Genomic DNA, 57,671 nt, shown 5'->3' with positions numbered 1-57,671 from the left:
GGCGGTCGAGCGGGCGCTCGACGACCGCCAGCGCGAGGCTACCCAGGAGGTGGAGCGCATCCTGGCCGCCGCGGTCCGTGTCATGGAACGGGTCGCGCCGGAACCTCCGAGGGTGAGCGATATCGTCGCCGAGGCCGGTTCGTCGAACAAGGCGTTCTACCGTTATTTCGCCGGTAAAGACGATCTCATCCTGGCCGTCATGGAACGCGGCGTGGCCATCGTCGTGTCCTACCTCGAGCACCAGATGGCCAAGGAGCGCGAGCCGCGCGATCAGGTCGCCCGCTGGATCGAGGGCACGCTGGCGCAGGTGGCCGACCCGCACTTGATCAGCCTGAGCCGGGCGGCCGCCGGACAGATGTCGGCCGGCGCGAATTGGCGCGCGGCGGATCAGGAGATGATACGGCCGCTACGCGACCTGCTCGTCGAACCCGTTGCGGCGCTGGGAAGTAGCGATGTCGAGCGCGACGTCGAGGCCGTGTTCAGTTGCACCGCCGCGAACATGCGCCGATACGTGGGGTCGGCCGACCGGCCCAAGTCCGACGACATCGCACACCTGGTGGGCTTTTGCCTACGCGGCCTGGGGGTCAGTTGATGCGCGCCGTTGTCTGCCGTACCTACGGCACTCCGGAAGATCTGGTTCTCGAGAACGTCGACGACCCCGTTGCGGCCCCGGGGCAGCTGCTGGTGCGGGTGCACGCCGCCGCGGTCAATTTTCCCGACGTGCTGTTCATCGCGGGCAAGTACCAGGTGAAGATTCCGCCGCCGTTCATACCGGGCAACGAGATCGCCGGCGAAGTGATCGCCGCCGGTGCCGGCGCGCCATTCCAGCCAGGGCAGCGAGTTTCGGGAACCACCTTCGGCGCGTTCGCCGAACTGGCGCTGCTGGACGCGAGCCAGGCGGCGCTGGTGCCCGACGACGCCGACTTCGCGTCGGCCGCCGCCTTCGGCGTGACCTACCGCACCGCGTACCACGCGCTGCGATCGACCGCCGCAGTGGCAGAAGGCGATTGGGTCGTGGTGCTGGGCGCCGCCGGCGGTGTCGGGCTGGCCGCGGTCGACCTGGCCGTCGCCATGAAGGCGCGGGTGCTGGCGGCCGCCTCGAGCCTGGAGAAGCTCGAGCTGTGCCGGCAGCGGGGCGCCGAGGCGACCGTCGACTATGACCGCGAAGATTTGAAGTCGCGCATCCGCGAGCTCACCGGCGACGCCGCCCGCGTGATCATCGACCCGGTCGGGGGGCCTTATGCGGAGCCGGCGCTGCGCGGGCTGGCGCGCGGCGGCACCTTCGTCACCCTGGGCTATGCCGCGGGCACGATACCGGCCATCCCGCTCAACCTTGTTCTGCTCAAGGACATCTGCGTGCGCGGCATGGAGATCCGCACCTTCATGACCGACCACCCCGACGAGGCCGTCCGCGACATGCGGGAGCTGTCGGAGATGTTCGCCGCCGGCACGATCCGGCCGTACATCGGCGCGCGGTTCCCCTTGTCCGAAACCGCCGCCGCGCTGCGGCATGTGGCCGACCGGAAGGTGTTGGGCAAGGTCGTCATCGACGTCACGGCGTGACGATGTCGAAGCTCGGGTCCGGCTGATCGAGCACACCCAGGAAAGCCCGCAGCGCCGCCTGGTCGCCGGATATCTGTAGCCCGGGCGAGTCGAAGTCGCCCAGCGCCGCCGTCAGCAGCCGAGACTTGCCGGCCAGCTCGACCGTGACCGTCGCCGTCGCGGGGTCGGCCGCCGCCTTGTGGTACACGAGCACACCGTTGCGCAGCGTGAGCCGGTAGTTGGCGGCCAGATCGGCGAAGGCGATGTCGATGGCGAGGTCGAGATCCCAGCTGCGCGGCCCGTCGACACGGATGGCGAGGCTGTCGAAGATCTGCTCCGGGGTCAGCTGCAAGAGCATGGTGGGCGACGTGACCTGAGCGGCGGTGCCGAAGTTGTCGCCACGCAATTCCGTTGCGCCACTGAGGAAGAAGTTGCGCCAGGTGGCGTTCTCGGCGCCGTAGGCCAGCTGCTCGAACGTGTCGGCGCACAGCGCGCGGGCGCCGGCATGCCCGCTCTCGGTGAAGATCGCGTGATCCAGCAGCGTTGCCGCCCAACGGAAGTCACCGGCGTCGAACGCCGTTCGGGCCAGCTCGACAACCCGCTCGATTCCGCCCATCGCCTCCACGTAACGCGGCGCGAGGGCCTCGGGCGGATGCGGCCACAGTCGGGCCGGGTTGCCGTCGAACCAGCCCATGTAGCGCTGGTAGACGGCCTTCACGTTGTGGCTGACCGACCCGTAATACCCGTGGGTGTGCCAGGCGCGCTCCAGCGCCGGCGGCATCTGGAACATCTCCGCGATCTCGACCCCGGTGTAGCCCCGGTTGAGCAGTCGCAGCGTCTGGTCGTGCAAGTAGGCATACAAGTCGCGCTGCAGCGACAGGAATTCGACGATGCTCTCCCGTCCCCAAGTGGGCCAATGATGGGAGGCGAACACCACGTCGGCGCGGTCGGCGAAGGCGTCGATCGCTTCGGTGAGGTAGCCGGACCAGGCGTGCGGGTCGCGCACCAGGGCACCGCGGAGGGTCAGCAGGTTGTGCAGGTTGTGGGTGGCGTTCTCGGCCATGCACAGCGCGCGGTATCGCGGAAAGTAGAAATGCATTTCGGCGGGCGCCTCGGTGCCGGGCGCCATCTGGAACTCGATCTCCACGCCGTCGATGGTGTGCTTCTCGCCGGTCTCGCGGATAACGATGGTGGGGACGATGATCGCCACCTCACCGGTGGACGGCGCCTGGCCCAACCCGCAGCCCACCTGGTCCCGGGGCCCGCGGGGCAGCAGCGTGCCGTACATGTAGGTCGCCCGGCGTGTCATGGCCGGCCCGGCATAGACGTTCTCCTGGACCGCATGCTCGACGAAGCCTTCCGGGGCGAGCACGGCCACCGCGCCGGAATCCACATCCGCCTGTGCGGTGACGCCCAGCACGCCGCCGAAGTGGTCGACATGGCTGTGGGTGTAGATGACCGCGACGACGGGACGGTCGCCGCCCCGGTGTGCGCGATACAGCGCCAGTGCCGCCGCCGCGACTTCCGTGGACACCAGCGGGTCGATGACGATGATGCCGGTGTCGGTCTCGACGAACGTGATGTTGGAAATGTCGAAGCCACGGACCTGGTAGATGCCCGGAACCACTTCGTAGAGGCCCTGTTTGGCGGCGAGAGTGGACTGCCGCCACAGGCTCGGGTGCACCGACGGCGGGGCGGGACCACCGAGGAAGGAGTAGGCGTCGTTGTCCCAGACCACGCGCCCGTCGGCCGCCTTGATCACGCACGGGGACAGGGCGGCGATGAATCCGCGATCGGCGTTGTGAAAGTCCGCGTCGTCATCGAATGGCAGCGCGTGCGCGCGATGCGCCGCCTCGATGACCGCGGTGGGGGGTGTGCGCTCCACGCCAATACATTGCCACCACCGCACCATTCCGGGAGGCGTTGCGCGCATCTTGTCAGGTGGCCGACGAAGACGGAAACAATTAATCGGAACCCTAGGTGTTCGGCTCAGTTAACCCGCATACTGCCCGAGACGGCCCTCAATGCCGAGGGTCGCTACTTTCGGGCAAAGGAGAACATGTGAAGCGTGGACTGATGGTCGCGGTGGCCGGAGCGGCAGTTCTGGCCGCCGGTATTTCCGGCTGTTCCAGCAATAAGTCGAGTTCGGGCGGTTCGGGCACCAGCTCCGCGGTGAACACCTCGGCGGGCGCTGCCAGCGGAACCAAGGTCCTCATCGACGGCAAGGACCAGAACGTGAGCGGCTCCGTCGTGTGCACCACGGCCGGCGGCAACACCAACATCGCGATCGGTGGCGCAGCGACCGGGATCGCCGCCGTGCTCACCGACGCCAACCCGCCCCAGGTGAAGTCGGTCGGGCTGGGCAACGTCAACGGTGTGACGCTGGGCTACACCTCCGGGACCGGCCAGGGCAACGCCTCCGCCGAGAAGAACGGCAACAGCTACAAGATCACCGGGACGGCCACCGGGGTCGACATGGCCAACCCGATGCAACCGGTGAACAAGCCGTTCGAAATCGATGTCAATTGCTCTAGCTAGCTGAGGACGCGGGCGGTTGCCACCCGTTGAGTGGCAACCGCACCGTGAACTCGGTATGGCCGGGCGAGCTGTCCACGGTGATCGTCCCGTTGTGGGCCTTGACGACCGCGGAGACGATCGCCAGACCCAGCCCGGTGCTGCCGCCCTTGCGGGAGCGCGAGGTATCACCGCGGGCGAACCGCTCGAACACTTCCGACTGAAGCGCCGCCGGGATGCCGGGGCCGTTGTCGATGACCTGCAGCACGGTGTTCGCCGGCTCGGTGCTCAACCGGGTGGTCACGACCGTGCCCGCGCCGGTGTGCAGGCGGGCGTTGGCGAGCAGGTTGGCCAGCACCTGGTGTAGCCGGGCCGCATCACCGGTGATGATCACGGGTTCCTCGGGCAGGTCGAGCTCCCACTGATGGTCCGGCCCGGCGACATGCGCGTCGTTGACCGCGTCGACCGCCACCCGCGACAGATCGACCGGCTCGCGTTCCAGCGGCCGGCCGGAGTCCAGCCGGGCAAGCAGCAGCAGGTCCTCGACCAGGCGCGTCATTCGTTCGGTCTCGGAGGCCACGCGGCTCATCGCGTGCTCCACCGCCTCGCGGTCGTCACCCATGCGCTGGGTGAGCTCGGTGTATCCGCGGATCGCGGCCAGGGGCGTGCGCAGTTCGTGACTGGCGTCGGCGACGAACTGGCGGACGCGGGTCTCGCTGGCCTGCCGGGCCGACAGCGCGGCCGCGATGTGGTCGAGCATCCGGTTGAGGGCCGACCCGAGTTGGCCGACCTCGGTCGAGGGGTTGGCGTCGGATTCGCGCACCCGCAGCGGGAGCTCGACCTCACCGCGGTCCAGCGGCAGGTCGGCCACCCTGCTCGCGGTCTGCGCGACGCGGCGCAGCGGCGCGAGCGCACGCCGGATGATGACGACCCCGGCTATCGTCGCGGCCGCCAGCGCAATCACGGTGACGATGCCGAAGATGATCAGCATCCGGATCAGGGTGGCGTCGACGTTGGCCATCGAGAGCCCGGTGACGATGGTGTCGTCCCCGTTTCGGCTCGGGGCGGCGACCACTCGGTAGCGGCCGAGCCCATCCAGGTTCACCGTGACCGGCGCGCGGCTGTCGGCGATCCGCTCCAATTGGTCCTGGGCGGCCGGGGTCAGGGCGGCCCGGGTGCCGCTGCTGGTCAGGTAGCCGGCGCCGACCGTTTTGCCGTGGTTGATCACCGCGGCCACCATGCCCGCCGGCTGCCCCGGGGCGTCCAGGAATCGGGGGCCGGGGCCCGGCCGCGGGTAGTAGGAGTGCTCGCGCCGCCATCCCGGACGGTTCGGTTCGGGGTACATCAGCGCCGAACGGAACGACGTGCCGGCGAGTTGGCCGTCGAGCTGCTTCACCAGATGGTGGTTCAGCGCCAGCTCGGTCACCGCGGTGATGCCGACGCACACGATGGCCAGCACGACGATCTGCCCGACAAGCAACCGCAGCCGCAGGGACCAGGCCCGCCCCGGGTTAGCGAGCCGGCTTGAGGACATAACCCGCGCCACGCAGCGTGTGGATCATGGGGTCGCGGCCGTTGTCGATCTTCTTGCGCAGATAGGAGATGTAGAGCTCGACGATGTTGGACCTGCCGCCGAAGTCGTAGCTCCACACCCGGTCGAGGATCTGGGCCTTGCTAAGCACGCGCTTGGAGTTGCGCATCATGAATCGAAGCAACTCGAACTCGGTGGAGGTCAAGGCAATTGGCTCGCCCGCACGGGTGACCTCGTGACTGTCCTCGTCGAGCACCAGATCGCCGACCACCAGCTGCGCACCGCTGTCCACCGTCGTCACTCCGGTGCGTCGCAGCAGCGCCCGCAGCCGCAGCACCACCTCTTCGATGCTGAACGGTTTGGTGACGTAGTCGTCACCGCCCGCGGTCAACCCGGCGATGCGGTCTTCCACGGCGTCCTTGGCCGTCAACAGAAGCACGGGCAGCTGCGGGGTCTCTTCGCGCAGCTTGTGCAAGACATCGAGCCCGCTCATATCGGGCAGCATCACATCGAGGACGACCACGTCGGGGCGTTGGGCGCGGGCGGCGGCGATGGCCGATGCCCCGTCGCTCGCGGTCGCGATGTTCCAGCCCTCGTAGCGCAGCGCCATCGACACCATTTCGGCGAGCACCGACTCGTCGTCCACGACCAACACGTTGATCGGGTTCCCATCGGCGCGACACATGACGACCCGCTCGACGGAGGATCGGGGCTGGGTCACAAGGTCCAGTATGCGCACCGCGCTGAGCCGCCGCTATGGCCTACCTTTGCGCGCCCTGTGAATGGGATCGCGCGACTGCCAGGCAGTCGCGCGATTCCGTTTTCCCGGCGAAGTGGCTAATACCAGTAGCGCCGGCCGGCGACTGGGCGGCCGATCGAGCCCATAATCCACAGCACGGCGCCGATGACGAGCACGACGACGCCGATTTCCCACAGCAAGGGGACGCTGAATACAAACCCGAGAATAAGTAGGACTACGCCTAGGACGATCATGACGACTCCTTTAGGTGAGGGGCACTAGGACATCAGGCATTGAACTGGGCTGCGGAACATGGCAGTCCTTGACTTTCGGGTTGACGCCCCCGTAATTCAAAGGCCCCGCGATGACGGTCAACGCGATGTTTCCCGCCGTGACACAACTGGTTGAGTCACCTTTGAAGTAATCGCGTTGCCATGCCGCAAACACCCCGATGAGCAGCCATACCAGGGCAATGGTGCCGATGATTCCGCTGCCACGCATGGTGACCTCCAATGTGGTCGAGAAAAATTTCTCGTGGACGATAGTTACCCATTCGACTTGTGTCTAAACATTGGCGATGGGTGAATTCGGCAGTGTGCCAGCGAAGCCCGGGGGGTTAAGCGCGGTCGGCGAGCCACGCCGTCGCCCGCCTCTTCGACGCCCGCGAAAGCCATGCGTCCTGGATCAGCTCGGTAAGTTCCGTCCTGCCGATTTCGGGCAGCCGGGCGGCCCGCACAAGTACCGATGGATGTCCGGCAAAGTGGTCGGTGGTGAAGAACGGCGAATTGGGATCCTGGGTCAGCGCCAGCTTGTCGCTCTCCGACTCCACCCAGAGCATGATCACGTCGGCATAGCGCTCGCCGGTGTCCGGATCGGTCGCGTCGGGCTGCGGGGTGCGGAAGAACACGAACGACTTACCGCCCACCTGATAGATGGCGTTGCCCTTCGGACCTTCGAGGCGCTGAACGTGCGGCATCGACGCGGCGATCTCGTGTACGTCGCTCACTCGCGCGGGTCGATCAGCCACACCGGCGAGGGTAGCGGCGGCCCAACGCCCTAGCCGCGCCGCTGCGCGGACACGTACAGCGTGGGCGGCATCGTGTGTTCCGCGTCCTGCGGAACGTTGCGACCGTAACGAGCCATCAACTCCGAAAACGTCGCCGTGGCGACGTCCCAACCCCGGTCCCGCAGCCAACCGTCCACGGGGGTGCGCTCTTCGGGATACCAGAGGTCGTCGTAGTCGGTGATCTCGGAGTCGACCAGCTTGGCGGCAGCGGCTCGCATGCGCTGCATGTCCTCGCGCTGGCGCCGGACGAGCTCCGGATCGGTGAATCCCGCGCCCGGCACGTTGGAAGCCAGCCAGCTGCCGTCCGCGCTGAGCGAATGGATGCGCTCGAACAACAGGTCCTGGGCTTGCGCGGGCAGGTAACGGACCAGACCCTCGGCCGACCAGGCGGCGGGCTTGGTCGCGTCAAATCCTGCCTCCCGCAACGCCTTCGGCCAATCCTGCCGCAGATCGATCGGCACGTTCACCAGTCGTGCCTTCGGCTGGGCGCCGTGCTCGCGCAGCGTGTTGGATTTGAAGTCCAGCACCTTGGGCTGATCCAGCTCGTAGACGACCGTGCCGTCGGGCCATGGCAGCCGCCAGGTGCGCGCGTCCAACCCGGCGGCCAAAATCACCACTTGCCGGACGCCGGAGTCGGCCGCTTTTAGGAAGAACTCGTCGAAAAACGCTGTCCGCGTGGCCATGAAGTCGATCATCAGCTGGATGCGCGTGCTCACCTCGGGCTCCAGCTCCACCGCCTTGGCCAGCAGTGCGGGATCGGCGTAGATGCTCCACATGCCTTCGCCGGCCGCGTCGACGAACACGCGCGCGAACGGGTCGTTGATGAGCGGGTCGGCGCTCTCGGTCTCGGCAGCCCGCGCCGCCGCGACACCCAGCGCGGTGGCTCCCACGCTTTGGGTGATGTCCCAGGAATCGTTGTCGGTACGCGGCATCGCCAGTTCCCTTCACGCGCGAGTCAGTTAGTTCCGCACACTATTGTTCCAGCCTCCGCCGCCCGGGGCCGCTTCCCGGCGGTGGCCTACGCTTTTTCCCAGACGGCCCACAGGGTTGCAGAGGAGCGCTGGCATGACGGAAGTGTTTGCCCCGATCAGCGAGGGCCGCAGGTGGATGCCGTGAACCTGGACGCCGTCGCGGCGTGGATGTCCGAGCAGGGACTCGGCGAAGGCCCGCTGGAGGACGTCTCCCCCGTCACCGGCGGCACCCAGAACATCATGCTGCGGTTCAGCCGGGCCGGCCGCCCTTATGTACTGCGGCGCGGGCCACGGCACCTGCGTCCGCGGAGCAACAGCGTCATCCTGCGGGAGACGAAAGTCCTTGCCGCCCTGGCTGATTCCGACGTACCGCACCCGCACCTGATCGCGGCCTGCGAAGACCCCGCCGTCCTGGGCGACGCCGTCTTCTACCTGATGGACCCGATCGACGGGTTCAACGCCGGCGAGGGACTGCCGCCGCTGCATGCGGGCGATGCCGGCGTGCGGCACGGCATGGGCCTCTCGATGGCCGATGCGCTGGCCAAGCTGGGTGCGGTCGACCACGTCGCGGTGGGGCTCGCCGACTTCGGCAAGCCGGAAGGCTTCCTCGAACGCCAGGTGCCGCGCTGGCTGTCGGAGCTGGACTCCTACAGCGACTACGACGGCTACCCGGGACCGGACATCCCGGGCATCGAGGAAGTGTCGGCCTGGCTGGAACGCCATCGGCCTGCGACGTGGACGCCCGGCATCATGCACGGCGACTACCACGCCGCCAACGTGATGTTCTCCCGAACCGGGCCGGACGTGGTTGCCATCGTCGACTGGGAAATGTGCACGATCGGGGACCCGCTGCTGGACCTGGGCTGGCTGCTGGCCACTTGGCGCCAGCCCGACGGTTCCAGCGTGTTCAGCCATGCCCTGGGCGGTCAGGACGGTCTGGCCGGAACCGACGAACTCTTAAAACGCTACGCGGCCAACACCACCCGCGACTTGTCGCATATCACCTGGTACACGGTGCTGGCCTGCTTCAAGCTGGGCATCGTGATCGAGGGGACACTCGCCCGGGCCTGCGCCGGCAAGGCCGAAAAGGAGGTCGGCGACCAGCTGCACGCGGCCACGGTGCACCTGTTCGAGCGCGCGCTGGGCCTGATCGAGGACCAGCGCTGATCCACTAACATCTCCGTTCGTGCCGCCTTATCCCGAGGAACCCGACTACTACTCCGAGCCCACCCAGGCCGCGCGGTATGGCGGCGGGTATTACGACGAGCAGGCGCCCCAGCCCGAGCCGCCGACTCCGTGGTACCGCCGCCCGGCGGCGCTGGTCGCGGCCGGCGCGATCGGGGTGATCGTGCTTGCGCTCGTGGCCTACGCGGTGATCAAGCTGGTGGCCGGCTCCCCCGCGCACAGCCCGGCATCGACGACTACGACCACCGCGCCGACCACAACGGTGACCACCACCACGACCACGGAGGCGTCCCGGCACCACGGTGGTGGCGGAGGCGGCGGTGGCGTCCCGACCGAGACCGTCACCGAGACGCCCCCGCCATCGAGCTTCGACACCCCCACCACAACGGAACCGCCGAGCACCGTTACGGTCTCGCCGAGCACCGACACCAGCACCGTCACGCAAACCGTGACCGTGCCGCCCCGTCGCGGACCGTTCGGGGGCCCGTTCGGCGGACACTAGCGACCAGGGGCCGTCATAGTTTGGCGCTCAACCCGGCGACCATGTTGATGGTGACCGCCAGTATTACCGCGCCAAAAAGGTACGACAGCAGCGCATGGCGCAAAACGGTTGCGCGCAGCCGAGATGCGTTGATCTCCGTGTCGGACACCTGAAAGGTCATACCGACGGTGAACGCCACATACGCGAAGTCCAGGTAGCGCGGCGGATGTGGGTCGTGGAAATCGATGCCTCCGACCTCGTCGGAGTAGTAGAGGCGTGCATAGTGCGCGGTGAAAAGCGTATGCACGGCAAACCATGATGCGACCACGGCCAGAATGCCGACGCCCGCCGCAGCGACGGCTTCACCGCCCGAATGTGTGCCTGCCGCCACGACGTATCCGACCCCGCCGAGGCTGCCCACGCTCGCCGAGACGATGACCACGTCGGCGAGCAACCGGGTGGCGTCCTCGCGTGTCGCATGCCGGGCGGTGCGTTCTGCATCCATCGGGGCGATGATCAGCCAGCTCCACCCGACATACAGCGCCGCGGCGACAACCCAGCCGAGCAGAGCGAACCTCCAACCGAGGGCACCGGCGATGATGACTGCCACCGCCGTTCCGGCTATCAAGGCAACGAGGAGCCGCACCGCGACGGTGTCACGAAGGAAGCGCACGTAAGAAGTCACAGGTCGACTTAAGCAGACGCTCCGAACGCGACCGGTCGGAAGAGGTCACGAGGAGTGCGTCCCCCGGGAGTCGAATTCCTAATCTTTGGTTGTAATCGATTGTTGCCCAACCGATTTCACTTTCCGCAGTCATCTGCGGCAGCATTTTCGACCTGCGGTCTGTGTCCCGGCGATTCGCGGCGTGCACATGGAGTCTTCATCGGAGCGATTTACCCGATATCCGTGTCTCGCGGCGTTCATACTGGGCGCCGTGAAGCACCTAACCCGTTCATTCCGCGTCGGATTCCACAGCGCCATTGCAGCGTGCGTCGTTTTCGCCAGCGCTGCCGGCTGCGGGGGCGACCGCAATCATGCCGGATCCACACCGGGACCGACACGCGCGCCTGTGACGCGGTCAGACCTTCCGTACGACAGCAGGCCAGACGTTACCCTGGCCGAGGAGCAGACCTTTGTCAACGCCACCAACGGGTTCGGGCTGGATCTGTTCCGTCGCATGTGCGCGGTCAGTGAGAAGAACCTTGTCTTCTCTCCCCTGAGCCTCGGTATCGCGTTGTCGATGGCCTATGCCGGTGCCGCCGGCGACACCGCGGCCGAAATGAAAACCGTTCTGCGCGACCCGTTCGGCAATGACACCTACTACCGTGCCATGAATCAGCTGCTGCTCGATCTGCGCTCACGCAATCGCGCCCCAGTCTCGGACACCGATCCCAGAAGTATCGAGCTGGCGATGGTCGACGCGGTCTGGCTGCAGCAAGGCATGAATATTCGCGCGCCGTTCCTGGACGTCCTGGCATCTCACTACGACGCCGGCGTGCACCTGGCCGACTTCACGGCCAACCCTGACGGCGAGCGAGTCGCCATCAACAACTTCGCCGGCGACGCGACCAAAGGGCAGATCAGGGACCTGATCCCGCCCGGCGCGATAGATGCGTTCACGCGTGCCGCGCTCCTGAACGCGGCCTACCTCAAGGCGAGCTGGGAACGTCCATTTTCGAAAGAACTCACGGTCGACGGCAGCTTCCGTGTCACTCCTCAATCGACGATCACCGTGCCGATGATGCGCAAGGTCACCGGGGCGATGCGCTACGCCTCCGGGCCAAATTTTCAGGCTGTGGAACTCCCGTACGTGGGCGGCGATCTCAAGATGCTGATCGTGCTGCCGGCGGAGGGACAGCTCCAGGCGGTTCGCAACAGCATGGACGATGCTTGGTTCCGTACTGTGGCCTTTGCGGATACGGCGGTCTTCCTCAGCTTGCCGAAGTTCCGTATCACCTGGGGACCAGAGGAATTCAAGGAAACGTTGGCAGCGATGGGGACGCCGCGCGCATTCGACCGGGATCGGGCGGACTTCTCCAACATCACCACCGACGAAAGGCTTTACCTCCCGCACATACTGCAGAAGGCCTTCGTCGGGATCGACGAGTCCGGGACGGAAGCCGCGGCCGTTTCGGTGGCGCCCGGGGGTGGGCTGGGTTCGCCCGAGCCGGTGCAGGTCGATCATCCGTTCCTGTTTGCCATAGTCGATAAGTCCGGCGCCGTGCTCTTTGCGGGGCAGGTGATGGATCCGCGTTGAAGGCTGGCGCTATGACGCGGTGGCCGTGCAAGAGGGTGTTTGCGCGAGGTTTTCAAAGCGCGCCCGAAGGGATTCGAACCCCTAACCTTCTGATCCGTAGTCAGAAACGGCGTGCTTTCAGGATGTTTCAGGGTATCCCGCGGTGTCTAGACAAGTACTTCTCACCTGCGCAAACCGTCTCGCGACGTCCCGTCGTGACGCAGGTGTGTCACGCAAGTTGTGACAACGTCGTGACAATTTAGGCATTGTCCGCGTCGCCTGAAAAATGACCCCGTGCCGATCTCACCCGTCGAAAAGGGGTCAATATTCGGCCGCCGTTGACACGCATCTGGATTTATCGTCGGCGACCATTCAGCGTTATGAACTATGCGCTCGATGTTCTCTGCTGTTCCGGAGTCTCAAAAGTGCAGGTCAACGATGCTTACACGTCCCACCGATCGCACCATGTCGCACACATTGGGCCAGTTCCACGCTTCAGCGCTTCGGCCAATTCCGCACCCGCCAGCATCGCGTTAGGGCGGCGAACCAAGCCACGGCCACGCAAGGATGGACCAGCGGGCGTTCGTGTCCGGGCCCCGGCCTCTTCGTCCCGAACTCGACGTACTGGGTGTTTGTAGCGGTTGACCGCGTTGGCTCGGCTAGTAAATCGCTGGTCAGCGTGTTGACGACGTTTGCAAGCAACGGTACGCAGCGGAGCTACTGCGGACGGTCTGCGGACGGAGTCGCGGGCCACCGAATGCAAGCAGCTTCCCCGCTCGCAGGCCTCGACTGGCTCGCCGAGAATCTCGGACATGACAATCGAGACCCGGCTCAATCAGCGTCTAGTTGAAGTCCTGCGTTGGATTAGCGACGGTTGTCCTGACGGTCGATGGGCGGACTCACTAGCCGCTACCCGTCAGCACCGCCGAGATCACGGGACTTACAACACCGACGTTCTGAGGACGCCATCAGATCAGCAAACTGCTGGCGCTAAGAGCTGCGCGGCGTGCGTTCGTACCCGACAAGCGGGCAAAACGCTGAGTCTTCCTCGGCATTCCCACGCCAACCAATAGTGTTGTGACAGCCCGGTCGCGAACGCGATCACTGAGTCGGAGTCTTTCGGGTGTCGGTGAGAGAGGGGGATTCTGAGAGTGGCTAGACGCGCCGTGAAGACGCCGAAGCGTGCGGAAGTCTATCAGCATGATGAGCAAGCTGTGCTGCGCCCGGAAGTTGGAACACAGGCGCAGTTCAAGAAGCGTCGCGAGCCCAAGCGGTATCGCTACGATGACTCTCTCTCACCAGCACTGGATTGGGACGGCCAGAACCCGGCGCGTGAGCTCGGCGACTGGCTGCTGGCACAAGTCGAGGAGGCCGCTCGGTTAGAGCCGCCGCATCGGTTCGACTCGCCACGGTCCTACAACGGGTTTGAGGTTATCGGGCTCGCGGATGCGGTTGAGGCGCTGAGACGGATCTCGAAGCCGTTCCTCGACTGGGCCGGAAAGGCAGAACGGCTGTCATTTGAGGTGCCGACGCTTCCACTATTCGTTCATGAGCGGCTGTCTACAAAGGCGATCCTCGAGACACTCAAGGGTCACGCGCGCGATCGCCAGATGGAATTTCAGCTCTTCGCCGACCCACAGCTACCGCTCCACCAGCAGCTCGCGGCCTACGAGCACAGGGGCGGTTGGGTAAACCGGGTCATCCTCGGCGACTCGCTCGTCGTAATGAACTCGCTGCTCGAGTATGAGGGCCTTGGTGGGCAGCTGCAGATGATCTACATCGACCCTCCTTACGGTGTGAAGTTTGGCTCCAACTTTCAGCCGTTCGTCAGGAACCGCGATGTGCGTGACGGCGACGACGGGTCCATGACGCGCGAGATCGAAATGGTCAAGGCTTTCCGAGATACATGGGAGCTTGGACTGCACTCCTACCTCACGTATCTACGCGACCGTATTCAGATCGCGCGCGACTTACTGAATCCGACGGGTGCTCTTTTCGTACAGATTGGCAACGAGAACGTCCACCATGTCCGCGAAGTCCTCGACGAGATTCTTGGAGTCGAAAATTTCATCAGTCAGATCACATTCCGGAAGACAACCGGGTCGACCGGTGAATTCGTGCCAGGCTCAGTCGACTTCTTGTTGTTCTACGCGCGCGATCGTGCCCGGTTGAAGTTCAACGAAGTTTTTCGGCCGAAGGAGTGGAGTCCAACTGACGCTGGCGCGTACTCATGGGTGGAGCTGCCCAACGGGGATAGGCGTCGACTGACCCCAGAAGAACGCGCAGGAGCGGCACCTCTTACGGCTGGGGCAAGACCCTACAGGCTCGACAATCTGCAGAGCCAGAGCATGGGACGGAAGAAAGGCCTAGGCGCGGCGAGCTGGTTTCCCGTCGAGCTCGACGGGCGTTCTTGGTTGCCAAGCGAGCGAAGTCGATGGAAAACGAACGAGAAGGGCATGGAGGCGCTGAAGGCGGCGGGCCGCCTACAGGCGACGGATGGTGGACTCTATTACGTTCGTTATCAGGACGATTTCCCCGCAATGTCGCACGACGATCTGTGGGAAGACACCGTCATCGCGGGCTTCGCATCGGATAAGCGATACGTCGTTGAGACGAGCACAAAAGTAATCCAACGATGCATGCTCATGACGACTAACCCCGGCGACCTTGTCCTCGATCCGACGTGCGGTTCGGGCACAACCGCGTATGTGGCCGAGCTATGGGGCCGGCGCTGGATAACCATCGATACCTCCCGTGTGCCGCTCGCTCTCACGCGGCAGCGGCTTTTAACTGCAACGTTCCCTTACTACGGTCTTCAGGACCCAGCGCGCGGACCGGCGGGTGGCTTCATCTACAAGCGGCGGCAGAACACAAAGGGTGAGGAGGTTGGCGGGATCGTCCCGCACGTGACATTGAAGTCCATTGCGAATGGCGAGCCGCCGGCGGAGGAGGTCCTCCTCGACCGCCCGGAAGTGGAGAAGACCATAACCCGGGTAACCGGGCCCTTCGTCTTCGAGGCGACGATCCCAACACCGGTCGACATCGACGAGGACGGGTCTGAGGATTCGGGCGAGCCGAACGACGAGGGCTACATCGACCGGATGCTGGAGGCGTTGCGACGTAATCCAGTGTTGCAGCTCGACGGGAACACATCGCTCACGCTTCGCAATGTTAAGCCGCCAGCGCGGTCGCTCTATCTTTCCGCTGAGGCAGGTTTAGACCCGGACGGCGCGCCAGTAGCTATCGTTTTCGGCCCGGAAACTGGCGCGATCAGCGAGAAGCTTGTCTACGAGGCGGTGACCGAGGCGCACATGAAGCAATTCCACCAGCTTCTCCTGATCGGCTTCGCGATCGAGCCGAACGCCCGCGAGTTCGTCGGGAAGGCGGAGCAAATGGTCGGCATCCCGGTGACGTACATTCAGGCGACGCCGGATCTCGTAATGGGCGACCTGCTCAAGACGACACGCTCAAGCCAGCTATTCTCCGTCGCCGGACTTCCCGATGTGGCGGTTCGGAAGGTTCCGCCAGAAGAAGCAGGGGGCCTGGAGCGGTACGAGACCGAGCTGCTTGGCCTCGACACGTTTGATCCGACGACATTCGAGGTCCGCCATCGTGCGGGCGACGACGTGCCCGCGTGGTTTCTCGACACAGACTGGAACGATTTATCGTTTCATGTCTCGCAGGCTTTTTTTCCGCGCACCGGCGCCTGGGACAGCCTCAAAAAGGCGCTCAAGGGTGAGTACGACGACGCGGTCTGGGACCACCTCGCCGGAACGACGAGCGCCCCGTTCACAGCGGGTGAAAACCGGCGCGTGGCCGTCAAGGTTATCGACGACCGCGGCAACGAGCTGTTGGTGGTTAAGTCATTGGACGAGGCGAAATGACAGCGTTCGAGGTCGAGCAGCCGATTCTCAACGGTCCGTTCGATGAGCCCGCCGAGTACTGGCAGATTGAGGAGGGACAGGAGCCCAAGCGCGTCGCCGGTCGCCGCCGAGCGGGCTATTTCTATCGCGACCCGAAAGCGCCGCCGCCCGAGCCTGGGACGTCCGCACGCGGGGCGTGGCAGGAACTGGAGCTGGTCAACCTGATCCGCGAACGGCTCGCTCAGTGGCGCGAACTTGGTTATGCGGGCGCGACCCGCACGACGCTTGAGCTGCTCCATTACTGGCGGCGTGAGCGCCAGCGCCCCCTTTTCTTTGCGCAGCTTGAGGCGGCCGAGACGATCATCTTTCTCCAAGAAGCGCGCTCGGATCTGCTTCAGGGGGTCGACGTCCCGCCCGAAGAGGTGCCGGCCGGGGTCCAGGCGTTCCGCCGCTACGCCTGCAAGATGGCGACCGGCGGCGGCAAGACGACGGTGATGGGAATGTTGATTGCCTGGAGCATCCTGAACAAGGTTGTCGCGCGTGGAGACGCGCGTTTCTCCGATGTTGTACTCGTGGTATGTCCGAACCTCACTATCAAGGGGCGGCTGGGCGAGCTCGACCCCGCCACGGGCGAGGCGTCGATCTACCGGGCGCGCGACCTTGTGTCACCCGACCTGATGACCTCGCTGCGGCGAGGCCGTGTCCTCGTCAAGAACTGGCACGAGTTCGAGCGCAAGGGTATGAGCGCCGGGGCGAAGGTGCAAAAGCGTGGCCAGCCGGAGCGGATCACATCCACGATCAAGATCGGCGCCAAGACGACCTCCGGACGTGGCGGCCGCTACATGACCGAAGAAGCCCTTGCGATCGCCTTGGCCGACCCAAGGATGGACATTCGCATGGTCGAGGATCGCCGGCCGGGGAAGTCCGAGGTCGTCGTCGAGGAGACGCGCTACGTCGAGAGTGACGCGCGGCTGATGCAGCGACTACTCGGACGAGAGGTGGGTGGAAAGCAGAACATCCTCGTGCTTAATGATGAGGCGCACCACGCTTATCGGATCCGGCAGGGTGGTGCAGGCACTGCACAGGAGGACGCGGAGGCGACGAACGAGGAGCTTGAGGAGGAGCTTGCGTACGAGTCCACGATTTGGGTTGATGGGCTCGATCGAATCCACAGGCACCGCAGGATCAACTTTTGCGTCGACCTCTCCGCGACCCCGTACTTCCTCGCGCGCGCCGGCGACGACACGAACAAGATATTTCCCTGGGTCGTAAGCGACTTCGGGCTGACCGATGCAATCGAGTCGGGATTGGTGAAGATCCCACAGCTCGCAGTCTCGGACGCGTCGGGCGAGCAGCAAGCCGCCTACTTCAACATCTGGCGCTGGCTCATGAGCAGACTATCCGGCGCCGAGCGTGGCGGGCGCCGCGCGAACCCGAAACCCGAGGCGGTTCTTCGTTTCGCAGAGCAACCGATTCGCCTACTGGCAGGGGCTTGGGAGGACGCACGACGGGAGTGGGCTGAAAGCGACGAAGAACGCCCTCCGGTCTTCATCCTCGTCTGCAAGAACACGAGGATCGCCAGCGTCATCTACGAATGGCTCGCTGAAGGGAAGCCACCCGAAGGGATACCGCCTGCCAACATGCCAGAGCTGCGGAATGACCACGGCAACGTCTACACAATCCGAGTCGACTCTAAGGTGATCGGTGAAACCGACGTCGAGGGCGCGAAGAACGATGAGTCCCGCTGGATGCGGTTCACGCTCGACACCGTCGGCAAGCGTGCGTGGCCTGCGGACCCCCAGGGACGGCCCGTATACCCCGAGGAGTTCGAGGTGCTGGCGCAGAAGCTTGAGCGGCCGCTGCACCCGCCGGGTCGAGACGTGCGGTGCATTGTCAGTGTCGGGATGCTGACAGAGGGTTGGGACTGCAACACGGTCACACACATCGCCGGGTTGCGCCCGTTTATGTCCCAGCTCCTGTGCGAGCAGGTCGTCGGCCGCGGATTGCGGCGCGCCAGTTACGATCTCACCGAGGAAGGGAAGTTCAGCGAGGAGGTCGCGCAGATCCTCGGCGTACCCTTCGAGGTCGTCCCGTTCAAACAGCGCAGGGGGCCAAAGCCGCGCCCGGCGCGACAGAACCACGTTCATGCGCTGGCCTCCCGGATGCAGCTCGAGATCCGGTTTCCTCGCGTCGAGGGATACCAGCAGCGGATCCGTAATCGGGTAGATGTTGCATGGGCCTCGATCTCCGAAGTGCGTGTCGACCCCATGAAGGTCCCGGACGAGGTCAAGCTCAAGTCGACTCTCCTGAACCGAGGTCGTCCCTCACTGCTCGAGCCCGGGGGAATGGCGAAGCTCGACCTCGAGAAGTGGCGGGGGGAGGCGACCCGCCAGCAGCGCGAGTTCCAGATGGCAGCGGCTCTAACTCGGCACTACTCCGAGCAGGATAAGTGTGACGCGCCGCCGCAGGTCCTCTTTCCACAAATGCTGGAGATCGTAAAGCGTTTCGTGCGCGACCGCGTGGTCGTTGACGACGAGACGAAGCGCGTCGACGTTTTTCTCTCGCCCTACTGGGGGTTCACGATCGAGCGGCTGACAGAGGCGATCCACCCCGCGGCGTCGAACGGTGAGGATGCGGAGATCCCGCGTTATGAGCAGCGTCGAGGATTCGGCTCAACGGCCGATGTCGACTTCTGGACGTCAAAGAAGGTCAAGGAGATCGAGCGTTCGCACCTCAACTACGTTGTCCAGGACTCGAAGTGGGAGTCGTCGGCCGCATACCACCTCGACAATCACTCCCACGTCGTCTCCTTCGTGAAGAACCAGGGGCTTGGCTTCGCCATCCCGTATTTGCACGCCGGCGGCGACCACGAATACTTCCCCGACTTCCTCGTGAACCTCACCAACGGCCTGACGCTGATCCTCGAGACCAAGGGCCACGACCCGCTTGAGGGCGTCAAGATACAGGCGGCGGAGCGGTGGGTCCGCGCCGTCAATGCGGACGGCTGCCACGGCCAATGGCGGTACGAACTAACCCACAACCCCAACGAGGTTCCACAAATAATCGACCGCGTCGCTGAGCGACACACGACCGTACTTGCCACGTCCGGCAGCAGCTAGCGATATGTTGCCTTGCGAGACTTAATCCAGTCCAGTCCGTCGCGCTTTGAAAAGTAGTTGCCGTTACCGATGCGAGTGGGAACGATCTCGCGGCGCATCACCGCGTACTTGATGGCGCGCCGGCTGACCGGCAACTCCTCGCTGTCGTGGAGGTACTCAAATAGTTCCTTCTCGGTGAGATTCGGGCGGTCAAGATCGCGAAGACCTGCATGTCCCGCGGCGGCCTCGTTGATGAGGTCGCGGATAACGTGCGCGAGTTCGTCAGCGGCGTCAGTCATGTCTCACTCCATCCGTTCACACCATCAGCACACGCCGATGCACCAATTTGGTCAGTCGCCTTGTTCTGCCAATATGTGGTGGACAGTTGCGCGACTGACGCCAAGTGTCGCTGCTATCGTCGGCCTCCGACTCACCGCTCGGTGCATGTGCGGACGCGGAACAGCTCTGGAGGCGTGGGGAGTCTGCGGAAGAACCGTTGGGCGTTTGGAGCGGTTGATGTCGTTGACCACGAAGTAAAACCACACGTCAGAAGGTTGGCGACGCTAGCGAAGGAGGGCAGCTGTCGAAGCTACTGCGGACGGACTGCGGACGGCAGTCATCTAGTTCGTTCGGAGAGAAAGATGACGCTGGCCGTTCGAAGCGTGCGTGGGATCGCTAGGTGGTTCCCACCGCTTAACGCGACGGCCTGTTTACGGGCAGCAGTGATGGCGGATTGTCGACGGAGTTGCTCGGCAAGACTGTGGATGACATCGGCTATGAATGGTCATCTTGAGTGCCCAGCCCTCGAAAGTTTGGGCACCCTTTCGCGCAATGCGTGACCTCAGGTGACGAAATCTCTTCTCAAACTGCGTAGCATTCGCAGAAATCGCACGGCCAGAGGGGGAGGTAGGCCGCTTGACCGCAGAGGCTCCGCCGTCCCTGACGGCGGTTCTCGGGTTCATTGAGAGCACCAGCGCATTACCCGTTGATTACGCGGTGGGTGGCACGAAGCTGTCGGACGAACATCGTGAGTTTGCCGCCCAGCTCTTAGCCGACGACGCCATGCGCATTCGTTGTGGCGGATCTCCGCTCCTGCAGGCATGGAGGGCACGTCGGGACGGGGGCGCGCCTCTTAAGGCCTCGCGGAAGGCGGCCCTTGAATCCTACGTCGGAATCGGCTTCAAACTGCCTGGTGAAGAGGCAAATGCCGACCACGTTCAAGGTCATGTGGCCGAGCTATTCTGGGGCCGGGTGATGCAAGAACGAGGCGCGTGCCGCGACGGCCGCAAACTCATACGTGCTCATGCGGTGAAACCCGACCCTCTGGAACCTGGTGGCGACGGGTTAGTTATCTACACCCGTGAGTCCGGTGCCCAAGAGGATGAGCTCGTCTTCCGGCTTTGGGAGATCAAGAAGCATGACGCCAGTGGCAAAGTGTCCGTAACCATCCGACGTGCAAGCAGGCAGTTGAAATCTCGCGGTCACGAGTACCTTGCGAAACTTGCCGGGCCAGAGACCATCGCCGAGGAGGGTGCGCTCGGTGACCTATATGCCAACGTTGTCGAACTCTGGTTCGACCGCAGCGACCGCTCTGGCGTTGGCGTGTCGGTGGGCACGTCATCGGAGAAGGCGCCGAGCGACCCCAGTTCATTCGGATCTCTCACGAAAGAGTTTCCCGAGTACTCCGGAGCCGGGCAGCGTGAGGGACTCGTGGTAGCCATTCCGAACTTCCCGGCTTTTGCAGACAGGGTGAAGGAAATCCTGTGGAGCGGGCTCTAGACCTCGGGCTGCTGACCGATGCGCTCGGCGGTCGAACGAACCTTCCGACCGCCGAAGAGTTGCAGCAGCTAATGGCCGATGTGGAGGTACAGCTTCTACTGCGAAGATCTGCAATCTCGCAGCCTCTGTTGGCCACGGCCTGGTACCTGCACGGCGTGGCTTCGGTGAGTGAGGCGCGACGTCGTTATACCTTGGCGAGGCAGCGCCAAGCATTTCTGGTGAGCGCCCACATATTCGACCTCGCGCTCAACGACCAGAGTTTAGATGTCAAGGACCGTCTATCTTTCGGTTTTGCCGCCGCAATTGGGTATCGCCGCGGCGGTCGTGACCCAAATGCAACAGCCATAATGAATCGATTACGTGGCGACATCCGTGTGGACATTCCAGTACTTGATCATGTCGATACACTCGCCGTCGAGGCTGGTCTGGCTTTTCTAGGATTCGAAACTCGAACTCTTTTCGGCTGGCTCGGCATTTGGCGTAGACAACTGGCTGAGTTAGCTCGCGGCTCAGGTCTCCCTGATTTGACGACTACTATCTTCGGCACCACTCATATGGTGGTACTGGGCATCGAAGACTTGCTGACATATTTTGCGCGAGGCCGCACAACGAGACTAGAGGGTGGCAATTCGCGATTGTTGGCAGCCGCCACTGGGCAGGCTGGCCCCGGGGATCTCAATGCGCGCTGGGTGGCAGCCCATTTACTAAACCTATCGGGCGAGGCTGTGGCTGGCTCATTGTGGAATCCACTAATCTTGCCGCCGACAATATCCGAGCTCGTTCGGCAGGCCTTTACCGTTGGTAACCCGCCGGTGTTGACGTTGTGGGAGCCTCAGCGTGAACTGCTTACGGGCCAACCTTCACCGCTCGATCCTGACGTTCGAAGGATGGTTCTGGCGGTTCCTACCAGTGGCGGCAAGACGTTGCTCGCACAAATATTGGCGGTAGCACACTTAGCGAATCAAGATTCCAGCGTCTGCTACGTCACGCCCACGCGGAGCCTGGGCAGGGAAGTGCGTCGGGCCATGAGCAGTCGGGTACGAATCCTTCAGAAAGAGGCCGGGTCGGAACAAGCTGACTTTCCGAGTGTTTGGGACTTCTTCGAGATTGACACCGACCCGCCTGACGTCGAGGTGATGACACCGGAACGGCTTGGTCACATGCTACGGCATAATCCAGGAGACGTCGTTGACCGATTTGGAATGTTCATTATTGACGAAGCTCAGCTTCTCAAAGAAGCGCGACGGGGGTTCCTTCTTGAATCGGTCATTTCTCTGCTTCAAATTTTGACTCGCGACCGTGATCATAAGATCATCCTGATTTCGGCCGCGATGGGTAATGTCGGCGGCATCGCACAATGGCTATCGGCAGATCGAACGCCGCTGAGGCATGAATCTGATTGGCGCGGACCAAGACGCTTGCATGCTGCCTTTACCACGAAGGCACATTGGCACAGTACGGTCACGGAGAAGACAAAGGGAACGATCTGGAAATTCCGCCACATAACCGAAGTCAGCGGGGAGATCCGACTGCGCATGGCGGATGGCCAAACAGTATCGCTGGTGACGGGGGACGAGATAGATTGGCGAATCGTCCGTAAATCCAAAGATGGAAATTCGCGAAAGAAAAACCTGCCGACTGACACCACCTTGTCAACTAAGCAATATGAAATTGCAAGCGACATGATTACCGCTCTCGGTCACGCCGGTTCCGTTCTCGTTGTCACATCAACTCGACCGCAAGCCCAACTGCTCGCTCGGGGCATTGCTGGAAAGTTAGACGGAGAGTTACCTGCCCTTACGCCCCTCATAGATTTCGTGCGGGAACAGATCGGCGACGAGCATCCCCTCGTTGCTGTTTTGCGTCGTGGCGTCGGCTTTCACCACGCGCGGCTGCCTATCGAAGTACTTGAGGCGCTCGAGGAAGCAGCCCGAAACGACGTGCTTCCTTATCTGACGTGCACTTCGACGCTTACGGAGGGAGTCAATCTTCCAGTGCGAACAGTGGTCGTGTACGACCAACCATTCCCTGGCCAGCCAGAGGACACCCGTCTTCGCGGAGCAAGGCTGGTAAACGCGATGGGCCGAGCAGGGCGCGCCGGTAGGGAGACCGAAGGTTGGATCGTGCTTGTTCGTGGAGCGGAGCCGAAAGAGGAAGACTTCGAGCTTCTGAACCCTGACGCCCACGCTTTGGCGATCACTTCGGCGCTTCTCACCGACAGTGCGCTTGAGGCGTTTGCCGACCTGGAAACGCGCATCCGAGATGATGAGGATGCGGTGTTTACAGCAGATGAAATTGCTTCAGACTTCGTCGGATTTGTTTGGAACTACCTCGCGGTCGGCGAGTCCGTCGACATCGACCCTGACAACCTCGATCTTGAGCAACTCGTTGACTCAACGCTCGCTGCGTCTCAATCGGAAACGTCGCGGGCTTCGTGCATTCGAATCGCTGAAGCGGTGCGCGGTTCCTACGAACGCAGCGATCCCGAGGCGCGTCGGCGATGGCCGCGTACAGGGACATCTGTCGGCTCTGCTCGCACCATCGACGGTCTAGCAAGCCGTCTCGCGAACACCATTGCACGGCAAGAGGCCGATGGCACCTTGCCTGACGTCGGCGATCCGTACGTCGCAGTGAGGATTCCACGAATACTTGATGCGCTGCTTGCGCTGCCCGAAGCTCCCCTCTGGCGGTTCCTCTCGAGCGCGAAGGGCCAGGAGGTGGAGGTCTTGCCTGTCGACCTCCTTACAGACTGGCTGTCGGGAGTGTCCCTGTCAGAAATGGCAGAACAGCGTCTCGCTGCGGCCAACCCTGCCGCGTGGCGGATCGAGCAAATGGTTGGAGCCGCAACGGAACAGTTCGAGCATTACTTGTCCTGGACTGTCGGTTCCTTAGTGGAGTACGTCAACGCTCGCTTGGAAGAACAGCACGTAGTTGCTCGCTTCTGTCCCGAGTTAGGCAGGTATATCCGATACGGCGTTGATTCTCCGTCGTCGCTCATATTGATGAGTTCAGGAATCAGGTCCCGAAGGTTGGCACATGTTGTTGCGGCGCACCTTCCCGCAGACACATCAGCGACTCGCGAAGATATCCGCTCGTCGTTAGCTGAGTCGGGGATTCCGAGTTGGCGTGAGACCTACGCGGTCTCAGCCTCAGAAGCACTAGATCTTCTGGAATTCACAAGAGTCCGAAGCCGGAGCCTCCTCAAAGCACTTCTCGAGACCGGTTCCACGTCAGTCGAGTTGGTCGACGTCACTTGGGCGCTTCCGGGCACAGACCATCCCCTGACCCTCGAAAGTGCTCGCGACGAACCTGTGCCCGCACCCCTCTGCGTCTACGCGGGCGACGACATGGTCGCGCAGGTCGCCGCGCAGGACCACGCGGACGTTCAATCCATTCTCGATACTGGACTGGAATTGGCCCTGCACCTCCTGACAGCAACGTCACCGATATCCCTCCAGGTAACCCTCGCGGCGCCCGAGGCAGAACAGTGAAGGGTTGGCGTTTGGCCTTCTGAATAATCGGCTGCGATCCGTTCCTCGGTGGTGTCCTCTGCGAGCACCCGGTAGACGGTCGCCTTGCTCACGCCCAGCGTTGCTGCGATAGTTCTGGCTGAAGTCGAAAGCAGCTTTGGCCCAACGGATGCACGCCAGCGGGAGCGCACAGCCATGTGGTTAGGACTGTACCAATAGTTGGTACAGTGAGTTCGTGGGTAAGAACACGTCCTTCAGTCTCGATGAGCATTACAGCGCCTTCATCGACGGCGAGATTGCCGCGGGCCGCTATCGGTCGGCCAGTGACGTCATCCGCTCCGCATTGCGGCTGCTTGAAGACCGCGAAACCCAGCTGCGGGCACTGCGCGATGCCCTCGAGGCAGGCGAACGCAGCGGCAGTTCGACACCGTTCGACTTCGACGCCTTCCTCGATCGCAAGCGGGCTCAGGTACCGCATGGCCAGTGAAAGGCCGATACCTTCTCTCACCTGCCGCGCAAGCAGATCTTGAACAAATCTGGGACTACACCCACGACCGTTGGGGTGTTGACCAGGCCGAGGACTACTTGCGCGAACTTCAACGCGCCATCAACCGCATCGCGGCAAACCCGCGGATCGGCCGAGCCTGCGACGAGATCCGCCCCGGCTACCGCAAGCTCGCCGCTGGTTCACACACGCTGTTCTACCGGGTGGCCGCCGAGGACGTCATCGACGTCGTGCGCATCCTGCACCAACGTATGGACGTCGACCGCCACCTCTGACTTTCTACGTCAATACCGCCAGACCCAAGCGCGCGAAGCAGGAACTGAGACGTCCCGATTGCCCAGATTCGAGACAATCAGCCACCGCGTGTCGATATATGCAGAACAGTGCCGAGCGGGTAACGCTCAAATTCCCGTTGCCGAGTTGTATCCGAGAGCCTGTTCACGTTCAGATTTGGTTATCGGGCAACGATCCTTTAGCAGGGGCCAGATGTCGGTCCTGAGCACCCGTCGTAGATCGGCATGTTGGTCCTCCTCCGGGCGGTCGTCAGCTCCTGTAGTCACTCCACCAAGTTATCGCCTGTCTCTACAGACGCTGCTGTCGCGCGGGCTTTCGTGTCGGTGAGGAGGGCGCGGTACACCGTACGGCACAGTTGCCGTTTCAAACAGCGGAGGGCTTGTCGGTGGGTGTCGCCGTCAGCGATGCGGCGACGGTAGTAGTGTTCGCCGCGGCCGCCGTGTCGAATTTGGATCATGGCGATGGTGTGCAAGGCGCGGTTGAGCTGGCGGTTACCGGACCGTGTCGCGCGGATATGGACGGGTGTTCCACCTGACCAGTGGGGGATCGGCGCCACCCCGGCATAGCGAGCGTATTTCGCTTCGTTGGCGAAGCGGCTGACGTCGGCTGTCTCGCCGATGATCTTCGCGGCCATCAATGGTCCACAACCATCAATGCCGACAAGTGCCGAAGCCCCGCACTGAACGGCGTCTTTAATGCGTTTCTCGAGACTGTTGATATGGTCGCTCGCTCTAGCGATTTGGGTGAGATCGGTGCGGATTAGCTCGGCCAGGAGACCGGTGTGCGACTGGAGTAAAGCTTGTGCGACGCGTCGATGGTTGGCGTAGCGCAGGACCAGTCGAGTCGACGAGTGCTCCGGCGCCAGCTCGTGCAGGCGGCTGAGTACGCGGTTAGTGATTGCCGTCCTGGTGGTGAGCAGGGTGTCGCGGTAGTCAACGAGTAGTTTCACGTCCCGCGTGTAAGCGTCGTGGCGGGCGGTAGGTAGGTCGGGTTCACGAAGCACAGCGCGGGCCACCGCGAGAGCATCGATAGCGTCTGACTTTCCGACGGTGCGTGCTGAGGCACGTTGGCGGGCAGTCAGTTTGGGCGGGACGCGGACCACGGATTCACCGGCCTCGAGCAGCTCTGCTTCGAGTAGTCCGGAGAGGCCGCGCACATCTTCAACACCCCATAGTCGGCTTCCAGGGCAAGTCGTACGAGCCCAGCGGAGCGCCAACTGATGACCGGCGGTAGTCGCTCGCACTGATTTCGTTGCGAGCTTGCGGCCCGTGCAATCCACAGCAACAAACGTGTGATTGTGTTTATGCACATCCACACCGATCACATAATTGACCGTCATTGCCACCCTACTTTTGGATAGCGTGACAGGCACCCGGTGTCGACAATATGGGTACGAGTCAACCGTTGTGGCGACAAAACTCTCATTGGTCAGATCGCCGGGTGCATTGCCTTTGGTTTTGCTTCGCTGGACAAGCGCGCCGCCCTGCGGTCCTCATCACGTTCGGCATGAACCTTTTAAGCCACTACGGACACAACATCACTTAGCCAAAACGTTGACGGGAACGTAATAACGGTACGGCTGCTCCCGGTGGCACGCAACAGGAATGCGTGTCAACCTTGCGGTGGCGCAATGCTGGCATTGAGAGGTCCGGCATCTCGGAGGCGCTAACCGCCAAAACACCGCGAATTTCGGTAATTATTGCGCTAATCTAGCGGTTCGGTCTGTTCAGGACTCGGCGTTAGCCTCATGAACCGCTAAGTTAGCGGCTAATTTAGCGGTTTTGGTTCAGCACTATTGATTCAAATCGCGTGCGGCGCAAGGTCACCCGCTGTGCTTACCATTAGCAGATAGGCACAGACTGGATTGGACGCAGTGATTGATGAGCGAATCCGTGTGGTCGAAAGAGGCACCACCGTCAGCAATATTGCCGCCAACGCCGGCGGGTGGACCACACCCGCAGTGGTTGGGCCCTCTAGGCCCGGCGGAGCGTCTGAGGGAGGGGAGGCCTAACCATGCAGGCTCAGCGTTACGAATCTTGGTGACGGTAGGGGTGGCGGCAGCGGTCGGGTCGGCGGTGACCTATCTGATCACTGGCGGTTATGCGCCTCCTCCCGCGGCGCCACAGACGGTAGCCGTGTCGCCGTCACCGGCTCCGACAACACCGCAATTCAGCTCGACCGGCGTAGCCGGAGCGAAGGAGAATTTGTGCCACGTGTTCGACGTGTCGGTGCGCGGTCAAGAAGGCCAAGGAGGAGTCCGGGTCGCTGGCGGCGGGGTCAATACGCCAATGGTGCTGCGGGCGCTCAATAGTGCCTCAGCCGTACAGAACGCGCTTGTTCCGGCAGTCCCGCCCGACGTCGCCCCGGTAGCTCGCAAATACATCGCCACAACCCTGGACCAGACAACGGCCGCCCTGGGCAACACGCCCACCAGCGAAGTGAACCGATTGACAGATATCCGCAACGACGCAATCAATGCGCTTGTTGATGTGTGTGGATTGCCGAGGTAGCCGCAATGGCGTCAGTGGTAGGCCCCGGGTCCAATGGCGAGGTTCCAGAGTGGTGGGCGGAGCGTAATAACAAGCAAGCCGAACGACTGTTGAAGCTGTTCAACGGGGCGAAGCCGTTTGAGAAGACGGGGACACCGTCGCTGCCCCATGTTAGTGGTGGCGATCACCCCAAGCCGCAGGGCCTATTCGTCAATTTTTTGTTCCAACCTCTTGTGTGGCCGGTGGACTCTGAAACACGCATTGACAACGACGCTGACACGCTTCTGGATGAGTCAAAGTTGTTCGAGGACAACGGGATAGACGCTTTGCAAGCCTCGAACGGGGTCTTTGATGGCGGTTCCTGGGTGGGTAAGAGCGCGGACGCTGCTCGTGCGGCCTACAGCGAGGCGGCGACGCTCAAGTTCCACCAGGCAGACATCAGCAAGGTTGCTTCCGATTTGTTCAAGCGGGCATCCGCCGACGTCGCGAGGACTAAGAAGCGAATGTTCGAGGAGAACGAAGCAGCGCATAAGGAGGCCGGGGCGTTTCTGCGCAGCGGCTCGGGCCAATCGCTCGCGCAGGTGGCGGTGATCCTCGGTACGCATCGGACGATGATCCAGGGTTACTCATCTGATCTCCAAGACTTCGCCACGCAATACACGACTCAATTCACCAGTCGCTTCGCGGAAAGCCCCGGCGGCGGGCCGAAAGTCAAACGAGCAGGGCGAACAGCGGATCATTCCCCCGATGGGGCTGATGCAGCGCCCCCCGGGGACCCAACTTCTGGGACGACCGGGGTAGCGGCAGATCACTCCCCAAGCGGAGACAAGATCCCCCTTGTACCAGGCGGCCGTACAGTTGCACATTCCCCGGAGGACAGCCCTACTTTGGTGCCGCATAACCCGTTGACCCAGTTGATGGGCGGCGGTTTGCCAACTTTGCCGAACATGCCTGGCGGGGGATCGGGTGGAGGGCTTCCGATGGGCCCGCTGCAGGGGCTGATGGGGAGTTGCGGGGGTTTCCCCAGAGGTATGGCCCCGCCTACGGGTGTGCCTGGGCTGCAAGGGTCTCCGATGCCATCGCTCGGGATGGATTTCGGGCGCGGCCTAGCGGCGGGTGCATCGGCGGCTGGTACCGTTTCGCCGGTTATACAGGCTCCGATGACGGCGTTAGCGGCACCGATAGAGACTGCGCCGACGTCGGCGGTGCCGGCGGCTGCTCCGGTAGCTGCCACGCTCCCAGCTGCTGCACCGGCAGCGTCACCTGCGCCGGGTATGCCGGCGGGTGATTTGACTCCGTACGGTTCGATGCTTCCTCCGCAGGGCACGTCGGCGGCTCCGTCGGTGGGTTCGGCGCCGCCCGCGCCGTCGATTCCTACTGAGGCCGGCAGCGGGTCATCAGGGTCGGGTCCGGGGACGGGGTTGATGCCGGTGGCGGGTCGGCGTGACGCCGCGGGCGCGGTGCGCCGGGATTTGGCTGAGTCGGATTTGGAGCTGGCGAAGATGGCGGTGGCCGAGCTCGCCGGCGCCGCGAGCGTGACCGATCCGGGTCTGGATTGGGCTGTGGCTGTTGGCCGTAACACCTCAGGGATGCCCACGCTGTGGGTGGCCACGAACGACGGTGCCACTTACATCCCGCCAGGTGTGTTCTTGCGTAAGACGATGCCTATAGCTGGCGGACATACCGCGGAGTTTGATACCCGCTGGTTCGGCTGGGTTAATCCCGCCGATAAGGCGGCGCGGGCGGCGCGTGCATGCGGAGACAAGGTCAGCGCGGTGGCTACAACGTGGGCATGGCCGTCTGAATTTTTGGAAGAGCACCCGGTGGTCACCGAAGTTGCTACGGGTGTGAAACCCGTTGATTTGAAGGATAATCCAGCAGCAGAACTGTTGGCTTCACGGGCGCATCGCTTGCAGACCGTCGATGCGGCGCTGTACGCGGATTTGGTGGCAGCCGATGAATCGATGGTCCGCGATTATTGCCGAGAACTCACCCGCCAGTTGGTGTTCGGCGTCCCGGGTGAAGAGTTGTCACCGGTCGCTCAGTCGGTGGCGCATGCATTGGTAGCGCAGCGGTGGCCCAAGCCTCAGGAGTGGGCGTTGCTGGGCGAAGAACACGAGGACGCGCTGGTGATGATGGTGGCGCAGCGGCCGGGGTTGAACGGCGTGGAAAACCCTGACCAGGTCGTCAGCTATACGAGGGAGTTTGTGAAGTGCCGCCGGTTGGAGGCGCTGATGTGCTGGGAACTATACGGCGCGGACCTGCTCAACGTCGTGTACGCGGCCTGGACTGCCGGAGTCCGCGCGCCGCTGAAGGACCCGGTGCTGCGGTGACAGATGATCTCCCCGCTAAGGTGGCCCAGCTGCTAGGCGAGCCGCACCCCCCAGACGTAAGACTAGGGCCAAGGAGGATTCGGCGCACTGATGCACCGATCGGCCTCGCCTTGACTGTGTTCGGTATGGCAAGAGACTTGGTGACTAAAGCGAATCATGCTGAAGCAGTGAGTGATTGGGAGCAGCGACAAGCTCGACTGGGGGAGATGCAGGACGTCTTAAGCTCAGGTGTAGTTAACGACGCATGTCGAGAGGCGATACGGGCCGAAGTTGAAAGCTTACGCATGCAGGGGCGTGCTCGATGGGAACGCACGGAGACACTGTGCTACGCGCTTGCGGCCCTGACCAGGAAGGTAAAAGCGATCGTAGACAGTTGCAGGGAACGTCTGGCCGCGATCCGAGCGGCAACAATAACAACACTTTCCGCAAATGACTGTACTGTCCAGCGCCCCATCATGGTGACAAAGCCTGACGACCCTATCCTTGCCGATTCCAGAGCAGCGTGTGAGCAGATCGACGCCGAGACACGGCGCGTCTTAGAGCTGCACGAGCGTACTGCCGCGATGTCAGTGGCTGACGTTTATACCCTGGTCTTACAACAGAATTAGAGCCCTAGCCCGTAGCCGCGGTCTTTGTTGCGTGCCCGTGCCCGATCGCGGTGAGCGATGGTGTCGAGTCGCTCTTCGAAGCGTCGCATGTCTTGGAAGTGATCGAGCAGAGCGTCGCGCCGGTTCAGGAGTTCGCGCGCTGCGTGGTATTCCGGTCCGGTGATGTCGGGTGCGGCGGCCAGGTGGTGATCGGCGCACTCGATGGTGGTGCACGGGCGCTGGTGGTCGGGATCGGGGGTGCCCAGGTGGTGGGCCCAGGGCAGCATCTGGTCGAGCGCGGCGGTCAGGGTGTGAGCGGGCTGGCGGTGATCCGGGATGGTGATCAGGAGCAATTTTGTGTTGGTGGCCGCGGCGTTTTCGGCGAGCCACTGCAGCTGGTGGGGGGCCAGGTGGTCGGCGTCGTCGACGATCACCAAATTGCCCCGGGGGAACTGGCCGCCCTGGGAGATCCTTGCGCGTATGTTGGCGATGGCTTTGTCGGTCTCGGGAGGGGCTATGTCGGCGTAGCGGTAGGAGCTGACGTAGGCGTGGGCTTGTGGTGTGGCAGGCAGGGCGACCACAGCCCGGTGGTCGCGGTGAGCAGCGGCGGTAACCGCCGCTAGTGCTGCGACCTTATCGGCCCCTGGGTACAGGTGTAGCGATTGCACAGCCTGCAGGTTGCGGGCGATGGCAGTGACCGCGTGACGGTGGGCCTCGTCGAGGTGATCAAGGGTATTGACCGGGATGGGGTAGCCGGTGGCGGGCGCAGACCGGCGGCCGGCGACGTCGAGGAAGTCGATTTCGTTGCGCAGGGCGGGCAGGTCAGCGGCCAGGTCACGTGCGGCTGCATATGAGCGATGGTTGGCACGTAATCGGGCACGAACACGATCGCGTTTGTTAAGCAGCGATCGCACCGCCGCTGGCTGCCGGCTGCGGTCGGTGGCAGCCGCAGCCTGCATCATGGTATGGGAGCGCTCGTCGCGGCCGAGGATGGCGCGCAGCCTCGCGGCAGCGTCGCGGCTGGTGCCGCGCTGGGCGGCATGCACGCCGTGGTCCTCGGCGAGCTGGGCGTGTTCGTGGTCGGCTTCGCCTGCAGCTTTTTCATACAGGTAGACGTGATTTGCGTCGCGGCCGCGGGTCAGCGCGACGTAGGCCAGGTTGCGGGTGGCGCGATCACTGAGGATGGCATGCCCGGTGCCGGCGGTCAGCGCATCGCCGGCGGTGGCTCCTTGGGAGGCGTGCACGGTCACGGCGTAGCCGTAGTGAACGTGCTCAGCTAGGTAGTCGCCGGTGAACATGGCGCGGGCCCCATCGGTGAGGCGCCGGGCGGCGATGCGGTGGTTGTCGGGGTCAATTTTGTAGACGCGCCAGCGGTGCCCGTTGCGCACCGGCTCAGCCATTTTGGCGTGGTCGGTGGCGTCAACGACGGGCACGGTGGGGTCGTTGTGGCGCGAAATAATGACATCACCGACGCCGATGCGGTGGCCGCGCGCGGCGGTCACGGTAGGCGCTTCTGGAGCCACGGTGTGGTGGTGGATGCGGGTGTTGAGGGCATCGCAGACTTCCCACTTGTCGGTCATCAATAGGGCGTCGTTGCCGGCGTCCAGATCAGCTTGATAGGTCGTTAATGCGTCGTGGGCCATGGTCAGTGCGTCGCCGCTGTGGAGGCGGTCGTGGGTGCGATACCACTCGACCGCGCGGCGCAGTGGCTTGGGGCCTCCGTTGCGCACGGCCAGCGATGCGGTGCGTTCGTCGGGGTCGCGCATGCGCCACACTTCGGACAGCTTCTGCGCCCACGGGAGATCGTCCACGAGTTGGGCGAACATGCCTCCGCGGGCCTTGACCGGGGCCAGCTGATGCGCGTCGCCGACGAGCACGGTCTTGGCGCCGGCCGCGGTCGTCGCGGCGAGTAATTGGTGGAGGTCGGGGGTGCCGACCATGCCGGCTTCATCGACGACAACCAGAGTGTCGGCGTCGAGGCGCAGCGCTCCGGCGTGCAGATCTTTGACGGCTTTGGCCACCGTGTGGCCGATGTCGCCGGCACCTTCGCGCACGGCCACATCGACAGCTTTTCCGGTCGGCGCCAGCACCAGCACCCGGGTTTTTCCGGCGCGATGCGTAGCAGCGCGTAGCGCTTTGAGCGAGGTGGTTTTCCCGGCGCCGGCCGGCGCGGACAGGGGTTGAATCAACCATGGTGAGGTCGCTATCGCGGTGATCGCGCGTGCTTGATTCACCGATAAACCGGCGGTGTTGAGGGCCGCCTGGTCGAGCACAGCGCGCTCATCGCGGGACCCCATAAGGTCGAGGATGGCGGCCTCTTCGGCGATCACCGCGGCGGTGGTGAACCGTTCATGGCCTTCGCGTTCATGGGCCTGACGCGGGGCGCTGATACGGATGCCGATTCGCTCGGCGATGCCCTCGATCAGATACCGCGGGGGAATCGCGCTGACGTCGACCTCCGACGGGGCGTCTTCGATCGATGGCGGGAGCCGGGCGCCGATCGCCTCCACCAAATCGGCGCGAGTGAACGCGGCTTTGTCGATGCCGGCCGCGGCCTGGCGCGCCAACGCGTGCCCGTCGAACCGAGTCGAAGTGCGCTCGCGCCGCGCCGCCAGTTGGGCGGTTTCCTCGACGACAAAACCGCGGCGATCGTTGGCCCACAAGTGTTTTAACTCAGCCCACGGCAGGTGCTCAGGCTTGGCCGGGCGGGTCGCTTTTTGTCCGGCCGCCAACTGCGCCGCCGTCGCGCCGACCTGTTCGTCGACGACCAAATTCTGCTCCGCCCAGGCCCGCAGTTGGGTGGCGCGCTGCGACCACGCCTTGATCGTGTCGCGACCGACGCCGGCGACTTCAGCCATCCCGGTATGGGGGTCGATCGGCCCCCACTCCAAGCCCACCGACTGCAGCAGATGGTGGCGCAACGTGGTCTGATAAATGATGCCGGCGGCTTTGGCTTCATGGTGCAACGATTTCGAGTCGATCGACACCAACGCACCGTCGCTGCGGGCCTGGGTGTTGGGCAACAACACGTGGGTGTGCAGGTGCGGATCACCCGCGCGTGACGTCTCGTGTTGGTAGGCCGCCATCACCAGGCCGGGCAGGCGCACGAGGTCTTTGTGGCCCGTGTCCGGGTTGTGCACTCGGGTGTAGCCGGCGTGGTCATACAGGTACTGCAGCGCTTCACGTACCGCGTTGTTGTGGGCCTCGACCACCGCCTTGGACACCACCTCATCCCCGCCCACAGCGCGCAGCAGCGAGACACTTTTCGGGGCGCAAAACGTCAAATCGAAGCCGTGTGTTGAGCGGGCAGTAAACGCCCGTCCCCGGGCCCCGTTGGGGGCGATTCCCTCATCGAGCCAGCGCGCCACCAGGTCCATATCGGCGGGTCCGCTGGCGCGGTCGGCGGCGCTCAAACCGACTAGAAAGGCTACCTTTTCGGCATCACCGGCCTCCCCCACGCACACCCAAACTGGGGCGCGGGTTTCCCCTTCGGAGTAGTACTCGGCCAGCCCCCCGCCGGCTCGTTGACGGTCGGTGGATGCCGAGATCGCTGCGCGCGCAGTGTCGTTGTAGTAGCGCACCGAATGCCGCTTCATCGGCGCCGAAATCGTGAGCAACTACCGACCACCTGTCCACGGCGACCGACCCCTCAAGCCGGGGACGGTGTGGCGCACCGAAGGTTCGCCACACCCCATGCTTGCACCCCTTGTGCCAATGTGCCACGGTCAAAGTCAGGCAATCGACGTGAATTGCTATGTGGTGTAGGCGATGTCGCTGGGGTGGTTATCGATGAAGGACAAAGCGACGAGAATAATCGAGAAAACGGTTGTGGGGCAAGCATGGTAAGAAAAGAGGCCGAGGGCCAAGGATGAGTGTCAGTGTGGGTGCGCAAGGGGTGCGGCAAGAAGGACGCGCCCGAGCGCCTAGCCGCGGCACCGGCCATCGCACTGCTAACCGCCCGCGCGGGCCGGGCACGGGCGCAACGAGCTTGACGACATCAGCCGGTGAAGGCGGGCAGCGTGGTCGCCTCGGCGGGACGCAATGATGTATCGCCAGCGCCCGCAGCCGCGGACCTTCTGCGTCGGTTGCCTTAAAAGGGCTGTGGGCCGCTCTGGGTCGGGGATGACACGTCACATCGTGGCTGCATAGCCTCCTGCGGCCAGGTTCGGGTGACGATCCAGGACAGCACCGCAAGCGGCACGGGATCACGCTCCACCAGTAGCCGCAGCATTGCCTGCTCCATCTTCGGAAGACTACCGATTCGGTGTCCGCCGATGAGCACACCATTGGCGAGGAACACGGCGCAGCACCATTGGATGGACCGGCTGTTGGAACCGGACGAGAAAACGCCGGTGGTGAGCAAGTGGCGCAGCGTGGCGACCGGCCGGAACCACCACAAGAAGCGGGGAGTTAACCGGGCTGGTACGGCCTCCAAGGGTAGCTGTCGGGTCGGTGGTGGCGTCGCGCTGGCGTGCGGTGGCGGCCGCGATGGGTTGCGGTGTGCTAGTTCGTTAGCGGCGCCCGGTGCGGGCGTTGTGGATCGTGGCGTCGAGGGCGGCAGTTTCGGCGGCGGCCGCGCTGCAGCGGCGCGCGCTTTGTTGGGCCAGGCGCGCAAATGCCCGTGCAGCCCACGCGTGGCCAGAACCACCCAGGGCGGTGCTTTGTGCTGTCGGCGCGGGCATGCTCTCTACGGTCGGTGGTGTGTGCGGCGCGGCGTGCTTGTTGGGCGAGCACCTAGGCGGCCTCCCGAGCGATGTCGGCAGAGTTTCTGCAGCGGGTATGGCGATGTCGGGAGAGGTGCGGGCTTGGTCGTCATGGTTGGCCACGATCTATTTCCCGCGATCGTTGACACAGTGGACAACCGCTGGGCACTGCTCTGTTTCCCCATTTTTCAACGCGTTTCCGTCAAACACGGTAATTCTGCTCGGAACCGCGCGAAATACAGTGAAAAGATCGGGACTGACTGTGGCGCAGCGCAATCACGCCTTCTAGCGTGCTTGGTATGGAACGGTGCATGAGGGCCAGGCGCGGGAAGGAGTCCTCTGGGACTAGCCCGTACATGCGATCATCGGCCCTAGGCTCGGGATGAGCTGGAGTGCGCTTGCCTGGGCGACCGACTCGGATGTCGGTTCCTCGGCGGCGAAGTTCATCCTCATCCTGTTAGCGAACAAGGCGGACGAGAACTACTCGTGCTACCCGTCAATTCGCACCCTGATGACCGAATCCAACGCCGGCAGAAGTACTGTTCTGCGTGCACTCAAAGATTTGGAAACGCGTGGCTTCATCAGCCGGCGTCCGCAATTCCACGACTCCGGAGCGCGACGCTCGACCCGCTACTACCTGAATCACCCACTTGCACCACACGTTTCGCCTAGGCCCGATCCGGGACCGCCCCGTCCCGATTTGGGACCCCCCCGTCCCGATCCGAGACGGGCACCGTCCCGCAACGAAACGGGGACGGTGTCACAGCGGCACCCCCCGGGGGTCTCACAACGGGACCCCTTGAACCCATCAAATGAATTCCCCTCCGAACCGAGCGGTACTACCGATCGAATTTTGGCGGCGGTGACCGAGGCATGGAAGCTGAGTACTCGGGAGGCCCGCAGTCTCCTCCCCGGCGTCGAGTCAGCACTAGCGCATGGATGGCCAGCGGCGGAGCTCACCCAGTACCTGGTCCAAAACACCTCAGGGGCACGTGATCCGGTGCGGGTACTCGCCCGGCGGCTGGCCGATTTTGCCGCGTTGCGCGACCCACGTCGGGCGACCGTGCCGTGGTGTGGTCACTGCGAGGACACACAGTCTCGCACGATCACAGTCACAAACCCCGACGGGAGCGAAGTCGCCCAGTTCTGCCCACGGTGCAGCCCACAAGTCCACAGGGCCCGTCCATCCGGACGCGCATCCCTGCAACCAATGGAAAGGTGGTGAATCACCTTGGAGAACAACGTGTTCAATGATCTCCCCCTGCTCCTTGCGGTGCCCCGCGCGGCGCAGCTGCTGGGAATCAGCCGTGCCGCAGCGTACCGCCTTGTGGCCTCCGGCGAGCTGCCAGTGCGCCGGCTCGGCGGTCGCGTCTACGTTGTGACATCGGGCCTGCGTGAGCTGGTTGCATCCTGAAAGCCACGGCGCATCAACGCGGCTCGACCAAGCCGCGCTGAAACGTGGGAGACGATCTCTGTGGCACACCGATATCGGGCACAAAATCGTTTCCACGACCGATGCGTAACGGATCACCGCATCCGATGATGAGACTAAGCAGCCGCCGTGAGACAAGGAGAAACGATGACGGGCGGAAGTGATACGAACATTGAGAGTTTGAATACCCGATCGGTAGCCGAAAGCCCGCCGACCCGAGTTGGTCTGCTCTTGACGATTCCGGAAGCGGCGGCAGCGTTGCGGATCAGTCGGTCGTCGATTTATCGGTTGTTCGACTCCGGAGAACTGTCTTGGGTGCTGGTTTGCGGCAAACGGCGAGTCAGTAAGGCTGAGATCAATCGATTCATCGCAGCGCACACAGATGTTGCGTAGTGACCATCTACGCGGTTCTGTCCTGATTATGCGGTGTGTGAGCGATGGTTGAGCGCCGCCAACTGCCTTCGCAGATCAAACGCATCGAACTGGCCCGCCGCGCTGGCGGACGGCCCGTCGTCCGCTACCAGCTCACCGTCGATGTCGGCATTGTCGACGGGAAGCGGAAGCAGTTGCGCAAGCGCTATGCAACCGAACGGGACGCGCGTGACGCGCTCGACGAGATCCGCGGCGAAGTGGCTAAGGGTACCTACGTGCATCCCTCCGCCCTCACGGTGGAGGAAGCGTGCGCGAACTGGCTGATGTCACGGCATGGCATCAAGCCCAAGACCAAGTCAGGGTATGACGGGGTGCTCGCGCCTGTACGCGCAGAACTAGGTCATCTGCCGGTGCAGAAGCTCACCCGCCGCGACGTCAATGAGCTTGTAACACGGCTGCGCGACGGACAGGTGGACCGCGCCGACAGCACCAAGCGGCGACCTTGGAGCGCTCGTTCCTGCAACTACTTGCTCGGCACACTGTCACAGGTGCTCGATCAGCTCGTAAACGACGGGACATTGGTCCGCAACGTCGTGGCTCACGTCGACAGGGTGGCTGGCAAGCCGAAGAAGTTCGCCACCTACACACCCATGCAAGTGGAGCGCGTGCTACGAGCGATCCGAGAAGACCGCAACCGCCACGCCTGGCATCTGGCATTATCCGGGCTGCGTCGCGGCGAGATCGGCGGCCTGCGTTGGACCAACATCGATTTCAAGGCCAAGACGTTAAGCATTGGCCCGACCCGAATCAGTGTTGACGGCAAGGCCGTCGAGCAGGATGACGCTAAATCGGAGGACTCCCACCGCGTACTTCCGATCCCAGACCCACTGCTGGTCGAGTTAAAGGGGGCGAAGAAACGGCAGGCCTCCGAAAAGCTGACACTCGGCACCGCCTACGCCGACCTTGGTTACGTGGTCTGCAACGAAGCCGGGCAGCCGTATCACCCCGACACGCTGTCCAAGATGTGGGCCAACGCCGTCGCCGCGGCCGGTGTGCCCCGCATCCGGTTGCACGACGCACGGCATACCTGCGGCACCACGATGCATCTGCAAGGCGTCCCGGCGGCTGTGATCGCCGCCTGGCTCGGCCACGCCGACGTGGCGTTCACGATGCGAACCTATGTGCACTCGCAGCCCAACGCGCTGGCCGACGGCGCGCAGAGTTTGGCAAGAGTTGTGACAATCCGTGACAACTCAGCCGGCGCCTGATAACACGGCAACCTATTTAGGCTGGTGGAATGCGCCCGAAGAGATTCGAACGCGCAACCTTCGGATCGGTGGGCAGCCCAGCAGTGTTCATGAACTTCGACACTGTCCATCGCGTGTCTGTGCAGGCCCGACCGCCTTGCTTGCAGCCAGCGGTTCTCGTTCAGATGGTCTGCTCATGTCTGTCGCTGTACCTGGCGGTGGGGTGTCTAATTCTCAGTGAGTTGTGACGCTGGCGTGACACGCCGGGGTTTGCGATGCGATGCAAAAAAGCCACGGTCGCTGATCCACCTCCTTCTATAGCTAAGTTAAACGTCAGCGTAGGAGGTCATTAGCTGGCCGGATAAGTTTGTCGCCTTCCGCAGAGCGCCACGACGCAGACAAGCTCGGCTTATCTTTATCCACAGGAGGAGGGCCAGCTATCCACAAGTTTGCCGCCTGTTACTAACAGTGATGTAATTCGACAGCTTTCAAGTTGCGCATCGGAGACCTAGACTTGCTCTGAGAGCACCGAAGCCCTGGACTTCCTCCAGGGTGTGGAGGCCGCACCAGGGCCGGCGTCTAGATGGCAACCTAGAGCACCGACTGTAGCGCATCTCCTGCGTAGTGCTCGCTCAATGGGCAACGCGCCCGTAGGAGGTGTGCCGTCATGGCACGGAGAGTGAACAGAAGCGCGATCACAGGGCGCTTCGTGAGTAAGAAGACAGCCAGTCGTAATCCGAAGACGACAACGACCGAAGCAGTGGGTCGGGGTACATCGAACCAGACCACGGTCAACCGGTCCGCGGCGACTGGCCGATTCGTTAAGGAATCGACGGCTAAACGCCATCCCGACACGACGATCTCGCAGCGGGTGTGACATGGCGACATTCGAATGGAACCCCGACTGGGAAGACGAACTGAAACGTCAACTTCAACCGAGAATGCAGAAGTTCGCTGACGATCACCAGTCAGCAATGGATGCGTTGTTTGAACGCCTCGCAGGGCGGTCGGTCTCTGAAATCACGCCCGAAGTGGAGCGTGAGATCGCTAGTTGGGGCGTGTCGATGTCCGATGGCGCAGTAGCGAGAATCGCGACCGCTATCAGCGACCGTGAGCGAGTCATCCTTAGGGCGGGTTAGCAGCAACGGGTAAAGCGCCCTCGGCGATCGGTGCGCCGGGCGCGCTCTCATCTCACGATTCATGGCAGACCCGAGGGTTCGCGCTAGACCCGCATCATAGCTTCGGCGGCTTGTTGCCCCGCCACTGCCGAGGCTCGTCTGAGAGATCCTCGCGGCGGTGCCAGGTGACCTCGACCTGGTCGCTTCCGCCCATGTGACTAGTGCCGAAAAAGTCGACCGAACTGCGGCCGTCGATGCGATCAACGGACTTAGGCCGTTGAACGCCCCCACCCTCGATGCGTACGCCGAACTTGGTGGTGTTGGTGATGTTCCAGACGTCAAACAAAGAGCCTTCGCGGAACCTGATCTCCCAGGGGACACCCTCAGCCTCCTCGGCCTGGTCCTCGACCAGCCGGTTCTGCGCCTCGAGGGCATCAGCTGACCGCTGGGCCGCCTCGGCCGCTTGGCGCTGCCAGGCTGCGGCCTCCTCGGCCGCCTTGGTTGCCCGGCCAGCATACTGTTCGGCCCTGGCCTCGTGCTTCTCGGCAGCGCCCTTGGACGCCGAGGCCCGCTTCGCCTGCACAACCGCCACAGCCGCGGAGACTGTCGCCGCAACAAAGCTGCCCAGGCTGATCCAATTCGCCGCGTTCACACCGCAGAGCGTAGAGCGTTGACCGGCCGCTATAGCGCCTCAACCGATCACTGTGTGTACGAGTCGCGCACGTGAGCACCCTTAGACTCGCACCGGTGACCGACAGTCCCGAGCAAAAGTTTCACCTCGCCGAGGTCGTAACCAACGGTGCTCAACCCTCGGGGACGACATTCACCGTCTCGCCCCTGAATGTCGGTTTTGCGCAGGCCGGGACCGCGCCGGTGAACGTCAACAACTGGGAGATTTTCGACGGCTCGTTGCTCGCCGTCTGCTTCAAGTACGGCGACATGTTCGTAGTCGAGGGAACAGCAGTCATGATCGGCATGGGGCTTGCGTTGTCGGCCAAGCATGTCTTCACCGATCACTTGCAGGCCCTGATCGGTGGCGAGGCGGTGCTGTACTGCTTCGGTGTGCGCCCCGGCGGCTTAGCCGACATTTGGGAGTGCTACGCAGCGAGCTCGGATAGCAGCGGCGCCGGGGACCTGCAGCTCTTGTGTCTCAAGCTGGTGTCGAAATTCGACAATGGCCGCAGTTTCAAAGTGATGCCTCTCGTCACTCGAGTTCCGCCACCCGGCGAAATGGTCAGCGTGGTGGGCTTTCGATTCGACGAGTTCATCCCGGCGGAGACGCTCGAGGACCCCGTGAAGTTGGGCGGCATGATGTACGTATCGAAGGGGTCTGCAGGAGAACTCAGCTACCCAATTCACGATTCTGTCCTCGCGCCGTTTCCGACGCTCGAGGTCTTCAGCGGCTCACTCGGCGGGATGAGTGGCGGCGCAGTGCTCGACATCAATAACAACCTGCTCGGCATCACGTCACTGGGATTGGACTCCAACGACAACCAAGGGCCAACCTTGGCGGCCTGGTGGATGACCGCAGTCTTTTGGCGAACCCAGCTCGCCTGGCCGCCCGACGTCTACCCCGACCCGACCGCGATTCTCTGGGATCTGCCGACTGTAACCATCCTTGGTCGGGAATACGTGCAGCTGCTCGACGAGCCGAACTTCAACCTGACGGCCTGGGAAGCAACTTCAGGAACTCAAAGCTGATGTGCTGCCGAGGGCTACGGCGCAGGTAATGACCTAGCAGTCTTCTTGGACACCCGCGGCCACCACGTTGATCGGTGCCGACGATAGCGCGACAATCGCAGCGCGCTACGACTCTTGGATCGGGTCCATGTTGGCGTGGGAGGTTGGACCCCGCAGCGCGGCCAGCGCGAACCTATGTGCACTCGCAGTGCAACGCGCTGGCGGGCGGCGCGCAGAGTTTGACACGAGTTGTGACAATCCGTGACAACTCAGCCAGCGCCTGATAACACGGCAACCTATTTACGCTGGTAGTGAGCGCGCCCGAAGAGATTCGAACTCCCAACCTTCTGATCCGTAGTCAGATGCTCTATCCGTTGAGCTACGGGCGCCCGTGTTCGGTTGTCTTGCGTCGTGTTCCTCGAAAAGACCTAGCGGAGGCGAGAGGATTTGAACCTCCGGTCCCCTTTGAGGGGGACAACTCATTAGCAGTGAGCCCCATTCGGCCGCTCTGGCACGCCTCCCTTGGACTGTTTGAGGGTACCCGACCCCTTTCCGGTCTCGCGGAACCGGCCATAGCGTACACATCCGCGACATAAACTGTCGAAGTGACCGCTCGCCTGCGTCCCGAACTGGCCGGACTGCCAGTCTATGTGCCCGGCAAGAACGTACCGGGCTCGATCAAGCTGGCCAGCAACGAGACCGTGTACGGCCCCCTGCCCAGCGTGCGGGCGGCGATCGAGCGCGCCGTTGCCGTCGTCAACCGCTATCCGGACAACGCCAGCGTGGACCTCAAGGCGGCGTTGGCCATGCACCTTGGCTCCAATGTGGCACCGGAGCACATCGCGGTCGGCAGCGGTTCGGTCACCTTGTGCCAGCAGCTGGTGCAGATCACCGCATCCGCCGGCGACGAGGTAGTGACGGGCTGGCGCAGCTTCGAGTGCTACCTGCCCATCGTCCAGGTTTCCGGCGCGACCGCGGTCAAAGTGCCGTTGACCGACTACACGCATGACCTCGACGCCATGCTCGCCGCGATCACCGACCGCACCCGGCTGATCTTCGTCTGCAACCCGAACAATCCGACGTCCACGGTGGTCGATCCGGACGCCTTGGCCCGGTTCATCGAGGCCGTCCCGCCGCACATCCTGATCGCCATCGACGAGGCCTACGTCGAATACATCCGCGACGGCATGCTGCCCAACAGCTTGGAGCTCGCGCTATCCCGCAGCAACGTCGTTGTGCTGCGGACCTTTTCGAAGGCGTACGGCCTGGCGGGCTTGCGAGTCGGTTATGCGATCGGCCACCCCGACCTCATCACCGCGCTGGACAAGGTGGTCATGCCGTTCGCCGTGACGAACGTCGCGCAGGCGGCCGCCATCGCGTCGCTGGAGGCATCCCACGAACTGGCGGCCCGCACCGACGCTCTGGTGGCCGAGCGCACCCGGGTCGGCGTCGGGTTACGCGACGCCGGGTTCACCCTGCCGCCCTCACAGGCCAACTTCGTCTGGCTGCCGCTGGGTGCACACACCGCGGACTTCACCGAGCAGGCCGCCGACGCGCGGCTGATCGTGCGACCGTTCGCCGGCGAGGGGGTGCGAATCACCATCGGTGCGGTGGAGGAGAATGACGCTCTGTTGCACTTCGCTCGCGAGTGGATTTCCCGCACCGAAACGTAAGGAGTGGTCCGTTGGACTTGGCGCGCAAACTGTTCACCGAGTTCAAGGAACGCGGCGGCGACATTCCCGACAGCGAGCTCGACGACTTCTGGGCCGGCCTCGAACCCGCGACGATCGAGGGAATGCTCGGCGAGTGGAAGGGCGGCGAGTTCCGCACCGGCCACAGGATGAACGGCCAGCTGGAGAAGGCGGGCTGGTTCGGCAAGACCTTCTCCTCCGCCCGCGACGTGCAGCCGCTGGTCTGCCTCGACGCCGACGGCAACAAGTTCTCGAACAAGGAGATGGGCAAGGGCGAGGCCAGCCTCTGGCTTGAAGAGTTCCGCGGGGAGGTCACCGCGACGATGGTCTACGACGGCCAGCCCGTGCACGACCATTTCAAGAAGATTGACGACGACGCCGTGATGGGCATCATGAACGGCAAGGGCGTCCGGGATAACGGCCGGTACTACTACTTCTACCTCGAACGGGTCTAGCGCTCAGCGCTCGAGTGTTTGCGGCTTGACGCACACTCGGCCCGCAAAGCGACGGGTCAGCGGGCCGGGTTGCGGCCGGTGAACGCGACCAATTGCTCGAGCGCGCCGGCATCCTCGGGCACGTCCACCGGATCGTCGAACCCGGCACCGCCCCGCAGCTCCGGCCTGATGACCTTGCGGGCCAGCCCCAACACGTACTCGGACAGCGGTTCGGGCGCGTTGGTCTCGTGTCCAACGGCGGCGGCGTAATCCCAAGCGTGGACCAGGAATTCGATCGACAGGACGGCGCACGCACTTTTGGCGGGCATCTCGCCCTTGCCGAACGGCACGGACCCGTCCAGGCCGTGGCGGTGCCAGGCGTCCAACGCGGGCCGGGCGGCGGCGACCACCTGGCGTTCGACCGAATCGCCTTGGTCGCGCTCCGGGATCTCCGCGCCGACCATGCCGCCCAGCGCCGTGATCGAGTTCAGCAGGTGATCGGTCAGCTGCGCGACGTCGAACTCCGCACACGGGGTCTGCCGCGACAGATCGTCGGCCGCGATGGTGTGCAGCACCCGCTGCAACACCCCGAGCGTGTCCTCGGCGCTGTGCAGTTCGTCGGTGGGCGGCGAATGAGGGCCGGGCCGCAAATCAGGAGCCATATTTGCCACGCTACGGTCTCGATATGGCGCAAGCATACGAATCCGTCACGGTGGAAACGAAAGATCACGTCGCCCAGGTGACGCTGATCGGGCCGGGCAAGGGCAACGCGATGGGCCCCGCGTTCTGGTCGGAGATGCCGGAGCTGTTCGCGGCGCTGGACGCCGACCCCGAGGTGCGGGCCATCGTCATCACCGGTTCGGGCAGGAACTTCAGCTACGGCCTGGACGTGCCCGCGATGGGTGGATCTTTCACCCCGCTGCTGTCCGGTGACGCGCTGGCCGGCCCCCGCGCGGTGTTCCACCGCGAGGTCAAACGCATGCAGGGCGCCATCACCGCCGTCGCGGACTGCCGGACCCCGACCATCGCCGCGGTGCACGGCTGGTGCATCGGCGGGGGCGTCGACCTCATCTCCGCGGTCGACATCCGCTACGCCAGCGCCGACGCCAAGTTCTCGGTGCGCGAGGTCAAGCTCGCCATCGTCGCCGACGTCGGCAGCCTGGCCCGCCTGCCATACATCCTGAACGACGGCCACCTGCGGGAACTGGCGCTGACCGGGAAAGACATCGACGCGGCCCGGGCCGAGAAGATCGGCCTGGTCAACGACGTGTACGCCGACGCCGACGCCACGCTGGCCGCCGCACACGCCACCGCGGCCGAGATCGCCGCCAACCCGCCGCTGGCCGTGCACGGCATCAAGGACGTCCTCGACCAGCAGCGCATCGCCGCGGTCTCGGAGAGCCTGCGCTACGTCGCCGCCTGGAACGCCGCCTTCCTGCCCTCGAAGGACCTGACCGAGGGCATCGCGGCGACATTCGAGAAGCGCCCTCCGCGGTTCACCGGGGAGTGATCCGGCGCCACGTACCCTCGCTGAGGTGACACCAGACGGCAGAATCCGCGTCCCGGCCGACCTGGACGCCGTGACGACGATCGGCGACGAAGACCACTCGGAAATCGACAGCGCCGCGGTCGAGCGGATCTGGGGGGCCGCCCGGCACTGGTATCAGGGCGGCTTCCACCCCGCCATCCAGCTGTGCATTCGCCAGCACGGGCGCGTGGTGCTCAACCGCGCGATCGGCCACGGCTGGGGCAACGCGCCGAGCGACCCGCCCGACGCCGAGAAGATCCCCGTCACTCCGGACACGCCGTTCTGCGTCTACTCGGCGGCCAAGGGAATGGCGGCGACCGTGGTGCACATGCTCGTCGAGCGTGGCGTGTTCTCACTCGATGACCGCGTCTGCGACTACATCCCCACCTTCACCAGTCACGGCAAGCATCGGATCACCATCCGGCACGTCATGACCCACAGCGCCGGACTTCCGTTCCCGACCGGGCCCAAGCCGGACGTCAAACGCGCGGACGACCACGAGTACGCGCAGCAAAAGCTGGGCGAGCTGCGCCCCCTCTACCGGCCGGGGCTGGTGCATATCTACCACGCGCTGACCTGGGGCCCGCTCGTGCGCGAGATCGTTTATGCGGCCACCGGCAAGGAGATTCGCGAGATCCTCGCCACGGAGATCCTCGACCCGCTCGCCTTCCGGTGGACCAACTTCGGTGTCGCCAAGGAGGACCTGCCCCTGGTCGCGCCGAGCCACGCGACCGGCCGCCCGTTGCCGCCGGTCGTCGCGCAGATCTTCCGCAAGGCGATCGGCGGGACCGTGCACGAGATGATCCCGATCACCAACACCCCGATGTTTCTCACCACGATCATCCCGTCGTCCAACACGGTGTCGACCGCACACGAAATGTCGCGGTTCGCCGAAATCTGGCGTCGCGGTGGAAATCTCGACGGCGTCCGGGTGATGAGCCCGGAGACGATGTACGGCGCGATCAAGGAATGCCGGCGATTGCGACCGGATTTCGCGGTCGGGCTGCAACCTGCGCGGTGGGGCATCGGTTTCATCCTCGGAACGAACCGGTGGGGGCCGTTCGGGCTCAACTCGCCACACGCGTTCGGCAATCTCGGCCTGGTCAACATCGCGATCTGGGCCGACCCGGCGCGCGGCCTGGCCGCCGGCGTGGTCAGCAGCGGCAAGCCCGGGCGCGACCCGGAAGCCAAGCGCTACACCGCCCTGATGGACACGATCACCGCCGAGATCCCCACCGGTTGAGGGCGCCCGGCGGTGGGAACACTGCCGCCATGGCTACCTACCGAGTGCTCAACCCCAAGGGCGACGTCGTCGCGACGAAGGACATCGAAAGCGCCGATAAGGCGCACGCGTGGTTCGCCGATGAGGCGGTCGAAGGCAACGAATTGGGCTGGCGCATGGAAGTCGAAGCCGACGGCGAATGGCGCTTCTTCGACGACAGCGAAGGCGATCGCAGCTACTAGTGTTTGCGGCCCGCGTCTCGGGCAACCAGGGACATGGACTCTGAACGCTTCCGCAAGCTGCTGCCGCTGTTCGCGATCGCGGTCGGGGCGTCGCTGGTGCGCACCGACGAGCGGATCGCCCCGGCCGACGGTGTGGGTGCGCTGCTTCGCTACGCGCCGACGCTGCACCAGCCCGCCGGCTGAGACCTGCGGTGGCGGAGGGATTTGAACCCCCGGACGGTGTTAGCCGTCTCTCGCTTTCAAGGCGAGTGCATTAGGCCGCTCTGCCACGCCACCACGAGTAAGGGTAACGGGGGTCGGTAGCGTGGCCACCATGCGCGCCATCGTCGCCGAATCCCCCGATCAGCTGTCCTGGCAAGACGTCCCGGACGTTTCCGCCGGGCCCGGCGAGGTGCTGATCAAGGTCACCGCGGCGGGCGTGAACCGCGCCGACCTGCTGCAGGCCGCCGGCAAATACCCACCGCCGCCCGGCGCCAGCGACATCATCGGCATGGAGGTGTCGGGCGTCGTCGCCGAAACCGGCGAGGGCGTCACGGATTGGCCAGTGGGACAAGAGGTTTGCGCCCTGCTGGCCGGCGGCGGATACGCCGAGTACGTTGCCGTTCCCGCCGGTCAGGTGATGCCGATTCCCTCTCGTGTCGGCCTCGTCGACGCGGCCGGGCTGCCGGAAGTGGCCTGCACGGTGTGGTCCAACCTGGTGCTGACCGCCCACCTCGGGAAGGGGCAGCTGCTGCTGGTGCACGGCGGCGCCAGCGGGATCGGAAGCCACGCGATCCAGGTTGCGCGGGCGCTGGGCGCCCGGGTGGCCGTCACGGCCGGGTCGGCGGAGAAGCTGGAATTCTGCCGCGAGCTGGGCGCCGAGATCACCATCAACTACCGCGACGAGGACTTCGTCGAGCGGCTCCAGCAAAGCGGCGGCGCCGACGTGATCCTGGACATCATGGGCGCCGCCTACCTGGATCGCAATATCGACGCCCTGGCGACGGACGGACAGCTGGTCATCATCGGCATGCAGGGCGGCATCAAGGGCGAGCTCAACATCGCCAAGCTGCTCGGCAAGCGCGCGCGGGTCATCGGCACCACGCTGCGCGCCCGACCGGTGACCGGTCCGAACAGCAAGACGGAGATCGTGCAGGCGGTGATCGGCTCCGTATGGCCGATGATCGCCGAGGGCCGCGTCCGGCCGATCATCGGCGCCCGCATGCCCATCCAGCAGGCCGGGGAGGCGCACCAACAGCTGACGTCGAGCAAGGTGACCGGGAAGATCGTGCTGACGATCTAGCGGCCCCGAAAGGCTCAGCCCAGGGACGCCAGTGCGCGGACCAACTGGTCCACCTCGGCCGTCGTCGAATAATGCGCCAGCCCGACGGTCACCGCGCCGCCGATGTCGTTGACGCCCAGCACGTCGAGCGCGCGGGAATTCTCGTTGGTGACGGCCAGGATCCCGTTGTCCGCCAGCCGCTGCACCACCCGCTCGGCGGGCACGCCGTTCAAGGCGAAGCTGACCACGGGGATCCGCACCTCCGGACGGCCAATCACCATGACCAACGGCAACGACCGCAACGACACCATCAGGTAATCGAAGATCCGGTTCAGGTAGAGGCTGGCCGATTGCATCGACACCGACAGGCGTTCGCGGCGGCTACCGCGGGCGGACTCGTCGAGTGCGGCCAGGTACTCGATGCTGGCGACCACCCCGGCGAGCAGACCGAACTGGTGCGCGCCGATTTCCAGGCGCGCCGCACCGGTCGCCTTGGGGTCCGTCGAGATGGAGCTGAACGAATTGAGCAGCGCCGGATCGCGGAACACCACCGCGCCGATCGGTGGACCGCCCCACGCCAGGGCGTTCACCGCCACCACGTCGGCGTCGCTCTCCTTCACGTCGAGCAACCGGTACGGCGCCGCCGCGGAATGGTCGACCACGACCAGCCCGCCCACGTCGTGCACCAGCTTGGTCATGGCCCGCAGGTCGGTGACCGTGCCCAGGGTCCCGGACGCGGACGCGACGGCCACCAGCCTGGTCGACTTCCCGATCAGACCCTCCCACTGCCAGGTCGGCAGCTCGCCGGTCTCGATGTCGATCTCGGCCCACTTCACCTTGGCGCCGTAGCGGTGCGCCGCCCGCAGCCAGGGGGCGATGTTGGCCTCGTCGTCGAGGCGGCTGACGACCACCTCGTAGCCCAGCCCGGCGCGCGACGAGGACGCCTCGGCCAGCGCCGACAACAGGATGGCGCGGTCGGCGCCGAGCACCACACCCGCCGGGTCGACGTTGAACAGGTCAGCCACCGCCGCCCGCGCCGCCTCCAGGATGGCGGCGCTGCGCTGCGCGGACGGGTGAGCGCCCGCCGTGGTGGCGCTGGACCTTCGGAACGCCGTCGAAACGGTGGTCGCGACGGAATCCGGGATGAGCATCCCGGCCGGCGCGTCGAAGTGCACCCACCCGTCACCCAGCGACGGATGCAGTCCGCGCACCCGGGCGACGTCGTAAGCCATGCCAGCCACCTTAGAGCTTGCGCATTTCCGCGAAACTGTGACGTAGCGGGTGCCCGAACGCTCAAGCCGTTCCAGCCGGCCGGTGGCTTCGGAGAGGCGGGACACCCGGCCAGCCATAATAGTCCAGTGAGCCTCTGGTTCGGAACGCTGATCGCATTGTTTTTGCTGATAGCGCCCGGGGCGATCATCGCGCGAATCAGCCAGCTGAGTTGGCCTGTCGCTGTCGCGGTGGGCCCGGCGCTGACCTACGGTGCGATCGCGCTGGCGATCATCCCGTTCGGTGCGGTCGGAATCCCGTGGAACGGCTGGACCGCGCTGGCGACGCTGGTCGTGGTGTGTCTGGTGATGACGGTCCTGCAGCTGCTGGTCGGCCGCTACCGCGACACCGAGGCCGAAGCCCGCGGGATCGGCCGTTGGCCGGCGGTGACGGTGGCGGCCGGGGTGCTGCTCGGGTCGCTGCTCATCATGTGGGCGGCGTACCGCGGTTTGGCCGCCCATTGGCAGACCATCCCCAGCACCTGGGACGCGGTCTGGCACGCAAACGAGGTGCGGTTCATCCTCGACACCGGGCAGGCGTCGTCGACGCACATGGGCGAGCTGCGCAACGTCGAAACGCACCAGACGCTGTACTACCCGTCGGTGTTCCACGCGTGGGTGGCGGTGTTCTGCCAACTCACCGGGGCCGCGCCCACCACCGGCTACACGCTGAGCTCGGTGGCGGCCTCGGTGTGGCTGTTCCCGACCAGCGCGGCGATGCTGGCCTGGCGGCTGCTGCGCGGCACCTGGTGTGAGTGGCGCACCGCCGCCGCGGCCGCGACCACCGCCGCGCTGTCGGCGTCGTTCACCGCCCTCCCCTACGTCGAGTTCGGCGTCGCCGCGATGCCCAACCTGGCGGCCTACGGGGTCGTCGTTCCGACGTTCGTGCTGATCGCCTCGACGCTGCGGCACCGCGACCGCATCCCGGTGGCGGTGCTGGCCTTCGTGGGGGTGATGTCGGTCCACCTGACCGGCGGGTTCATCGTCGTGCTGTTCATGGTGGCCTGGTGGTTGCTGGACGTGCTGTGGCGTCCGGTGCGCGGCCGGGTCGCCGATGTCGTGACGCTCGCCGGCGTGACGACGGCCACCGGGCTGATCCTGTTGCCACAGTTCATCAGCGTGCGGCAGCAGGAAGACATCATCGCCGGGCACTCGTTCCTGACCCACCTCAGCAAGAAGCGGGGCCTGCTCGACGCCGTCTTCCAGCACACGCGCCATCTCAACGACTTCCCGTACCAGTACGGGCTCATATCGCTGGCGATCCTCGGCGGGATCATCTTCGCCTACAAGAGGATCTGGTGGCCGCTGGCGGTCTGGCTGCTGTTGGCGGTGGTGGACGTCGACGCGGGAACACCGCTGGGCGGCCCGCTCGGCGCGGTAGCCGGTGCGTTCGGAGAGTTCTTCTACAAGGACCCGCGCCGGATCTCGGCGGCCATCACTCTGCTGCTGCAACCGATGGCCGGCGTCGCATTGTTCGTGATCGTCGCGGGAGCGGTCGCCGGGGCCAAGCGCGTCGCCGACCGGTCCAAGCCGTTACCCGCGCCGGTCTGGACCGCGGCCACGGCCGTCCTGCTGCTGGCGACGACGGTATTCACCGCCCGCCACTACTTCTATCGACACCTGGTCCTGTTCGGCGACAAGTACGACTCGGTGATGATCGACCAACGCGACCTGATGGCGATGGCCTACCTGGCCACGCTTCCGGGCGCGCACACCACCGTGATCGGCAATGCCAACACCGACGGCACCGCGTGGATGTACGCCGTCGCCGACCTGCACCCGCTGTGGACCCACTACGACTACCCCCAGCAAATGGGGCCCGGACCCAACCGGTACATCTTCTGGGCCGGCGCCCGCAAGGGAGAGTCCGATCCGCGGGTGGTCGAGGCGATTAAAGCGCTCAATATCCGGTACATCTACACCAGCACGCCGACGGTCCGGGGCTTCGCCGTGCCCGACGGACTAGTGTCACTGGATAAATCGAAGTCGTGGGCGCTGATCTACGACAATGGTGGAGCCCGAATCTACGAATGGCGCGGAAACGGCGCGGCGCCGCACTCTTAGTCCGCAAAGGATGGTGATGGATTGACTACCCGCAACGACGACGATGGCATCGAGATCATCGGCGGCGGCGACCCGCGGATCACGGCGGTAACGGAGGACGACTCCGACGAGCGCTCCCTGACCGATCTGGTTGAGCAGCCCGCCAAGGTGATGCGCATCGGGACGATGATCAAGCAACTGCTCGAGGAGGTGCGCGCCGCCCCGCTCGACGAGGCCAGCCGCAACCGCCTGCGCGAAATCCACGCGACGAGCATCCGCGAACTGGAAGAGGGCCTGGCGCCGGAACTCCGCGAAGAGCTCGACCGCCTCACCCTGCCGTTCAACGAGGACGCGGCGCCCTCCGACGCGGAATTGCGCATCGCCCAGGCCCAGTTGGTCGGTTGGCTGGAGGGGCTGTTCCACGGCATCCAGACGGCGCTGTTCGCCCAGCAGATGGCCGCCCGCGCGCAGCTGGAGAACATGCGCCAGGGCGCGCTGCCCCCCGGCGTCGGCAAGCCGGGCGCGTCCGGGCACGGCCAGTACCTGTAAGCGAAACACGGTGGCAGGTCCGCACATCGAGACGCACAACGCGTGGGTGGAATTCCCCATTTTCGACGCGAAGTCGCGCTCCCTGAAGAAAGCCTTCCTGGGCAAGGCGGGCGGCACGATCGGCCGCAACAGCTCCAACGTGGTGGTCGTCGAGGCGTTGCGCGACATCACCATGTCGCTCGAGTTGGGCGATCGAGTCGGCCTGGTCGGTCACAACGGGGCCGGGAAATCGACTCTGCTGCGCCTGCTTTCGGGCATCTACGAACCCACCAGGGGCTGGGCGAAGGTCACCGGCCGGGTCGCACCGGTCTTCGATCTGGGTGTCGGCATGGACCCGGAGATCTCCGGTTACGAGAACATCATCATCCGCGGGCTGTTCCTCGGGCAGACCCGCAAGCAGATGCTGGCCAAGGTGGACGAGATCGCCGAGTTCACCGAGCTCGGTGACTACTTGTCGATGCCGCTGCGCACCTACTCCACCGGCATGCGGGTACGGCTCGCGATGGGCGTCGTCACCAGCATCGACCCGGAGATACTGCTGCTCGACGAAGGCATCGGCGCGGTGGACGCCGACTTCCTGAAGAAGGCGCAGTCGCGACTGCAGGGCCTGGTGGAGCGGTCCGGAATCCTGGTGTTCGCCAGCCATTCCAACGAATTCCTGGCCCGGTTGTGCAAGACCGCGATGTGGATCGACCACGGAGTCATTCGCCAGGCGGGCGACATCGAAGACGTGGTGCGCGCCTACGAGGGCGAGGACGCGGCCCGCCACGTGCGCGAAGTACTGGAGGAGACCCGCCTGCACGGCCGTACCGACGAACCGCTGGCGCAGAGCGCATCCGGGGATGAGTGAATCCATCATCGCCGTCCTGGTCACGCACCGGCGCGCCGACGAACTCGCCAAGTCGCTGGACGTGCTCAGCGCGCAGACCCGGCCGCCGGATCAGCTGATCGTCGTCGACAACGACGGCGGCGCGGACGCCCGAATCCGCGAACTGGTTGACGCCCAACCGATCTCGACGACCTACCTGCCCTCCCGCCGAAATCTCGGCGGTGCGGGCGGTTTCGCGCTCGGCATGCTGCACGCGCTGGCGCAGGGCGCCGACTGGGTGTGGCTGGCCGACGACGACGGTCGCCCGCAGGACTCCCGGGTGCTGGCCACGCTCCTGGCCTGCGCCGAGAAGCACGGCCTGGCCGAAGTATCGCCGATGGTGTGCAACTCCGAAGACCCGGAACGGCTGGCGTTCCCGTTGCGCCGTGGCCTGGTATGGCGCAGGCGCACAAGCGAATTGCGCAGCGAAACGGGACAGGACCTGTTACCAGGGATCGCGTCGCTGTTCAACGGCGCGCTGTTCCGGGCGTCCGCCCTGGATGCGGTCGGCGTCCCGGACATGCGGCTGTTCATCCGCGGCGACGAGGTGGAGTTGCACCGCAGGCTGGTTCGGTCCGGCCTGCCATTCGGCACCTGCCTGGACGCGATCTACTTGCATCCGTGCGGATCCGACGAGTTCCGCCCCATTCTGGGCGGCCGCATGCACACCCAGTATCCCGACAATCCGACGAAGCGGTTCTACACCTACCGCAACCGCGGCTACCTGCTGTCACAGCCGGGCCTGCGCAAGCTGCTGGTCCAGGAGTGGGTTCGGTTCGGCTGGTACTTCCTGATCACCCGCCGCGACCCCAAGGGGCTGGCCGAGTGGATTCGGTTGCGCCGCTTGGGGCGTCGGGAGCAGTTCGGCAAACCGGGAGGCTCCACTTGACATTCATCGACGCCGCCGCCCAGTCGCGGACCTTCACCCGCGCCCGGGGCGATCTGGTCGCCGGCTTCCGTCGGCACGAGTTGTGGCTGCACCTGGGCTGGCAGGACATCAAGCAGCGTTATCGCCGCTCCGTCCTGGGGCCGTTCTGGATCACCATCGCGACCGGCACCACCGCCGTCGCCATGGGTGGCCTGTACTCCAAGCTGTTCCACCTCGAGCTCTCCGTGCACCTGCCGTACGTCACGCTCGGGCTGATCATCTGGAATCTGATCAACGCGGCCATCCTCGAGGGCGCCGACGTCTTCGTCGCCAACGAGGGGCTGATCAAGCAGTTGCCGACGCCCCTGTCGGTGCACGTCTATCGGCTGGTGTGGCGGCAGATCATCTTGTTCGCGCACAACATCGTCATCTACGCCGTCATCGCGGTCATCTATCCCAAGGCGTGGTCGTGGGCGGATCTGTCGGTGCTCCCGGCGCTGGGTCTGATCGTCCTCAATTGCATATGGGTGTCACTGTGTTTCGGCATCCTGGCGACCCGCTACCGCGACATCGGCCCCCTGCTGTTCTCCGTAGTGCAGTTGCTGTTCTTCATGACGCCGATCATCTGGAACGACGACACGTTGCGGCAGCAGGGCGCGGGGCGCTGGTCGAAGATCGTCGAGCTCAATCCGCTGCTGCACTATCTCGACATCGTTCGCGCCCCGCTGCTGGGCGCCCATCAGGAGCTGCGGCACTGGGCCGTGGTCGGGGTGCTCACGGTCGTCGGCTGGGTTTTGGCGGCGTTCGCGATGCGGCAGTACCGCGCCCGGGTGCCGTACTGGGTTTAGCCCGGCGACGGTGCGCCGGGCACGCGGCGTGAGGAGCCGGGCAATCGATGTAGCTCACATCAGCGGGGGCAGCGGATTCAGCCAGTCCAACGAACCGTCGGTCTGCCCTTTGTATTGCGGGCAATAGGCCGACACGGAAGCGCCGACGAAGAACCCGGCTTGTCGCGCCGAGAGGTTGGCCTCTTTCATCACCTTCATCGCCAGGACGCTCGATCGTTGGTTCTTGTCGAGTCCGGCGCACACACTCCGGGCCATCGCGATCGCGTTGCCCGGGTCGTTCAGCACGATCCCGTTATCCGCAAGGGCCCCCAAGAAGGCGTCGTCGGGTGGGTCCGCCGACGCCGGGGCCGCGGAGAACAGGGCGGCAACAAACAGCAGAGCCGCCATCGGTGGCGCCGACTGCCTACGACCGGCGTACATAGCTACCACGATAGGCACCGGCCGCGATCGGGGACGGCTCCAAGAATTCTTTGAGGATCCCGCAAGGCGTGCCCCGGAGGCTGGGGCCCATGCGCAACACCATCTTCGTCGACGGCGACCGCGTGGCCACCATGCACCGCGCCGACGCGCCACTGGGCCGCACGGCCAGGTTCCACCTGCGCAGGTTGTTCGACAACCTGCCCTGCTGCCATCGCTCGTGGGCCAATCAAGGCAAACGCTTCTTCCTGCACGGCTACGAGCGGGCCTTCGACATCGAGTTCGCCTGTGCCGAAACCGAAGCCGGCACCGACGCGGTGATCGACGAGGGCACCCTCGACGAGGTCAGGGCGGCACTGCGCGACCAGTTCGACCACACCACGCTGATCGCGGTCGACGACCCGCAGCGCGATCTGTTCGAGCTGCTGGCCGACCGCGGGGTCATCGACCTACGGATCATGGACGACACCGGGATGGCGGGCACGGCCGCCTGGACGTTCGAAACGGTCGAAGCCATCGTCGGGCTGGCGACCGGTGGCCGGGTCTGGGTGTCCCGGATAAAGGCCCGGGAGAGCCGTAACAACGTCGTCACCCTCACGGCGGGGCCCGTTTAGACGAAACACGACGCCCGCATTGCCGATGCGGGAGTATGCGTTCGTGAGCGACGCCGCGGCAATCGGCTGTGTTGGGACGTTGACCGTGGCAACCCGCGGGGACCGTGGCGCCGGCGAGGTGCTGGTCACCGTGCGGGGCGCCAAGGAGGCCTTCCTGGCGTGGTCCGACGACCCCCTGCCGAAGGGCGCCGAGGTGCTGGTGGTCGAAGTCAGGGGCACCCGGACGGTGGTCGTCGAGCCCTGGCAGGGCCTCGCCTGATCCGAATTGACCGCCCGGATCGCCCGAGATACAACAGCGAAACCCGAAAAGGAGTCCCCATGCTCGGTTACAAGGTGCCCGCCCCCGACGAGGCGATGCTCATCTCCGGTGCCCGCACCAAAAGCAATGCCCCGTTCCGCGTCGTGACCGGCCACGGCGCGTTCATCCTGCCGGTCTTCCGCAAGGCCCGATTCCTGACGCTGGCCATGTGCGAGGCCGAGGTCGCCGAGAAGTGCGTGACCCAACAGGGCATCACCCTCAACGTCCGCGCGGTGATCGCCTTCAAGGTCGGCAACGACACCGAGAGCATCATCAGTGCGGCACAACGATTCCTGTCCGAGCAGGACCAGATGTCCGTGCTGACCGGCCGGATCTTCGCCGGACACCTGCGCTCGATCATCGGGTCGATGACCGTCGAGGAGATCATCCGGGAGCGCCAGAAACTGGCGACCGAGGTCCTCGACGGGTCCAAGGAAGAGATGGCCCGCATCGGGCTGACCGTCGACGCCCTGCAGATCCAGTCCATCGACGACGACGGGCTGGGCTACATCGACGCCATGTCGGCACCGCACAACGCCGCGATCCAGCAGCAGGCGCAGATCGCGCAGGCGCAGGCCAATCAGCTGGCCGCCGAAGCCGAGCAGGAGTCCCAGCGCAAGCAGGCCGAATTCGCCCGCCAAACCGCCATCGTCAAGGCGCAGTACAAGGCCGAGGTGGACAAGGCTCAGGCGGAGGCCGCACAGGCCGGGCCGCTCGCCGAGGCCGAGGCCCAGCGCGAGGTGCTGCAGATGCGCACCGAACTGGCCCAGCGCGCCGCCGAGCTGCGCCAGCAGGAACTGGTCGCCGAGGTGGTCAAACCCGCCGAGGCCGAGGCCGAACGCGTCCGGATCCTGGCGGTCGCCGACGCGGAGAAGATGAAGATCCAGGCGGAGGCGGCGGCGTCGCACAACCGGGTGGCGCTGGACAAAGCGCTCATCGACCAGCTGCCCGAGATCGTGGAGAAGGCGGCCCGGGGGCTCGCCAACGCCAACGTGACCGTGCTCAACGGCGCCGAAGGGCTGACCGAGGTGGCCAGCGGCCTGGTCGCGCAGGGCAGGGCCATCTTCGAGGCCCTGCGGGGCACCGTCGACTACTACGAGGACGAGGACGGCGCACCGCCGCTCACCACGAACTCCGACTCCGGCTCCACCAGCCGCTGAGTGGGACCCGCCGCTTACCCGATAATGGTGGCGGCCGCCTCGTCGTGGTGCGACACTGGAACGCCACTTGAGCAACTGGGCGAAAGGTCCACCGACGTGAGCAAAAAGGTCCAATCAGCGGCGGATGCGGCGCGGGCGAACCTGGCCGCTGAGCTGGAGCGGCTACGGCAGCGGCGGGACCGCCTGGAGGTCGAGGTCAGGAACGACCGCGGCATGGTGGGCGATCACGGCGACGCGGCCGAGGCGATTCAGCGCGCCGAGGAGCTGGTGGGGCTCAGCGATCGGATCAATGAGCTGGACCGGCGCATGCGGACCGGGCCGTCGCGGCCCGACGCATCGGAAACGCTGCCGGGTGGCACCGAGGTGACCCTGCGGTTCTCCGATGGAGAAGTGGTCACCATGCACGTGATCTCCATCGTCGAAGAGACGCCGGTCGGCCGGGAAGGCGAAACGCTGACGGCGCGCAGCCCCCTGGCTCAGGCCCTGGCCGGACACAAGGCGGGCGACACGGTGACCTACTCGACCCCGCAGGGCGAGGATCAGGTCGAGCTGATATCGGTCAAACTGCCCCGTTAACTCCTCCCGCCGGGTCCCGGGATGCCCCGGCGGCCCCGTTAAACTCCCCCCAATGGTTGCCCCGCTGCCCGACGCCGCGCCGCCGAGCCCGCAGTTGAGTCTGACGACACAGGTGACGCGGTTCGTCGTCACCGGCGGGCTGGCGGGGATCGTGGACTTCGGCCTGTACCTGGCGCTGTACAAGGCCGTCGGAGTCCAGGTCGACCTGGCCAAGGCCAGCAGCTTCGTCGTCGGCACCATCACCGCCTATCTGATCAACCGCCGGTGGACGTTCCAGGCGGCCCCGAGCACCGCGCGGTTCGTCGCGGTCATGGTTCTGTACGGCATCACCTTCGCCGTGCAGGTCGGGCTCAACCATCTGTGCCTTGCGCTAATGCACTACCGCGGGTGGGCGATACCCCTCGCGTTCGTGATCGCGCAGGGCACCGCGACGGTGATCAACTTCGTCGTGCAGCGGGCGGTAATCTTCCGCATCCGCTGAGCCGACGTTCGCAAGCGGTACCCTCTTTGACGATGTTGAGCACCGATGTTCCGACCACCACCACCCG

52 protein-coding genes, 4 tRNA genes and 1 pseudogene (2 of these 57 cut by a window edge) are annotated in these 57,671 nt (G+C 64.6%); 38 read left to right on the top strand and 19 right to left on the bottom strand.

What is annotated here, in order from left to right; translation table 11 throughout:
* Both A5758_RS17025 and A5758_RS17020 read left to right on the top strand, forming a co-directional pair.
* On the top strand, positions 1 to 592 hold the 3' portion of the coding sequence (locus tag A5758_RS17025; protein ID WP_067742240.1) for a TetR/AcrR family transcriptional regulator. The gene continues 20 nt to the left of window position 1, outside the view; only the last 592 of its 612 coding nucleotides appear in the window; its start codon lies beyond the left edge, outside the window; its stop codon occupies positions 590 to 592.
* A complete protein-coding gene (locus A5758_RS17020) occupies positions 592 to 1,563 on the top strand; it encodes an NADPH:quinone oxidoreductase family protein (RefSeq protein ID WP_067742231.1) in 972 nt (323 codons plus the stop codon). Before A5758_RS17025 ends, A5758_RS17020 begins: the two co-directional genes overlap by 1 nt.
* On the opposite strand, the gene A5758_RS17015 is transcribed toward A5758_RS17020, so the two are convergent.
* The gene (locus A5758_RS17015; protein ID WP_067742228.1) at positions 1,553 to 3,454 is read right to left on the bottom strand and encodes an alkyl/aryl-sulfatase; all 1,902 of its coding nucleotides are present in this window, start codon (positions 3,452 to 3,454) and stop codon (positions 1,553 to 1,555) included. The two genes, A5758_RS17020 and A5758_RS17015, sit on opposite strands and share 11 nt — an antisense overlap.
* 149 nt (positions 3,455 to 3,603) lie before the next feature.
* Here A5758_RS17015 and A5758_RS17010 point away from each other — a divergent pair, with 149 nt between their 5' ends.
* The gene (locus A5758_RS17010) at positions 3,604 to 4,080 is read left to right on the top strand and encodes a lipoprotein LpqH (RefSeq protein WP_066954962.1); all 477 of its coding nucleotides are present in this window, start codon (positions 3,604 to 3,606) and stop codon (positions 4,078 to 4,080) included.
* Here A5758_RS17010 and A5758_RS17005 read toward each other — a convergent pair.
* The 6 genes from A5758_RS17005 to A5758_RS16985 all read right to left on the bottom strand — a co-directional run bounded on the left by A5758_RS17005 (position 4,073) and on the right by A5758_RS16985 (position 8,324).
* Positions 4,073 to 5,590: a cell wall metabolism sensor histidine kinase WalK gene (locus A5758_RS17005; RefSeq protein ID WP_067202723.1), complete on the bottom strand. Its 1,518-nt coding sequence runs from the start codon at positions 5,588 to 5,590 to the stop codon at positions 4,073 to 4,075. The genes A5758_RS17010 and A5758_RS17005 overlap by 8 nt on opposite strands.
* The gene (locus A5758_RS17000; RefSeq protein WP_066954966.1) at positions 5,568 to 6,272 is read right to left on the bottom strand and encodes a response regulator transcription factor; all 705 of its coding nucleotides are present in this window, start codon (positions 6,270 to 6,272) and stop codon (positions 5,568 to 5,570) included. Before A5758_RS17000 ends, A5758_RS17005 begins: the two co-directional genes overlap by 23 nt.
* 152 nt (positions 6,273 to 6,424) lie before the next feature.
* Complete coding sequence (locus A5758_RS26080) at positions 6,425 to 6,580, bottom strand: DUF6131 family protein (RefSeq protein WP_090419013.1); 156 nt, start codon at positions 6,578 to 6,580, stop codon at positions 6,425 to 6,427.
* 10 nt (positions 6,581 to 6,590) lie between these two features.
* Positions 6,591 to 6,839, bottom strand: coding sequence for a hypothetical protein (locus tag A5758_RS16995; RefSeq protein ID WP_067202572.1), 249 nt, complete (start codon positions 6,837 to 6,839; stop codon positions 6,591 to 6,593).
* 103 nt (positions 6,840 to 6,942) lie between these two features.
* The gene (locus A5758_RS16990) at positions 6,943 to 7,353 is read right to left on the bottom strand and encodes an MmcQ/YjbR family DNA-binding protein (protein WP_067742226.1); all 411 of its coding nucleotides are present in this window, start codon (positions 7,351 to 7,353) and stop codon (positions 6,943 to 6,945) included.
* Between the two features lie 29 nt (positions 7,354 to 7,382).
* Positions 7,383 to 8,324, bottom strand: coding sequence for a class I SAM-dependent methyltransferase (locus A5758_RS16985; protein WP_067742223.1), 942 nt, complete (start codon positions 8,322 to 8,324; stop codon positions 7,383 to 7,385).
* Positions 8,325 to 8,531: 207 nt separating this feature from the next.
* On the opposite strand from A5758_RS16985, the gene A5758_RS16980 reads away from it, so the two are divergent.
* Both A5758_RS16980 and A5758_RS16975 read left to right on the top strand, forming a co-directional pair.
* Positions 8,532 to 9,530, top strand: a complete 999-nt coding sequence (locus A5758_RS16980) for a phosphotransferase family protein (RefSeq protein ID WP_231987345.1) — start codon at positions 8,532 to 8,534, stop codon at positions 9,528 to 9,530.
* Positions 9,531 to 9,549: 19 nt separating this feature from the next.
* Positions 9,550 to 10,050 carry a hypothetical protein gene (locus tag A5758_RS16975; protein WP_067742218.1) on the top strand — a complete coding sequence of 167 codons (501 nt, stop codon included), beginning with the start codon at positions 9,550 to 9,552 and terminating at the stop codon, positions 10,048 to 10,050.
* Positions 10,051 to 10,063: 13 nt separating this feature from the next.
* Here the strand turns inward: A5758_RS16975 and A5758_RS16970 are convergent, their stop codons facing one another.
* On the bottom strand, positions 10,064 to 10,714 hold the full coding sequence (locus A5758_RS16970) for a DUF1345 domain-containing protein (RefSeq protein WP_067742214.1): 651 nt from the start codon (positions 10,712 to 10,714) through the stop codon (positions 10,064 to 10,066).
* A gap of 250 nt (positions 10,715 to 10,964) precedes the next feature.
* Between A5758_RS16970 and A5758_RS16965 the strand changes: the two genes are divergently transcribed.
* On the top strand, positions 10,965 to 12,287 hold the full coding sequence (locus tag A5758_RS16965; RefSeq protein ID WP_197503968.1) for a serpin family protein: 1,323 nt from the start codon (positions 10,965 to 10,967) through the stop codon (positions 12,285 to 12,287).
* 58 nt (positions 12,288 to 12,345) lie between these two features.
* Here the strand turns inward: A5758_RS16965 and A5758_RS25835 are convergent.
* Positions 12,346 to 12,458, bottom strand: a tRNA-Arg gene (locus A5758_RS25835).
* A gap of 974 nt (positions 12,459 to 13,432) precedes the next feature.
* Here A5758_RS25835 and A5758_RS16960 point away from each other — a divergent pair.
* Together A5758_RS16960 and A5758_RS16955 are read left to right on the top strand one after the other, a co-directional pair.
* Complete coding sequence (locus A5758_RS16960; RefSeq protein ID WP_197503967.1) at positions 13,433 to 16,150, top strand: site-specific DNA-methyltransferase; 2,718 nt, start codon at positions 13,433 to 13,435, stop codon at positions 16,148 to 16,150.
* Positions 16,147 to 19,248 carry a BPTD_3080 family restriction endonuclease gene (locus A5758_RS16955; protein ID WP_067742205.1) on the top strand — a complete coding sequence of 1,034 codons (3,102 nt, stop codon included), beginning with the start codon at positions 16,147 to 16,149 and terminating at the stop codon, positions 19,246 to 19,248. Before A5758_RS16960 ends, A5758_RS16955 begins: the two co-directional genes overlap by 4 nt.
* On the opposite strand, the gene A5758_RS16950 is transcribed toward A5758_RS16955, so the two are convergent.
* Positions 19,245 to 19,526, bottom strand: coding sequence for a hypothetical protein (locus A5758_RS16950; RefSeq protein WP_231987341.1), 282 nt, complete (start codon positions 19,524 to 19,526; stop codon positions 19,245 to 19,247). The genes A5758_RS16955 and A5758_RS16950 overlap by 4 nt on opposite strands.
* A 616-nt stretch (positions 19,527 to 20,142) precedes the next feature.
* Here A5758_RS16950 and A5758_RS16945 point away from each other — a divergent pair.
* From A5758_RS16945 to A5758_RS16930, 4 genes are all read left to right on the top strand, one after another.
* Entirely contained in the window at positions 20,143 to 21,006 is an 864-nt protein-coding gene (locus tag A5758_RS16945; protein WP_067742202.1) for a hypothetical protein, read from the top strand.
* Complete coding sequence (locus A5758_RS16940) at positions 20,991 to 24,497, top strand: DEAD/DEAH box helicase (protein WP_067742200.1); 3,507 nt, start codon at positions 20,991 to 20,993, stop codon at positions 24,495 to 24,497. Before A5758_RS16945 ends, A5758_RS16940 begins: the two co-directional genes overlap by 16 nt.
* A 214-nt stretch (positions 24,498 to 24,711) precedes the next feature.
* On the top strand, positions 24,712 to 24,963 hold the full coding sequence (locus A5758_RS16935; RefSeq protein ID WP_067742199.1) for a type II toxin-antitoxin system ParD family antitoxin: 252 nt from the start codon (positions 24,712 to 24,714) through the stop codon (positions 24,961 to 24,963).
* Positions 24,960 to 25,256 carry a type II toxin-antitoxin system RelE/ParE family toxin gene (locus tag A5758_RS16930; RefSeq protein ID WP_067742197.1) on the top strand — a complete coding sequence of 99 codons (297 nt, stop codon included), beginning with the start codon at positions 24,960 to 24,962 and terminating at the stop codon, positions 25,254 to 25,256. Before A5758_RS16935 ends, A5758_RS16930 begins: the two co-directional genes overlap by 4 nt.
* A gap of 281 nt (positions 25,257 to 25,537) precedes the next feature.
* On the opposite strand, the gene A5758_RS16925 is transcribed toward A5758_RS16930, so the two are convergent.
* Positions 25,538 to 26,614 (bottom strand): IS110 family transposase, encoded by a 1,077-nt coding sequence (locus A5758_RS16925; protein ID WP_067742413.1) that lies wholly within the window; start codon positions 26,612 to 26,614, stop codon positions 25,538 to 25,540.
* A gap of 874 nt (positions 26,615 to 27,488) precedes the next feature.
* Between A5758_RS16925 and A5758_RS25830 the strand changes: the two genes are divergently transcribed.
* Entirely contained in the window at positions 27,489 to 27,785 is a 297-nt protein-coding gene (locus tag A5758_RS25830) for a hypothetical protein (RefSeq protein WP_156622670.1), read from the top strand.
* Positions 27,786 to 29,266: 1,481 nt separating this feature from the next.
* The gene (locus tag A5758_RS16920; protein WP_197503966.1) at positions 29,267 to 30,097 is read left to right on the top strand and encodes a chemotaxis protein; all 831 of its coding nucleotides are present in this window, start codon (positions 29,267 to 29,269) and stop codon (positions 30,095 to 30,097) included.
* Positions 30,098 to 30,701: 604 nt separating this feature from the next.
* On the opposite strand, the gene mobF is transcribed toward A5758_RS16920, so the two are convergent.
* The gene (gene mobF / locus A5758_RS16915) at positions 30,702 to 34,301 is read right to left on the bottom strand and encodes a MobF family relaxase (RefSeq protein ID WP_082939734.1); all 3,600 of its coding nucleotides are present in this window, start codon (positions 34,299 to 34,301) and stop codon (positions 30,702 to 30,704) included.
* Between the two features lie 1,468 nt (positions 34,302 to 35,769).
* Between mobF and A5758_RS26565 the strand changes: the two genes are divergently transcribed.
* The 5 genes from A5758_RS26565 to A5758_RS16895 all read left to right on the top strand — a co-directional run bounded on the left by A5758_RS26565 (position 35,770) and on the right by A5758_RS16895 (position 39,577).
* Positions 35,770 to 36,612, top strand: a complete 843-nt coding sequence (locus A5758_RS26565) for a helix-turn-helix domain-containing protein (RefSeq protein ID WP_082939733.1) — start codon at positions 35,770 to 35,772, stop codon at positions 36,610 to 36,612.
* 6 nt (positions 36,613 to 36,618) lie between these two features.
* Positions 36,619 to 36,801, top strand: coding sequence for a helix-turn-helix domain-containing protein (locus A5758_RS16905; RefSeq protein ID WP_231987340.1), 183 nt, complete (start codon positions 36,619 to 36,621; stop codon positions 36,799 to 36,801).
* 165 nt (positions 36,802 to 36,966) lie between these two features.
* Positions 36,967 to 37,212 carry a helix-turn-helix domain-containing protein gene (locus tag A5758_RS26560; RefSeq protein ID WP_082939732.1) on the top strand — a complete coding sequence of 82 codons (246 nt, stop codon included), beginning with the start codon at positions 36,967 to 36,969 and terminating at the stop codon, positions 37,210 to 37,212.
* 44 nt (positions 37,213 to 37,256) lie between these two features.
* A complete protein-coding gene (locus tag A5758_RS16900) occupies positions 37,257 to 38,459 on the top strand; it encodes a site-specific integrase (protein WP_067742176.1) in 1,203 nt (400 codons plus the stop codon).
* Positions 38,460 to 39,316: 857 nt separating this feature from the next.
* Positions 39,317 to 39,577 (top strand): hypothetical protein, encoded by a 261-nt coding sequence (locus A5758_RS16895; protein WP_082939730.1) that lies wholly within the window; start codon positions 39,317 to 39,319, stop codon positions 39,575 to 39,577.
* Between the two features lie 94 nt (positions 39,578 to 39,671).
* On the opposite strand, the gene A5758_RS16890 is transcribed toward A5758_RS16895, so the two are convergent.
* Positions 39,672 to 40,208 carry a hypothetical protein gene (locus A5758_RS16890; RefSeq protein WP_067742170.1) on the bottom strand — a complete coding sequence of 179 codons (537 nt, stop codon included), beginning with the start codon at positions 40,206 to 40,208 and terminating at the stop codon, positions 39,672 to 39,674.
* Positions 40,209 to 40,303: 95 nt separating this feature from the next.
* On the opposite strand from A5758_RS16890, the gene A5758_RS16885 reads away from it, so the two are divergent.
* A complete protein-coding gene (locus A5758_RS16885; protein ID WP_067742167.1) occupies positions 40,304 to 41,257 on the top strand; it encodes a trypsin-like peptidase domain-containing protein in 954 nt (317 codons plus the stop codon).
* A gap of 295 nt (positions 41,258 to 41,552) precedes the next feature.
* Here A5758_RS16885 and A5758_RS16880 read toward each other — a convergent pair.
* A tRNA-Arg gene (locus A5758_RS16880) sits at positions 41,553 to 41,625 on the bottom strand.
* Positions 41,626 to 41,668: 43 nt separating this feature from the next.
* Positions 41,669 to 41,757: transfer RNA gene (locus tag A5758_RS16875), tRNA-Ser, on the bottom strand.
* An 84-nt stretch (positions 41,758 to 41,841) separates the two neighbouring features.
* On the opposite strand from A5758_RS16875, the gene hisC reads away from it, so the two are divergent.
* Positions 41,842 to 42,909 (top strand): histidinol-phosphate transaminase, encoded by a 1,068-nt coding sequence (gene hisC, locus A5758_RS16870; RefSeq protein WP_067742164.1) that lies wholly within the window; start codon positions 41,842 to 41,844, stop codon positions 42,907 to 42,909.
* A gap of 11 nt (positions 42,910 to 42,920) precedes the next feature.
* Positions 42,921 to 43,382 carry a DUF4334 domain-containing protein gene (locus tag A5758_RS16865; RefSeq protein WP_067742161.1) on the top strand — a complete coding sequence of 154 codons (462 nt, stop codon included), beginning with the start codon at positions 42,921 to 42,923 and terminating at the stop codon, positions 43,380 to 43,382.
* 56 nt (positions 43,383 to 43,438) lie between these two features.
* Here the strand turns inward: A5758_RS16865 and A5758_RS16860 are convergent, their stop codons facing one another.
* Positions 43,439 to 44,023: a TIGR03086 family metal-binding protein gene (locus A5758_RS16860; RefSeq protein ID WP_197503965.1), complete on the bottom strand. Its 585-nt coding sequence runs from the start codon at positions 44,021 to 44,023 to the stop codon at positions 43,439 to 43,441.
* Positions 44,024 to 44,046: 23 nt separating this feature from the next.
* Between A5758_RS16860 and A5758_RS16855 the strand changes: the two genes are divergently transcribed.
* The 4 genes and pseudogenes from A5758_RS16855 to A5758_RS25825 form a co-directional block, all read left to right on the top strand.
* The gene (locus A5758_RS16855) at positions 44,047 to 44,871 is read left to right on the top strand and encodes a crotonase/enoyl-CoA hydratase family protein (protein WP_067742155.1); all 825 of its coding nucleotides are present in this window, start codon (positions 44,047 to 44,049) and stop codon (positions 44,869 to 44,871) included.
* Between the two features lie 25 nt (positions 44,872 to 44,896).
* Positions 44,897 to 46,132 (top strand): lipase LipE, encoded by a 1,236-nt coding sequence (gene lipE / locus A5758_RS16850; protein WP_067742152.1) that lies wholly within the window; start codon positions 44,897 to 44,899, stop codon positions 46,130 to 46,132.
* Positions 46,133 to 46,161: 29 nt separating this feature from the next.
* Positions 46,162 to 46,353 (top strand): hypothetical protein, encoded by a 192-nt coding sequence (locus tag A5758_RS16845; protein ID WP_055405523.1) that lies wholly within the window; start codon positions 46,162 to 46,164, stop codon positions 46,351 to 46,353.
* 60 nt (positions 46,354 to 46,413) lie between these two features.
* Positions 46,414 to 46,536: pseudogene (locus A5758_RS25825) on the top strand (hypothetical protein); the annotation flags it as partial.
* Between the two features lie 6 nt (positions 46,537 to 46,542).
* Here the strand turns inward: A5758_RS25825 and A5758_RS16840 are convergent.
* Positions 46,543 to 46,629 (bottom strand) — tRNA-Ser (locus tag A5758_RS16840).
* Positions 46,630 to 46,666: 37 nt separating this feature from the next.
* On the opposite strand from A5758_RS16840, the gene A5758_RS16835 reads away from it, so the two are divergent.
* Positions 46,667 to 47,635, top strand: a complete 969-nt coding sequence (locus tag A5758_RS16835; RefSeq protein WP_067742410.1) for an NAD(P)H-quinone oxidoreductase — start codon at positions 46,667 to 46,669, stop codon at positions 47,633 to 47,635.
* A gap of 14 nt (positions 47,636 to 47,649) precedes the next feature.
* Here A5758_RS16835 and A5758_RS16830 read toward each other — a convergent pair whose 3' ends face one another.
* Positions 47,650 to 48,846 (bottom strand): cysteine desulfurase-like protein, encoded by a 1,197-nt coding sequence (locus tag A5758_RS16830; RefSeq protein WP_067202614.1) that lies wholly within the window; start codon positions 48,844 to 48,846, stop codon positions 47,650 to 47,652.
* Between the two features lie 126 nt (positions 48,847 to 48,972).
* Between A5758_RS16830 and A5758_RS16825 the strand changes: the two genes are divergently transcribed.
* The 5 genes from A5758_RS16825 to A5758_RS16805 are packed head-to-tail and all read left to right on the top strand — an operon-like array spanning position 48,973 to position 54,058.
* Positions 48,973 to 50,946, top strand: a complete 1,974-nt coding sequence (locus A5758_RS16825; protein WP_067742149.1) for a DUF6541 family protein — start codon at positions 48,973 to 48,975, stop codon at positions 50,944 to 50,946.
* A gap of 21 nt (positions 50,947 to 50,967) precedes the next feature.
* Complete coding sequence (locus A5758_RS16820) at positions 50,968 to 51,474, top strand: bacterial proteasome activator family protein (RefSeq protein WP_067202620.1); 507 nt, start codon at positions 50,968 to 50,970, stop codon at positions 51,472 to 51,474.
* Positions 51,475 to 51,484: 10 nt separating this feature from the next.
* A complete protein-coding gene (locus tag A5758_RS16815; protein ID WP_067742146.1) occupies positions 51,485 to 52,324 on the top strand; it encodes an ABC transporter ATP-binding protein in 840 nt (279 codons plus the stop codon).
* Positions 52,317 to 53,231 carry a glycosyltransferase gene (locus A5758_RS16810; RefSeq protein ID WP_067742143.1) on the top strand — a complete coding sequence of 305 codons (915 nt, stop codon included), beginning with the start codon at positions 52,317 to 52,319 and terminating at the stop codon, positions 53,229 to 53,231. The genes A5758_RS16815 and A5758_RS16810 overlap by 8 nt, the downstream gene beginning before the upstream one ends.
* Entirely contained in the window at positions 53,228 to 54,058 is an 831-nt protein-coding gene (locus A5758_RS16805) for an ABC transporter permease (protein ID WP_067742140.1), read from the top strand. Before A5758_RS16810 ends, A5758_RS16805 begins: the two co-directional genes overlap by 4 nt.
* A gap of 54 nt (positions 54,059 to 54,112) precedes the next feature.
* Here A5758_RS16805 and A5758_RS16800 read toward each other — a convergent pair whose 3' ends face one another.
* Positions 54,113 to 54,478 (bottom strand): DUF732 domain-containing protein, encoded by a 366-nt coding sequence (locus A5758_RS16800; protein WP_067742137.1) that lies wholly within the window; start codon positions 54,476 to 54,478, stop codon positions 54,113 to 54,115.
* 89 nt (positions 54,479 to 54,567) lie between these two features.
* Here A5758_RS16800 and A5758_RS16795 point away from each other — a divergent pair, with 89 nt between their 5' ends.
* The 6 genes from A5758_RS16795 to A5758_RS16770 all read left to right on the top strand — a co-directional run.
* Positions 54,568 to 55,089, top strand: coding sequence for a 6-carboxytetrahydropterin synthase (locus A5758_RS16795; protein WP_082939729.1), 522 nt, complete (start codon positions 54,568 to 54,570; stop codon positions 55,087 to 55,089).
* A gap of 43 nt (positions 55,090 to 55,132) precedes the next feature.
* On the top strand, positions 55,133 to 55,348 hold the full coding sequence (locus tag A5758_RS16790) for a hypothetical protein (RefSeq protein WP_082939741.1): 216 nt from the start codon (positions 55,133 to 55,135) through the stop codon (positions 55,346 to 55,348).
* A gap of 59 nt (positions 55,349 to 55,407) precedes the next feature.
* A complete protein-coding gene (locus tag A5758_RS16785) occupies positions 55,408 to 56,547 on the top strand; it encodes a flotillin family protein (protein WP_067202638.1) in 1,140 nt (379 codons plus the stop codon).
* A gap of 96 nt (positions 56,548 to 56,643) precedes the next feature.
* Positions 56,644 to 57,123 (top strand): GreA/GreB family elongation factor, encoded by a 480-nt coding sequence (locus A5758_RS16780; RefSeq protein WP_066953603.1) that lies wholly within the window; start codon positions 56,644 to 56,646, stop codon positions 57,121 to 57,123.
* Between the two features lie 52 nt (positions 57,124 to 57,175).
* Positions 57,176 to 57,604: a GtrA family protein gene (locus A5758_RS16775; RefSeq protein ID WP_067742132.1), complete on the top strand. Its 429-nt coding sequence runs from the start codon at positions 57,176 to 57,178 to the stop codon at positions 57,602 to 57,604.
* Between the two features lie 32 nt (positions 57,605 to 57,636).
* Positions 57,637 to 57,671, top strand: partial view of an FAD-binding oxidoreductase gene (locus A5758_RS16770; protein ID WP_067742129.1) — the 5' end (the start) only. It continues 1,357 nt past the right edge of the window; 35 of the gene's 1,392 nt are visible here — the first part of the coding sequence; it begins with the start codon at positions 57,637 to 57,639; the stop codon falls past the right edge of the window.

The organism is Mycobacterium sp. 852014-50255_SCH5639931, assembly GCF_001665605.1.
GTDB classification, from domain to species: Bacteria; Actinomycetota; Actinomycetes; order Mycobacteriales; family Mycobacteriaceae; genus Mycobacterium; species Mycobacterium paraffinicum.
This window is presented reverse-complemented; position numbering and strand designations above follow the sequence as displayed.

Bases quoted from the DNA above. Each gene is read 5' to 3' on its own strand.
- A5758_RS17020 (WP_067742231.1), top strand. From the start codon at position 592: ATGCGCGCCGTTGTCTGCCGTACCTACGGCACTCCGGAAGATCTGGTT.
- A5758_RS17015 (WP_067742228.1), bottom strand. From the start codon at position 3,454: ATGGTGCGGTGGTGGCAATGTATTGGCGTGGAGCGCACACCCCCCACC.
- A5758_RS17005 (WP_067202723.1), bottom strand. From the start codon at position 5,590: ATGTCCTCAAGCCGGCTCGCTAACCCGGGGCGGGCCTGGTCCCTGCGG.
- A5758_RS17000 (WP_066954966.1), bottom strand. From the start codon at position 6,272: ATGTGTCGCGCCGATGGGAACCCGATCAACGTGTTGGTCGTGGACGAC.
- A5758_RS26080 (WP_090419013.1), bottom strand. From the start codon at position 6,580: ATGATCGTCCTAGGCGTAGTCCTACTTATTCTCGGGTTTGTATTCAGC.
- A5758_RS16985 (WP_067742223.1), bottom strand. From the start codon at position 8,324: ATGCCGCGTACCGACAACGATTCCTGGGACATCACCCAAAGCGTGGGA.
- A5758_RS16980 (WP_231987345.1), top strand. From the start codon at position 8,532: ATGTCCGAGCAGGGACTCGGCGAAGGCCCGCTGGAGGACGTCTCCCCC.
- A5758_RS16955 (WP_067742205.1), top strand. From the start codon at position 16,147: ATGACAGCGTTCGAGGTCGAGCAGCCGATTCTCAACGGTCCGTTCGAT.
- A5758_RS16950 (WP_231987341.1), bottom strand. From the start codon at position 19,526: ATGACTGACGCCGCTGACGAACTCGCGCACGTTATCCGCGACCTCATC.
- A5758_RS16925 (WP_067742413.1), bottom strand. From the start codon at position 26,614: ATGACGGTCAATTATGTGATCGGTGTGGATGTGCATAAACACAATCAC.
- A5758_RS16920 (WP_197503966.1), top strand. From the start codon at position 29,267: ATGGCGGTGGCCGAGCTCGCCGGCGCCGCGAGCGTGACCGATCCGGGT.
- A5758_RS26565 (WP_082939733.1), top strand. From the start codon at position 35,770: ATGAGCTGGAGTGCGCTTGCCTGGGCGACCGACTCGGATGTCGGTTCC.
- A5758_RS26560 (WP_082939732.1), top strand. From the start codon at position 36,967: ATGACGGGCGGAAGTGATACGAACATTGAGAGTTTGAATACCCGATCG.
- A5758_RS16900 (WP_067742176.1), top strand. From the start codon at position 37,257: ATGGTTGAGCGCCGCCAACTGCCTTCGCAGATCAAACGCATCGAACTG.
- A5758_RS16895 (WP_082939730.1), top strand. From the start codon at position 39,317: ATGGCGACATTCGAATGGAACCCCGACTGGGAAGACGAACTGAAACGT.
- A5758_RS16860 (WP_197503965.1), bottom strand. From the start codon at position 44,023: ATGGCTCCTGATTTGCGGCCCGGCCCTCATTCGCCGCCCACCGACGAA.
- A5758_RS16855 (WP_067742155.1), top strand. From the start codon at position 44,047: ATGGCGCAAGCATACGAATCCGTCACGGTGGAAACGAAAGATCACGTC.
- A5758_RS16845 (WP_055405523.1), top strand. From the start codon at position 46,162: ATGGCTACCTACCGAGTGCTCAACCCCAAGGGCGACGTCGTCGCGACG.
- A5758_RS16835 (WP_067742410.1), top strand. From the start codon at position 46,667: ATGCGCGCCATCGTCGCCGAATCCCCCGATCAGCTGTCCTGGCAAGAC.
- A5758_RS16830 (WP_067202614.1), bottom strand. From the start codon at position 48,846: ATGGCTTACGACGTCGCCCGGGTGCGCGGACTGCATCCGTCGCTGGGT.
- A5758_RS16810 (WP_067742143.1), top strand. From the start codon at position 52,317: ATGAGTGAATCCATCATCGCCGTCCTGGTCACGCACCGGCGCGCCGAC.
- A5758_RS16800 (WP_067742137.1), bottom strand. From the start codon at position 54,478: ATGTACGCCGGTCGTAGGCAGTCGGCGCCACCGATGGCGGCTCTGCTG.
- A5758_RS16795 (WP_082939729.1), top strand. From the start codon at position 54,568: ATGCGCAACACCATCTTCGTCGACGGCGACCGCGTGGCCACCATGCAC.
- A5758_RS16785 (WP_067202638.1), top strand. From the start codon at position 55,408: ATGCTCGGTTACAAGGTGCCCGCCCCCGACGAGGCGATGCTCATCTCC.
- A5758_RS16775 (WP_067742132.1), top strand. From the start codon at position 57,176: ATGGTTGCCCCGCTGCCCGACGCCGCGCCGCCGAGCCCGCAGTTGAGT.